We start from the raw sequence: 57,671 nt of genomic DNA on the forward strand, positions 1-57,671 counted from the left end.
ATCCGCTTTTTATTTATGGGGATGTAGGATTAGGAAAAACCCATCTTCTCCATGCTATAGCTAATTACATATTAGAACATTCCCCTGATATGAAAATAAAGTATGTCACAGCAGAAGAATTTATGAATGAAATGATGGAAGGCATAAGATCAAGTGGGATGGACAAATTTCGAGAAAAATTTAGAAAAAATATTGATTTTTTATTAATAGATGACGTTCAATTTTTAATAGGCAAAAATACAGTACAAACTGAGCTATTTCATACGTTCAATACACTTTTCAATTCACAAAAACAAATTGTTATATGTTCAGACAGAACACCAGAAGATCTATCTACGTTTCATCCTAGACTTATCAGTAGATTTGAAATGGGCCTTGTTACTGATATTCAAGCTCCCGATAAAACAACAAAGTATTTGATTGCCAAAAAAATGGCAGAAATGATATCATTTCAATTGAATGACGATGTAGCTTATTATTTAGCCGAAAACATTGAACAGAACCTTAGGAAACTTAGAGGAGTAATAATGAATTTAGTCTTGCAAAGTCAAATTTCTGGGAAGGATGTTGATTTGGACTTCGCCAAAAAAACTGTGGATTCTATGATAAAAATGAACGCTAATAAAATGAAGTTTCGCTCAAAAGAAGTCGTTGAATCTATTAAAGAAGATTCAGTTATAAATGCAGTGGCTTCAGAACTTAATTTAGACAGAAAGGAAATATTTTCTAATTCTCGAAAAAAAGACATCGCTTTATCTAGACAATTAATAGCTTATATTTTCAAGACAAACCTTAATATGAAGACAAAAGACATTGCAGAAAAATTGGATAAAAATCACTCTACCATTGTTCATTCCGTGAAAAAGATAGAACAGTCATTATTAATGGGAAATGAAAAGATCAAAGAAACTTTGAATAATATCTACATAAAATTAGAAGAAGAGAAAGTTAGTTTGAATATTTAGAGAAAACAAATAAAAAGCTGAGGCGTCGCCTCAGCTTTTTATTTTGTTAAATTTTAAAACTCTAAACCTACTATTGCTTCGGGGGTTTTTATATGAAAAGTAAAAGTTTCAGTGAAAAAGAGTCTAATCTTGTTTTCTATTCTTAACTCATATCCTAAGGATAAATCCTGACCCAAAATTAACTTAAAATCATCTCCACGAGTTGATATAATAAAAGAATTTTCTAAGTTATCGATAGTTTCTATTTCCAAATTCATTATCTCTTTTAACAACAACGTTAATGGATAAGCATTTTGTTGGGCAAAAAGTCTTTCCCAAATTTCCTTATTAATTACTAATACAAAAGGCCCTTCTATACCATCTTTTCTAAACTTTTGTTTTGCATCGAATACAGATTTGACAAAATCATTTACCTTTTCCGAACAACTTTTTACAAAGTTTTGCTTTGCGATAGTAAACAATCCAGTAATTTTTGCTTTATCTTCACCTTTTAATATAATTTTATTTTCAAATTCTGAAAGATTTCTCGCAGCTTCTTCTAAAGATGTTAAATCTGGAGTTTGGTAACCTCTTTCTATGTTATCGAGTTCCCAAATATCTAATTCAAATGGATATCTTACTTCAATCAATGGTAAAGATTCCCTAATTCCCCATCCCAAAGCTCTTTTTGGGTTATCGATTATCTCAAGAGTACCTAGAGCATAAGAAGAAAAGTCCCATCCGTAAGGACCCTCTACCTCTATTATTTTCCTTAGTCTTAAATTTCTTCTGAAAACTTCCCTTGCTCTTTCGTCCAACTCTTCCCATATTTTCTCTGTTAGGGGAGCAAAATCCCTTTTTAGAAAGTCCATTTGATTCCCTCCTTTCACTTTTTAAATATAGGCAACACAAACTACCTACAGAAATTCATTCTTTTAATCCTCTTAAACCTAGGTCGCCTTTTTTTAAATCACCACTTCTATTTTCAGAGTCTCCCTCTTCGATCTCAAGTAGAGGTTCTTGGGTGAATAGATATTTTCTTAACTCTTCATCCCAGCCAGGCATATTCCTTCTCAACCATTCTATGATCATTACTGCATGTTCTATTTCTTCATCCCTGTTGTGTTCCATTATCTCTTTAATTGATTTATCTTTCGAAACGGCTGCTCTTTGATTATACCAGTCAATTGCTTCAATTTCTTCTTTCAGGCTATTAAGTGCATAAACATAAGATCTGTCTTTCTGGCTCAATTCTTCATACGGTTGATGATAGTCTTGCATAAACTATCCCTCCTTTTTGTATTTGATAAAATTAGATGCTTTAAAGATCAAGAAACTGATTTTGTACTTATTTTATAATTTACGTTTCAAGATATACTTTGTTGCTTTAAAATTCTATGGTATTAGAGTTGTCTATTATTCTTATATTTCAAAGAAGTAATAAGAGAAGAACTTTATCCCAGACCTTTTTTAAAATCCAAATTTCAATTTAAAATAATTATACTATCTTTGAAATGTTTAGTTAATTTTGATACTATCTTTGAAATGTTTAGTTAATTTTGAGCTTTCCTTTATATTGTATAATATTCTTAAATGTTTTCAAAATCTAATTAATATATTATTAAATTTTTTAAAATTTAAAGTTATATTGTCTCTTTATAAACAAAATAAAGATCCATTTCATTGTTACCTGAAACGTAAAGAGGAAATAATATTATTGTTCCGCGCACATTGACTTTTACTATTTTTCCTCTTATTACTGACGGAGGAGCAACTCTTATTAAATATCTATACTGTTCTAAATGCGTAGCTATTGTACCGGCTATCATATTTCCAAATTCACCTATTGCGCTTATTGCCATATCATCTACTTCATTAATACTCATGATTCCCTGCATCATTTCATTAACTAAATTTATCGCTTCCTTTTCTGTGAAAGAATAAATTATGTTTCCTTCTAATACCCCTGTAAAGCCGATATTCGCGACAATGTCATAATTCTTTTGAATTTCTGTCACCAATTTTGGCTTATCAACTTGTAATTCTTTTTTAGCAATTATTTGAAAAGTATTCTTTACTGCGGACAACACTGAATTTATAATATTAGCATCTATTATAATCAGCCTCCTAGACAAGTTTGAAATAGTTCTTGTAAATTTTACAAACGTTTTGTTTAGATTTTTTTACAAAATAACTTCTTTACTTTAATTATCATTAATTAATAATAACTTTTACATATTTGGTGCTGGTTCCGAGAGAAGAAGATGTTGCCCTTTAACTTTTAGAAATTTTAGTATAGAGACAAAACCTGGCTGTCTAAACTGTGACGACATCGTGTAGAGTATTTCTACAAGTGAAATTTTAACATCGATTAAGTATGGAAATCGAACAACAGCCTCTTCCGTTCTTTTATTGTATTTTAAAAATAATCAAACCTCTGACTTATTTGATTTAAAATTGTACTTTGTCCCTTCTGATGTATCTTTTATTTCGATTCCCAGTTGATTCAGTGTGTCTCTTATATAATCGCTTAAATTATATAACCTATTATTTCTCAATGTTGTTCGTACTTCAATTAACACTTTTATTAAATCATCAACTTCTACAGCATATTCTTCAACACTTCTGCTACTCTCAAAAATACCAAACAAACTCCCATAGACGTTTCTAATTAGATAATAATTATCTACAATCATACTTTCATTTTTTGAATTCAATGCTTTATTTAATTCCTTTGATAAGTCAAAAAGTCTTGCTATTGCAGATGGTGTGTTAAAATCATTTGCCAGATTTTTAAGTAAATACTCTTCTTGACTTTTAAAATATTCTCCTTCTTTAGAATAAGGCACAAACCCCTGAAAATATTCTTCACTTTCTTTTAAGGATTGTTTTACTCTATTTACAGAAATTTCTTGAGCTCTTAGTAAATCTTCACTAATATCAATAGGTACTCTATAATGTTTGCTAAAAATAAACACTTTTAGTACATCAGAATCAAATTGTTTTAATAAATCTCGTACTAACCACACGTTTCCTAAAGATTTAGACATTTTACTTTGTGCAAGCTGTATCATTCCATTATGCATCCAATACTTGGCAAATTGCTTTTCACTTGCTAACGCCTGCGCCCTTTCATTTTCATGATGAGGAAATATAAGATCATTGCCTCCTGCATGTATATCAAAAGAATCACCTAATATTTCTGTTGCCATAACCGTACACTCTATGTGCCAACCAGGTCTTCCTTTTCCCCACGGACTTTCCCAACATGGTTCCCCCTCTTTGGACGCCTTCCATAAAGCAAAGTCCAGAGGATCTTTTTTGTAAGTTGAGATCTCTATCCTGCTTCCTGAAATCATGCTATTCGTGTCTCTATGAGAAAGTTCACCATATTTATCGAACTTTCTTACATTGAAATAGACATCACCATTTTCGACTTCGTATGCAAAACCCTTTTCTATCAGAATTTCAATGTAGCGAACTATTTCTTCAATATAATTTGAAGTCTTAGGATGAAAATTAAAAGCTCTAACTTTAAGGTCTACCATATCTTTCCAATATTCGATTATATATCTTCTTGCTATTTTTTCAAAAGAGACTCCTTCTTTATATGATTGAGTTATTATTTTGTCATCTATATCAGTAAAATTTTGGACCATTGTAACTTTATAACCTATATACTCCAAAAACCTTCTAAATGCATCAAAAGTGATAATAGGTCTTGCGTTGCCAATATGAATAAGATTATACACAGTGGGACCACATAGATAAATCTTAACTTCATCTTCTTTTACAGGAACAAAATCTACAACCTTTCCAGTTAAAGTGTCATAAATTTTTATGTTATACTTCAAATATGTATCACCCTTTCAAGCCTTTGCAGAATCCTTTCACGACCAATTAAATAAATAGTGTTGACTAGATCAGGACCGTGAAAAGAATCGGTTAGGATTTTTCTCAAAGCCATATAGAAGGATTTTTTTTGCGGATTTGCCTCTTTCATAGCTTTTTTTAAATTTTCTGTTATAACTTCGGTGTCCCATTTATCACTTCTTTTTGTGTGCTCATAAAATAAAATTATAGCCTCTCTAACTCCACTTTTATTGAAATATATTAAAAATTCTTCATCGTTAAGATTTGGAGTAACGTCCTTCAAAAAAATACTAATTGCTTCAGGTATCTCACTTAATGTTTCTATAGAAGTGATAACAGTTTCAAGAGCCTTAACCACCCATTTTTTATCTTTTTCATACTCTTCCTCTGTTAACAGATTTGATTCAATTACAAAAGGTTCTGCCAATTTATAAATTTCTTCAATGTCTTTATTGCGTAAGTACTGTCCATTCATCCACTTTAATTTTGCCTCATCAAAAATGGCTGGGCTCGAACTTACCCTGTCTAAACTAAAATTTGAAATTATTTCATCTATATCCATTATTTCTTTTCCTTCAGGATGAGACCATCCTAAAAGAGATAAATAATTAACTAAAGCCTCAGGCAAAATCCCTTTTTTAATAAACTCCTCGACAGATGTTGCACCATGCCTTTTGGACAATTTCTTTCCGTCTGGTCCCAAAATCATGGATACATGTGCAAACTCTGGAATTTCTGCAGAAAAAGCTTCATAGATTGCTACTTGCCTTAAAGTATTTGAAAGGTGATCATCACCTCTTATTACATGTGTTATCTTCATAGCTATATCGTCAACCACAACAGCAAAATTATAAGTAGGCACTCCATTACTCCTTAAGATAATAAAATCTCCAATGGCGCCTTTTTTGAAAACTACTTCTCCTTTAATTAGATCATTTATTTTATATTCTTTCTGCGGCATCCTTAAAAATATGACTGGTCTTAAACCTTTTTCTTTGTATTCGTTAACTCTTTCTTGAGTATTAAATCTTGAAATTAATTCATAAGTATAATGGGGAGGTTTACCTTCGCTCAATAACTTATTCTTTATTTCTTCCATTTCTTCAGGATAAATATATGATTCATATGCCTTCCCTTTTTGAACTAATTCATAAGCCTTATTTTGATATAATTCTAACCTCTCACTTTGTCGATAGGGCCCATATGGACCACCAACAATGGGACCTTCATCCCATCCCAAATTAAGCCATTTTAGAGTTCTCAGCAACTGTTCCTCAGACTCTTTTGTAGATCTTTCTAAATCGGTATCTTCTATCCTCAAAACAAATTTACCATAATATCTTTTAGCAAATAAATAATTAAAAAGAGCGGTACGAGCGCCTCCTACATGTAAAAATCCAGTTGGGCTGGGGGCAAACCTAGTTCTAACAACATCAGAAATCATATTTTATTCCTCCAATTATTTTGAGTTTTGTATTATGAACCTTTATTAAATTGTTTGTATCTGTATAAAGCACATATGCTTTTAGCATCTATAATTTCTCCATTTTCTATCATTTGCTCAACTTCATGAATATTTACTTTTAACACTTCGACAAACTCATCATCGTCTGGTTCGGAACCAACATTATCCAACCTTTTGGCAACATATAGATGAATTTTTTCGTTTGAAAAACCTGGTGTCGTATATATGTATCCCAAATATATCCATTCCTTAGCTTTCATGCCTGTTTCTTCCGCTAATTCCCTTTTACCACATTCTAAAGGATCTTCATCTGGAGAGTCAAATTTTCCCGCTGGAATTTCAATCAAGATTTTCCTGATAGGAAAACGATATTGTTTAACTAGATATACGTTATCTTCTTCATCGATAGCTAAAATAGCTACTGCCCCTGGATGTTCAACAACTTCTCTGGTTGAAATATTACCATTTGGTAATCTTACATTATACATTTCCAAATTAAGTATTTTACCTTTAAAAATTATTTCTTTAGAAATTTCTTCTTCTTTTAACTTCATTTTTAACCCCTTCTAGTTCTAATTTTTATCAATTTTACCTTGAAATTATAAATCTTTTGGTCCAAACGCTTTAGGTAATAAATCGCTCACCTTTGATCTTTCAATATCTCCTTTAGTGTTTGCCAAAAATACATCAAAATCTCCAAACTCATTCATAACTTGTCTACAAGCACCACATGGTTTTGCTAAATCGTCACCCTCTGCAACTACTAACAAACCCTTAAAATTTGATTTGCCCCTTGCAACTGCAGAAAAAATGGCGTTCCTCTCAGCACAAATAGTTAATCCATAAGAGGCGTTCTCAACGTTACATCCAGTGATTATCTCGCCATCTTCTGTCAACAAAGCTGCTCCAACTTTATACTTAGAATAAGGCGCATAAGCTTTTTCTCTGACTTTTAAAGCTTCTTCATATAACTTATTTATTATCGTTTGATTCATCATTCTTTTTTTCATCCCTCTCTTCTAATTTTTGTTCTGGATGAATCGTGATTTTAACTTTATCAATCTTATTAACTGTCACTGATATTACCTCAAATTCGTAATTGTCAATAAACAATTTTTCTCCGGGTTTTGGAAATCTTTTAAAATGTTCTAAAAGAAATCCTCCAATAGTTTCAAATTCTGTTTCAGGAAAGTCTATATCAAGCTCTCTTTCAATATCATTAATAGGTGTTGAACCGTCTACTAGTATAGAATTTTCTTCTATCTTTTTTATATTTATTTCATCTGAAAAATCATCGTACTCATCAAAAATTTCACCCGTCATTTCCTCAATTATATCCTCTAAAGTGACTAAGCCAGCTGTCCCCCCATATTCGTCTACTACTATTGCTATATGTGTATGGTAATTTAAAAATAGCTTAAAAACATCTTTAACATTCATTGTTAAGGGTACAAAAAAAGGTCTGCGCATAATTTCAGCAATTCTTATCTTCATTAATTTTTCAAGATCTTTTAATTCTTCCAACTTTTTAAATATATCTTTCGCATAGACTATTCCGACTATATTGTCGAGCGTTTCTCTATAGACAGGTATCCTAGAATATCCTTCTTCATTTATAATTTTGATAAGCTCTTCTACAGTTTCGGTGTTTTCTATTGCCACTATATCTACTCGAGGAGTCATAATTTCTTTAACAGCAGTGTCTTTCATTTCTAAACTTCTTTGCATAAGATACTTTTCGCTTTTTTCAATTACTCCCTCTTCATGACTTATATCCAAATAAGAAATGATCTCATTTTCTGTGATTAAAGGGGGAGCATTTTTAATCGTTTCGCCGCCAAAAGTTTTTATAACAATATTAGATAAACTTACTAGTAACCACACTATTGGAGATAATATTTTATTTAAAAAGTATATTATAGGAAAACTTATATTAAAAATCTTAACAGAAATTTCTCTGGCATAGACCTTTGGAGTAATCTCACCAAAAATTAAAATAAGTAATGTCATTATTCCTGTAACTATTCCCACTGCTGCGCCATGTGATGAAGGAAACACCTTCACAGCAAAAACTGTTGCCATAGAGGTAGCTAAGATATTTACTATATTATTCATCACTAGTATTGTTGTTAAGTAGTGATTGGGATTCTCTATGAAATCTTTGTATTTTTTCCTCTTTTTTTCGTTCTTTTCTCCATCTATTAACTCTCTTATCTTATACCTTCCTATAGCTGTCAACGCTGTTTCCGAGGCTGAGAAAAAGCCAGATAAGGATAAAAGCATTATCAGGAATATTAAATAAATCCATAAACTACCAGGATCATCCACTCTCGGTCCTCTCCTTTTTTAAATGCTTACGACATTCTTTTAAAACCATAGCCAATTGCTTCAGTATTCGGTAAAATTACCATAAAAGCTTCTTTATCTCGATTATCTATTATTTTCTTTAAAGGTCCTATCTCATTCCTGGATAAAACTACCATAAGGACTACTTTTTCTTGTTCAGAATAGGTGCCAACTCCATTAAGGTAAGTAACCCCTCTATTAAGTTCCCTAAATATATCATTTTTAATATCTTCATAATAATCACTGATAATCAAAACTGTTCTTGTAGATTCAAAACCTTCCAAAACTCCGTCTATAGTTTTTGCAGTTATAAAAATTGCCATCACCCCATACATTGGAAGTAAAGGATTTATAAATATTGAAGAGGCAGTGATTATGGTATCAGTTATCATCAAGCCAGTTCCAACACTTATTGAAAACACCTTATTCAAAATCATTGCAATTATATCTGTTCCTCCTGTTGTAGATCCCTTCCAAATAACTAAACCCATTCCAAAGCCTGTTATTAAACCCCCATAAAAGGCAGACAGCAAAGTTATTTCCACAGTAGAACTTCCAGATTTTTCGATAAGGTTGGGGATAAGTTGATCCAATTTAAAACCTTGTTGCAAAAGATCCGTGACTAAAGATAACAAAATCGCTGAATACACGCTTTTTACTCCCAATCCAGTTCCTAAGAGCTTAAAACTCAAATAAAATAAAATTAAATTATAAACAAGCATTTGTAATCCTACCCACCAACCAAAAAAATGGTTAAAAATAATTGCCAGGCCGCTTACGCCGCCTGCAATAATATTGTATGGAATCATAAACAACACCAAACCAAATGCTGTAATGACCACTCCTATAGTAATGATTAAAAAATCTTTTATCATTATTCTCCGTCTTAATTTAGAAAAACTCTCTTCTATTCAAATTCACCCCCCACTAACAATACCTCATTCAACATTCATTTCTTCGGCTAATTGTTGTAAAATCTTTCTTTCTTTTCTCGTAGGTTTTTTGATTTCTACATTTATTTTAACATAAAGATCTCCTCTTCTTCCTCCACCAAATTCTGGTAGCCCCATATTCTTTATTCTTATAACGGTCCCTGGATTTGTTCCTTCTTTTATTTCTTCTTCAATTTCTCCTTCTAAAGTAGGAATCTTTATCTTTCCTCCAAGTACTGCTTTTAAGTAATTAATTGTTACCTCAGTTTCCAGATCTGTTCCTCTACGAATAAATTTTTCATGAGGTAAAACTCTAACTTGTATTATCAAATCACCGTATGGACCACCGTTTTTCCCAGCATTCCCTTTTCCTCTTATTTTCATTGTGTATCCATCCAATACCCCCGCAGGAATGTTTACTTCCACTTTTTCTTTTTTAAGTATTTTACCAGTACCATTACAGTTAGAACATTTACGTCCAATAATCTCACCAATTCCTTCACATGTTGGACAGGTATAGGATCGTACATATGAGCCAAAGAAACTTCTTACTTCTTCCCTTATCATTCCTTCACCATTACATCGAGGACATGTTTCAAAATTAGTTCCATTTTCCGCTCCTGTACCTTTACAACTTTCGCAAATAACGTACCTATTGTATTCTACTAACTTTTTTACATCATACAAAATTTCTTCTAACCTTAAATTCACAGCGACATGAATGTCCTCTCCTCTTTCTTGTTTACGTCTTTTTCTTGTAGAAGAACCAGATCTTCCAGGTTCAGAACCAAAAAACATATCAAAAAAGTCACCGAAAGGTCCTCCGGCATCTCCAAAAAAATCTCTAAAAACATCTTCAAAACCACCGCCGCTCCTATGGTTGGTGTATACGGTACCTTCATCTGGGACAAATCCAAACCTATCGTATAGTTTTCTTTTTTCTGGATCACTTAAAACTTCGTAGGCTTCTTGAATTTCCTTGAACTTTTCTTCAGCAATTTCTTTATCCTCAATATGTCTATCAGGATGCCATTCTTTCACTTTTTGCCTATATGCCTGTTTTATTTCTTCAGGAGTAGCATTTCTATCAACACCTAAAATTTTATAGTAATCTTTTCTTTCTGGCATAATTATTGATCACCTTCTTTATCTTCCTCCTCTAAATTAGGCATTTGATCTTTTTTTTCAGAAATATCTTCACAAACATCTTTTGGTTTAATGGCAACAACAACCCTCGCAGGTTTAATAACCTCTCCTTCCAACTTGTATCCTATAGATTGAACATCATAAATACAGTATTCATTAACTTCATCAGTTTCATATTTTTCTACTACTTCGTGCTCAAAAGGATCGAATTGATCGCCTTTTTCTGGAACGATAAATTCTAAATCCAAATTGTCAAAAACGTTGATTATATCTTTATATATCATTTCTATCGCTTTAATGAATTCAGGATCATCTTTATATTGCATAGAAATTTTTAATTTTTCAAAGGGTATCAAAAATGATTCTATGATCTTTTTTTTCGTATTAAATTGAACATTTCTCTTTTCTTTTTCTACCATTTCTTTAAAATGCTCAAATTTAGTTGTCAATTTATAAAGAGAATTCTTATATTTTTCCTTTTCTTCCTCCAGCTTTTCAATTTTTTCTTTCAATTCTTGGATCTCTCTTTGCAAAGTTTCAATTTCTTCATTGGTTAAATCAACATTTTTTTCTTCTTCAGTGATAGTCTCCCTACCGTTCATATTTTTTACTTCATGATTATTTTTTGCAAAATCTTTTTTTTCTTCCATCTAAAAAAGCACCTCCTAAAACTATCAATATAGTCACTTTAGAAATTTTAAAACATGCATTTTATAAAGGTTTTAGACTTAGATTTTTTAAAAAATTCTTTTTCATTTCAAGAAGCCCGTGTAGAGAGTCTCTACAATTTTTTGGCATTTGTTTCAACAAAGCAAAAGGGTTGATGTCCCAGTCTTTGCTCAAATACAAAACTTTATTCCTTCGAAAACCTTTATTTATAATATCTAAAATAGTCATTAATAAAACAAAATTACCTAAATAGAGAGATAGAATAACTTAATTTAAAAATTTTTTGATATAATTTCAGATAGTCGAGATATATATTCTCTAAGAAATAAATAATTTTTTTCATAATTACAATATTTTTCTGTAATGAATAAAACTTTTCCTAATATATTAGCATTTAGTATATAAGTTGTTGTAAAAAATGCGAGATTTTTTAAAGTTTTTGAGTTAATATCATTACCAAAAAAGACTTTAATATCAGGTGAAAAATCTAAACGTGTAAAAAATTCTTCTTTAATTTTATCATTTTCAACCAAAATTGCCAAGGTTATAATAGTTTCTAAGTCGGGTTGTGATTTTGAGATGATTTTCTCTAAGCCAACAGAAATGTACCGCGTTCTTTTAAACTCGTCTGTTAGATTCTCTAATATTTCAATGAAGTTAGTTATTCTAAGATCCTCGATTTCAATATGCTTAGTTTCCAAAAATGAAAATATTTTTTCCAAGGATTTACCTACTAAAGCTTTGTTGAATAGTCTTTCTAGCTCATCTGAAACTGGTAAACCATAAATTTCAACTGTTCTAGAGATGGCTAAACCTAGATTTGTTAAAATTGTTATGACACTGTTTTTTTCGGTAAGAGGCGTAATTGTGACTCGAGTGATATATACATACCTTGGATTAGGGTATTCAAAAATAACTAATCCTTCTAACACTTGAGAAATTAAAACAGCTAAATTTTGAAATAAAAGATTTAAATCATAAAGTTTGTATTTTTTAGGTATTTCAATGTGAGTTCCTTTTACGTCATAGGCTTCTTTAACCATCTCAAAATAAATTTTTAACGCAGGGTCAAGAGGGATTCTTCCACCACTTGAATGCTGTTGATGAATTAATCCTAATTTTTGAAGCTTTTGCATATCATTTCTTATGGTAGCACTGCTGGCTTTTATATTTGAATTATTTAGAACGTCCTCAGAACTCACGGGCTTTTTGGTTTTAATATATAATTCTACAACAGTTTTCAATATCTCTTTTTGGCGTTGTTGAAGTTTCACATTCATTTTATCACTCCTAACTTTTGAGTGCTAAATATATGATAGCAATTATTCGATAAATTATCAAACATTTTTGTTTACCATATTGTAAATTATGTTTTGTATTATTTTGTATTGTAAAACACAAAATAGAAAGCATTAAAGTAGGTGTGAAGACAGAAATATTCTGTCGAAATGGTACCATGTACATATCTAAAAATGATCCTGTTAAATCGAGGAGGTTACTAGGTGGAATTTAAAACAGAAGATTTAAGTCTAATTTTAGGAGAAAATATAGAAAAACTTTCTTTAGATGGAAAGAAAATCGTAATTGAAGGTATAAAAGATAACAGTTCTGAAGTTAAAAAGAACGACGTTTTTATAGCTATGAAGGGTCATAAGACAGATGGGCATGATTATATTAACCACGCGCTAAAAAATGGTGCATCTTTAATTATCGCTGAAAATGAAGAAAAGTTACCAAAAGACAAAGAAGTAAATTATATCATTGTAAAAGATATAAAAAAAGCAACCGCAGATTTGGCTTATTCATGTAATAAGATATCAGTAAATGACTTTACCATAGTTGGAGTTACTGGTACAAATGGTAAATCTACGACTCTGTCCTTAGTTCACCATATTTTATGTGAAAGCGGTGTAAATTCAACTTTAATAAGTACTGTTGAAATAAAACTCAACAATAAAACTTTGACACAACCTCGTAACACTACCCCCAGTATTTTAGAACTAGCAAACTTACTCAAATTTAGTGCGGAAAATGAGAGTAGATTTATCAATCTAGAAGTTTCCTCTCATGCTATTGATCAACGAAGAATTGAAAACCTCAAATTTGATATCATTTCTTACACAAACATAACAAGAGACCATCTAGATTATCATAAAAACTTTGAAGATTACAAAAAAACCAAACTTTCTTTAATGAAATATCTAAAAGAAAATGGGAAAATAATTATAAATTTAGATAGATTGAAAAAAGAAGATTTCTTACTTGCCAATAAACCTATAATTACATATGGTTTTAATGAATCGGCAGATTATGTTATTCAACATTTTGAACAAAACTTTAATCAAGTAAAATTTTTGTTGAAAACCAAAGAAAATGAAATTGTTGAAATAGTTTCGCCAATAATTGGTAAATTCAATGCTTACAACATTGTTAATGCTTTTATAATTACTGAACTTTTAAATATAGAAACTAATCAAATAATAAAAGCTATTTCTTCGTTTAAAGGTGTCCCTGGCAGATTTCAACTTGTTCCTTCAAGTAAAAGTCTAGGCTTTAATTGTGTTGTTGATTTTGCTCATACCCCAGATGCGCTAGACGAAGTTTTAACCACCGCTGCAAGTTTAACAAATGGAAGAAAAATTATTGTTTTTGGTGCGGGTGGAAATGCTGACCAAGGTAAAAGAAAAATAATGGGAGAAGTGGTAAGCCAAAAAGCCGATGTAATAATACTTACAAATGATGATCCAAAAGATGAAGATCCTCAAAAAATAATCGAAGATATTCTTGAGGGAATTGATCAAACCAAACAATTTTTAGTTATTCCTGATAGAGAAACTGCAATAGAAGCAGCTGTGAGTTTTGCAAACAAAGGAGACATTGTGATTATAGCAGGCAGAGGACATGAACAATTTCAATTATTTGCCAATGGAAGAAAAGTTAAGTTTAATGATTTTGAAGTTGCTACGAAATGTATTGAAAAGTTGAAGAGAGGTTTAAGAAGGTAATGCTTGAAGAGTTAAAAGAAAAAGGTTATAAATTCAAAATTGACTCCAGAAAAATTGAACGTGGAGATGTTTTCTTGTGTCTTAAAGGAGAAAATACTGACGGACATCTATTTATAGAAGATGCCTTAAAAAGAGGAGCTTCTTTTGTCGTTATAGACAATCCAAGTTATGTCAATCTACCACTTCCAGAAAGGAAAAAGATAATTAGGGTCGATAATGTATTAGAAGAAATGTTGCTTTCATCTTCAAAAATTTTAAATAATAATTCAAGAATAAAAATAGGCATCACTGGTTCAACTGGTAAAACTACAACAAAAGAGTGTTTATATTATCTATTATCTCCTTTTTTTAAAACTTTTAGAAATGAACTTAATATGAACACAGAAATAGGAATTCCTCTTTCTATTCTAAATCAGTATTCTAAAGAGGAAATATCTATAATTGAACTTGGACTTAGACAGAAAGGGGATCTTGATCTTCTCACTCGTTTTTATAAACTTGATGTAGCTTTCATAACAAATGTGGGTCCTTCACATCTAGAGTTTTTACAAACTATCGAAACTATCGCCCAAGAAAAGATGAAAATAACCAAAAATATGGAAAATGGTCTTTTAGTGCTAAACGGTGATTATCCTATTTTAAAAGAACTAGCTCCAAAAACATTAAAAACGTTGACTTTTGGATCAAAAAAATCAAACGATGCGATTTTAGAAAGTTACGAATATAATTTAAATTTTTCTACCACTTTTTATGCAAAAATACTAGGTCATAATGTAATGTTTACACTTAATAAATACTGGAGCGAAGGTCAACTCCTAGATCTACTTTCCGCATTATTATTCTTAGTTTACATAGAATTACCTTTGGAACCCTTTAGTTTATGTAACATCGATATACCTGAAGCTCGTTTTCAAACAATTACAAAGAAAAACACTTTGATAATAAACGATTCCTATAATGCTTCTTATGATTCATTTAGAAGTGCATTCAGAAGTATTTCTCAAATAAATGTTCATCCCAAAATCTTAATTATGGGAGAAATGAAAGAATTGGGTGAATATTCAAGATATTATCATGAAAAAGTTATAAATGAAGCTAAAGAACTATTTGATGAAATTTATATATACGATCCTGAGGATAAATTAAATTTTTCAGTACAAGATAAAGTTATAAGACTTGAAAATATCGAAGGCATAAAAAAGCTTCTCTCTGAAATAAAAAAAGGTTTAATATACATAAAGGCTTCTAATTCCACAGGAATATATGAATACTTAAAAGATATACTTTAATTCTATCGTTATAAATGAAATGAAAATTTTTAGAAGCCTTTGAATTCAAATAGGTCTAGAGGTTTAGCCTTTCCTACTGCACTTTATGAAATATTGTTATTAGATATATTGCTAAAATTTAGATTTAATAGAGTTCTCTTGTGAAAACATATTTATTAAAAATGTAAAATTTGTAATAAATATTAAACAAGAACTTTAGTATTTTCAGTGACAGTATAAGTCAAAGTATCAAAGGAGGAAGCATGAGTTATATTATATTTTTACTCGCTATTATTACTTTTTGTTCTTTGTTGCTTTTATATCCTATTTACATTAAGTGGCTCAAGAACAAACAGTTTGGACAATATATCAGACCTGAAGGTCCAGACCTTCACAACTATAAGCAAGGAACTCCAACAATGGGTGGTCTATTATTTGTAATTGCCATATCTGTTCTTTCTCTCATAGTTTTTTTTGTAAATGGAAACTCTCTTTTTCTTGTCATTGCAGTTTCAACAGTTCTTTTTGGATTAGTTGGCTTTATAGATGACTACTCAAGTATAAAAAAGAGAAATGCAATAGGTTTAACTGTGCTTCAAAAACTAGGTCTTCAGCTTTTATTTTCTATGGTTATAATGTTTTTAATCTTTAAGTTCAATCATCATACATATTTAAGAATCCCATTTTCTAGAAAAACTATTGATTTCAAGTTTTTTTATCCTATATGGGGAGTTTTGTATTTGACGGGTATGACAAATGCTGTAAATTTAACAGATGGATTAGATGGACTTGCAGGCGGTATATATATTGTATCAGCTTTCTTCACATCACTCATCGCAGGTCTAAGTCTCGACAATATATCAATATTAATTTTACCAGTTATTGCTTACTTGCTATTTAATGTAAAACCTGCTAAAATTTTCATGGGAGATACTGGTTCACTAGCTTTAGGGGGATTGTTAGGAAGTTTGGCATTATACAATTCCATAGAACTCTTTACAGTATTTACATGTTTTATTTTTATCTTAGAAATGTTAAGCGTTATAATTCAAGTTGGTAGCTTTAAATTAAGAAAAAAAAGAGTATTTTTAATGGCTCCATTACATCATCATTTCGAATTAAAAAAATGGAGTGAAGAAAGAGTTGTCATGATGTTTTGGCTCATTAATTTTTTAGTTGGATTTATAGCGTTAGGAGGCGTATTATGAAAATATGCTTTGTAGGATATGGAATAAGCAACAAAAACTTATTAAATAAAATAAAAAATGGTCCTGATGAAATATATGTGAGTCAGAATAAGGATTTTAACGAAGAAGATAAAATCTTTTTTTTAGCTAACGATATTAAGTTTGAAATACAACATAGTGATTTATTAAAAAATTGTGATTTAGCAATAGTCAGCCCGGGAATATCTCCACAAAGTGAGGCAGCCAGAATAATTTTTGAAAACAATATTAATTACACAACAGAAGTTGAATACTCTTGGCAATTGATTAAAAAAGTTAATAAAAAATCAATATTTATAGCTGTTACCGGTACTGATGGAAAATCAACAACAACAAGTTTGATAGGTCATATATTAAAACATTATGAACCAGATACATTTGTTGGAGGAAATCTCGGAATACCTTTAATAGATGCACCTGAAGATTTACAAAACTATGTCGTTGAAGTGAGCTCGTTTCAGATCTTTTGGTCAAAATATTTTTCGCCTGAGGTTTCTGTATTGATAAATTTGGCACCGGATCATCTTAATTGGCATTACGATCTAAATGACTATTACTCTACCAAAGAAAAACTACTTAGAAGATCTTTAGATAATGGTGGAATAATAATAGTTAATGAAGAGGCAAAAAATAACCTCACCCTTGAAAAACATAGTAATAATAACAGATTTTTAACTTTTTCAAAAGATATGTTTGATGGTAAATATGTAACTTATAAAGACAAAAGAGTTAGAATAGAAAATAATATTTTCTCTCTTGATGTTTTAAAAGAAGATTTAATCGCAGCTGTAGTTACGACATTAAATTTAGGGATTCCGGAAAATATAATTTCAGCGGCCATTTCATCTTTTAAGCCCTTAAAATATAGACTAGAATTTGTAGATGAGATAAACTACATAAAATTTTATAATGATTCAAAAGCTACAAATTCTCATTCAGCATATAATGCATACAAAAGTTTTAGGGAGAACAAATATATTGCTATACTTGGAGGAATACCAAAAAATGAAGATCTAACATTATTGTTAAATGAACTTCAAGTGTATGCGAAGGGTGTTTTTGTTTTTGGAGAAATGTGTGAAGAACTACAAAAATATTCACTCAACGGCAAATTCATTTTTAAGAACAATTTAGAAGAAATTTTCTTATATTTACCTGAATTATGGGAACCTGGCGATAAGATTGTTTTTTCTCCAGCGGGATCAAGTTTTGATCTTTATAGGAATTTCGAAGAAAGAGGGGAACATTTTAATTCTTTAGTACAAAAACTGAGGGAAAAATACAATGAAGGATCCTAAAGCAAATGTAAGGACAAATTTTTTGTTCTTTTTTATTATTCTTGGAATTACTTTGTTTGTTGGAATACTGTTTGTCTACAGTTCTTTATTTGCTATTCAAAATATAAAAGATATAAATCCAGAACAGAAATTTAAAACATATATAGTAGCTTTGGTTATGGGTTTTATTGGAGCTACGTTTGCTTTTATATTGGGAAATTTATTTATAAAAAATACCCTAATTATGTTGGCTTTTTATATTTTTCTAAACATGTTCCTAGGAATCGTCTTGTTTGCTCCACCTATAGCCGGGGTCAGGAGATGGTTGAATTTTGGACCTTTTCAATTTCAGCCTTCAGAACTTGCGAAGCTTATTTTACCTGCTTTTTTAGCTTTTTATTATTCAAAATTAAAAAATAAAAAAAATGTTTTAACTAATGTTTTGACCCCTCTTATTCTTTGTTCATTAAGTATCTTTCTTATATTTTTAGAACCGGATCTAAGTACTACTATTTTAATTACAATTATAACTTTTATTACGATGTTTCTGGGTATCAGCGATAAAACTGTGATGATTTTTTTTATAGTGCTGATTTTAGCTTTAGGTATTACTCTCTTCATATTTCAAGAAAAAATTCTACAGTCATATCAAATATCAAGATTAACCAAAGAAGACCCTTTTCAATCTCAAAGAGCAAAAGATGCTATAACTGGAGGAGGGTTAATCGGAAAGGGGCCTTTTGCAGGAGAAGAAAAATATGCTGTTCCTGAATCTTACAGCGACTTTATAATTGCGGTAATAGGAGAAGAATGGGGGAAAATCGGAATTGCAATGGTTGTTACTCTATTTCTCTTTTTATGCCATGAACTTGTATATATGGCTTATTTAACAAATGATTATACAACATTTATTTTTTGTGGAGCTACAGCTTCTTGGATTTTCATTCAAGTTATGATTAACACACTTGTTGGATTAGGTGTCCCATGGATGCCCGTAACGGGAGTCACATTACCTTTAATGAGCTATGGAAACTCTTCTATGATTGTAACTCTAACATCTATAGGCTGGGCGTTGGGTTTGATTTATAATAATTCTGATTTTAAGAGGGTTGAAGAAAAATATGAAGAACGATAAAAATCTAAAGGTAATATTTTCCGGTGGTGGAACTGGAGGACATTATTATCCAGCATTAGCAATTTTAAAGTATTTAGAAAAAAATTACAAAAACTTGGAAATTGTTTATTTTGCTACTAAAGGAAGAATTGAAGAAAAAAATTTAAGAAAAGATTTTCCAAAAGCAAAAATGTACACATTAGATATAAAAGGTCTAGAAAGACCTATATACAACCCTAAAAACATGGCTAGAGCTTTCGAAGTATTTAAAAATACTCAAAAGGTAAGGAAAATTATAAAGAAGTTTGATCCGGACTTTGGTTTCCTTACTGGAGGTTATGTAACTGTTCCAGTAGGTTTGGCCTTAAAAAAGGAAAATATCCCTTTTTATCTTCACGAACAAAATTCTATTATGGGAATATCAAATAAGTTTCTTTCAAAATATGCTAAAAAAGTATTTGTAAGTTTTGATGATACATTAATAAACGAAAAATGTATTCTCTCAGGAAACCCTGTTCGTACACCAGATGAAATAATTCAAAGAAAACATCTACAGGAATATGGTATTAATGAACTCGATAAAAGATGTGTTTTAGTTTTTGGAGGTAGTTTGAGTTCTGAAGAAATAGATGATATAATGTATAGGGTTTATTTAAAGGATAATTCTTCAAATTACATTCATATTACAAAAAATCCTGAAAAATTTAAAAAATTTAACAATGTATTTACCTTTGAATACATCAATGATTTACATAAAATAATGGCTGTGTGTGATGGTGTTGTTTGTCGGGCAGGAGCAACAACTATTGCCGAAATCCTTTATTACGATTTACAAGCAGCATTAATTCCTTGGAAAGGTGCAGCTGAGAACCATCAACTCAAAAATGCTCTTTCTTTACAAAAACTCGGGAAAGCAGAAGTTTTTGATGATCAAAATATTGATTTAACTAAATTGATGGGTTTTATCCATAAAATAAAAGTTAAGTCACCTGATTATGAGTATGTTCCCAAACCCAATCAAACTATAAAAATCATAATTAATAATATTGATGAATTAAAAGCTGACTAATTTTGTAAAATAATATGAAATAGCTTGAATTAATTAGGAGGAGTCTATGAGATATTACTTTTCTGGTATTGGTGGCATAGGAATGAGTTCTTTAGCCCTTTATAAATATTATGTCTCTGGCGCAGAAAACGTATTAGGGTCAAACAACGAATTAAATGAAAGAGTTGAGTACCTTCTTAAAAAAGGTATAAAAGTAAAATTAGAGCAAAACTCTTTTCTTCCGGATGTTGATATCTTAGTTAGATCGACAGCTATAAAAGACGACAATCCCGAAATATTAGAAGCAAGAAAAAGAAATATAAAAGTTATATATAGAATGCAATTATTAAATGAAATACTGAAAAACCATTTATCTATTGGAGTAACGGGTACAGATGGAAAAACAACTACTACAGCTATGTTGTCTCAAATATTTAAAGACGCTCAAAAAAATCCAACAGTTTTTTTAGGTGGTATACATAATTCATTAGAAGATGGAAATTTTCGGTTTGGAAGCGAACTAATGATAGCCGAAGTGGATGAAAGTGATGGATTTATAAAAGACACTTGCACCGACTATTCAATTGTAACTAACTTAAGATCCGATCATTTGGAGCACTACGATAATAAGTTTAAAAATTTGGAACTTTCTATTTTTCAATTTATTAAGAATACAAGAAAACTTGTTTTACTTTGTAAGGACGATCCGGTGCTATCTTCATGGAACCTTGAAGGAAAAAATGTCTTATATTTCGGTTTGAACAAAGATTCCGATTACATACTAAAAAATCGTGTCCAAAATGAGAAAATTCAAGAGTTTGATGTTTATAAAAGAGAAAAGTTTTGTGGCAAAATTACTTTGAAATTACCAGGATTACATTATGCATATGATGCTCTAGCTTCTTGTGCATTAGCTTTAGAATACGGGATAGATTTTCAAACTATAAGAGATTCTTTGTACAATTACGTTTCAGTGTACAGGCGTTTCAATATAATATTTAAAAATAATGATGTTTGTATTATCGATGATTACGCACACACTCCTGATGAAATATTAGCTACAATCAATGCAACAAGAGAGTATTTCCCTGGCAAAAAAATAGTTGCTATATTCCAACCTCACAGATTCTCTAGGCTATATTTTCACTTAAACGATTTTGTCGAAGTATTAAAAAGTTCCGACAAAGTGTATGTTTATAGACTTTATTCTGCGTTTGAAGAACCTTTAAATGGTGTTGATGAAAGAACGATTGTAGAAATTTTAAACTCTAAAAATGTTCCTGCTAAATTTTATAATACTGAAAATACTATATTTTCTGACTTATTAAAGGAACAAAATTCTATCCTTCTTTTTCTTGGCGCTGGCGACATAACAAATGTAGCAAGAAAATTTGCAAAAATTAAAGATAATAGCTTGACATAATCCCATTTTTATGGTAATATATTTCAGGCTAAGTAATTAGGGTTGATTGCCCCCATCGTCTAGCGGTCTAGGACATTGGCCTTTCACGCCAAAGACACCAGTTCAAATCTGGTTGGGGGCGCCAGTTTTTAATGAGTTACCGTGTGTTGACGGGCGCTTAGCTCAGTGGGAGAGCGTCTGCCTTACAAGCAGAAGGTCGTAGGTTCAAGTCCTGCAGCGCCCACCATCCTCTTTTTTATTCCAGATACAGTAGAATGGGCAGGTAGCTCAGTCGGTAGAGCAACGGACTGAAAATCCGTGTGTCGGCAGTTCGATTCTGCCCCTGCCCACCACAAGAGATAGGCATCGTTTAGCGATGCCTATCTCTTGTATTTAGTACAAACTACACTTGATATTGTCCATTAAACAAACTTTAAAGAGAAAATATATGCTATAATAAATCCATATAAGCTTAGTTATATAAGGAGAGGTAAATTTGAAACCAAAGGTTATAATAACAACACATAAAAATCCTGATTTTGACGCTTTTGCTGCATCAGTTGCAGCTTCTTTGCTATATCATGATTCTGTTATAGTTATTGATTCTGAACCACAACAAAACTTAAAAGAATTCTTAAATATATACAACATATCTTACAAAAAATCAAATGAATTTGAAGATGAATTTGAAGAACAAATAAAAAATAAAGATTTTGAAAAAATCGTTGTTGTTGATACTTCTGATATAAATAGAATTCCTGAATCAATAAAGTTTTTAATTGAAGCGGACTTGCCTGTCGATATCTACGACCATCATCCTGAATTGAAAGAACAAAACATCAAAGGAAACAATTTCTCCAAACCTGTTGGGAGTTCAACGACAATTCTTGTTGAGATGTTATTTGAAAAGGGTATTCCTATATCTGACACACTTAAAACTCTTTTCTTGATAGCTATTCATGAAGATACAGGCAATTTCGTGTATCCTACCACTAGTTGGTTAGATCATGAGATGGCAGCTCAATTAATCAAAAGTGGTGCGAGAATTGAAGAAGTGGAAGAGTTTGTTTCTTTGGAAATGACTCAAGACCAAAAAATATTATTTGATAAACTTTATAATCACGTTGAAGAATTTTATATTGATGAAATCTGCGTAAACATAGCCTATGCCGAATGTGACAAATTTATTGGTGGATTAAATATTATAACTCATAAGTTATTTGAAACATTGACTCCAGACGTATTATTTGTGGTCGTGAAGATGGGAAAAACAATCTATATAGTTGCGAGATCAAAAACAAATCAAATAGATTTAAACAAAATAATGTCATCCTTTGGAGGAGGAGGACATAAAAAAGCAGGGGCAGCAAAAGTTAAAGATCAAAGTCCAACAAAAGTAATCAACAAAATAAAATCTGAGTTAAAATCATCTTTTATTCCTGTACTAAAAGCAAAACATGTTATGTCTTCACCAGTTAGAACAATTTTGTCCAATGAAACTGTTCAGAGAGCTTACGAAATAATGTATCAAACTGGGCACTCAGGACTACCTGTAATAGAAAATAATAAACTGGTAGGTATGGTAACTAAAAAAGATGTTGAAAAAGCAATGAAGCATGGTTTGAAAAATGCACCTGTTAAATCCATAATGAGCACAAATCTAAAGGTAGCAGATGTTGAAACATCGTTAACTCAAATTAGACGAATGATGGCTGAAGAAGACATTGGCAGAATACCTATAATAAAAGATGGAATGCTTGTAGGAATAATCACAAGAACTGATCTCGTAAGAGCTTCTAATGGAGTATTCAATTTTTCATATAATCCTATTTTAAAAGAAAAATACGAATCTCAAAATGTTAAAAAGTATATGGAAGAATTCTTACCTCCTTCTGTTTTGAATTTACTTAGATTACTTGGAGATTATGGAAATGAACAAAATATAAATGTTTATGTCGTAGGGGGCTTTGTACGTGATTTACTCCTAGCAATTAGAGCAAAACAATTAAACTATGCGGAAATTAAAAAATCTCTTTTTCTTGAATTTGACATAGACATTGTTGTGGAAGGGGAGGCCTTAACTTTCGGTAGATATGCGGCAAAACAACTAAACGCAAAATATGTGGAACATGAAAAGTTCCATACTTGCTCTTTATTTTATCGAATTTCACATAAAACAATAAGAGTTGATATAGCTACAGCTAGAACAGAATACTATGAAGAAGCGGGCGAGCTGCCCAATGTAGAATTTTCAACAATAAAAAAAGATTTAGCTAGAAGAGATTTCACCATAAATGCAATGGCCATAAAGCTTAATCCTGACTCTTTTGCTATCTTATTAGATTTTTTTAATTGTAGAAAAGATCTAGAAGAAAATAAAATTAGAATATTACACCCACTTTCATTCATAGAAGATCCAACAAGGGTTCTTAGAGCCATACGATTCGAACAAAGGTTTGGTTTTGAAATAGAACCCTATACATTAAATAAACTAATAGAAGCCGTTGAGGGAAACTATTTAGAAAGAGTTACAGGAATGAGATTAAGAGAAGAATTTGAAAAAATTCTTAATGAACCTGATCCTTTAAAAGCTTTAGAAAGAATGGGAAATTTAAACATAATATCACATCTCTTTGAAAAAACATATTATACCCCAACACTACAAAAAGAATTAGAGAAATTGTTTCAAGTTCTTGATTTCTTTAACAAAAATTTGAAGAACTACACAAAAAACGTGAGAATTTTTCATGTTGTTTTATATGTTTTATTACAGTATACTCCAACTGATTCACTAAAAAAAATTGTGCAAAGATATGGGCTCCCTAAAAATTTTATAAATAAACTTCAGCAAATAAACTCGATCTTTGAGGAAATTAATGATATAATCAAAAATTCATTTGGGAAACAACTCAAAGAAATTTTTAAACCTTCTTTTTTTTACGATCGATGTTCAACTCTAGACAATGAACAATTAATCTTTTTTGCTACAAAATTACCAGATGATTTATTGCCGCTATTTTATAGCTATCTTAAAAAATTAGAAGAATTAAATCTTCAAATTTCAGGAAAAGATCTTTTAGAAAAAGGTTATAAAGGGAAAGAGATTAAATTGAAGTTAGAAGAAATAAAAAAGCTATTACTTGATGGCCAAATACAACCAGGAGAAGAAAAAAAATTAATATAAAGTAATATTATGAATCGTCTTAGCCACAGTTAGACCAACAATCACTTCACACTTATTTTCTAATAGACCAGCAATTTCTTCCATAGTTGCGCCCGTTGTGTACACATCATCAATGATAATAACATTTTCAGGCGGAGATTGAATTAATTTAATTTTATTTTGAACGTTATATCTTCTTTGTTCATAAGTTAATTGTGCTTGCTTTTTTAAAGCTTTAGAATTAAAAAGGTTTATTAAAGGAAATCCAAGCAAATTTGAAAAATGTTGAGCTATAAGTTTAGCGGGAATAAATCCTTTTTCAAACCTACTTAAATAGTTTGAAGGAGCATAAGACACATAATACTGAAAATCTGGAAAATTTAACTCCAGAAAGAAAGAAGCTAACATTTCGCCGAACATTTTTGCAATTTTAGGATGAGAATTATACTTAAATTCGGTTATTAGTTTTGATAAAGGCTCCTCATATTTCCCATAATGATATATCTTAAAAGCACCCTCTGTAAGAGAAGGCGCGTATAATTTTTCTCTGCATTTGTCACAAACAAATTCTCCAAAAAGCACTTTGCTTTTGCAAACAATACAAAAGGGTTCAAATATTGTACCTAATAAATTATTAAATATTCACAACCATCTCCGCATTTAATCTTAAAAGTGCATTAAGTGCCGCCAATTTTAAACTACCACTTTCATACGGATCTTTGAGAATTTGATGAGGAATTTCCCAATGCTCTCTAGCCTTAAAAAATTTTAATAAATTTATAGCATTTTTCCTTATGATTACTGGATAAACCTTATTTGATGCAATTAGAGCCACATCTCCAATAAAATTATCTAATTTAAGCCTTCGAATTATTTTTAATCCTTCTCTAATTCTTTTAGATGATAAAGAACTTATAAAGTCACCTACATAATCAACTAGAGTATAATCCTGAAAATATAATAAATAATCAGCAGCTCCTATAACCAAATCATCATCAACCTCGTTTAGTAATTTTCTACAAAAATCCACGTAGCTCATATCTTCTTTTTCTGTTGCTAAATTTAAACCATACTTTACTATTCGGGCATCATCGCTTTTTATGAATGTTTCAACTAACCAGGAAGGAATTAAATCTATGCCACATACCTTTTTGGAAGTTTTTGCAGCATTTTGTAAAATTACTAGATTCGATTCCTCATGGATGATTTTTTCCATAAATTTATTTATGATTTCACAAGGAATCCCAGAAAAGAATTTAATTATTAGCGTTTTCGTATCAACATCACATTCAAAATATACTTCTCTCAAAGTGTTAAAAAACGTTATAGAATCCGAAGCTTGATAAAATCTCTTTAAAGCCATATTTTTTACACTTTTTTCTACATGTGGAGAAATCAAAGTATCCGAAATATTATCTAATGCATAAATTAATTGTTTAATCCTGATATAGGGATCGTCTTTTAATAATTCTATTAATTTATATGAATCTTCCGGATAAAATTCTAGAAAAATTATCAATAGTTGATATCTAACGTTTGGATCTGGATCTTTAGCAAATTCCAAGATATAATTTAAAGGTTCTATTCCCATTGTAATATAACTAACAATAGCTTCTTTTCGAATATTTGGAGATATATCCATTAAAGATTCTTTAACTGTTTGCTCGTCTAAAAGGCCCATTTTTTCTAAGTACCTATAAGAAGCAAGTCTCACATCTTTATCAGGGTCTTTTAGATAATTTTTAACGCTTGGGGTTTGGATTTTTTGTTTAGTTAACTCCTGAATAGCTTTAGATTTAAAAGCGGGATACGGTGAATTTAGCATCTCAAAATATATTTGAACATTTTCGGATCTAATTCTTTCTTCCAAAAGTTTGTAAGTTTCAATTATTTCGTTGGCCATAAATATTGTTTCCTCCTACTTACACAAAAAAATTAAAAAATAATCATCTTAAATCTTCGATAAATAATTTCAAAGAACATTCTTCATTCAATGCTACTCTTATGAATTTACCATCATATGAAAAAGCGGTAATTTTTTGAGAAATTAAAGTGTCTCCTATAGTATTACTTGTAACCCTATGCCTCAACAGTTTATGAGTTAGCGCATCAAAGGAGAATCCTACTCTTCCTCCTTCTAAACAGTCTCCTAAAATCTTAAGAGAAGAAAAAGCATCAGAAGTATTTGAAGTATAAGTAACGTTTTGCATTTCATTTTTTGCCACAATCATTATTTCCATAATCGCGTTTGATAAAAGATTTAAATTAACCATTTCTTCTAAAGAATCTTTTAAAACATAAAAGGTGCCAACAAATGTTGAAAAAACAATCAACATCGTTATAGAAATAAGAAACAATTCAAATACACTTTCAATAAGTAAGAATCCTTCTTTTTTCTTCATGAGATTTATAATCAAAAAGGTTCGACTAGGTAAATTGATAAGTCGATTCTTCCGTTTACTAACCTTAATTCCATCTTTAAATCATCTATAAAGTTCATTGGTTTAGGAACTAAATAACCCAATTTCAAAACAAAATAATCTAAAAATTCTTTATTTTCTTTAAATGGATATCCTACACATAATTTAGCAAAAATTCCTTTAAAATCCATATTTAAACCCCCGTAAGCATATGCCCCTCTCTCTGCTTTATCGTTCATCAATAACAAACCGGCATCTAAATAAACTTTATTATTAATTTGCCAAATTTTAGCAGATACATCTGTTATGGTAATGAGATTCAATGAATCGTTGATAGAAGGGCTTAAATCAAAACTAAAATTAAAATCTTCGGATTCTAAACCTATTCTTAATGCAAAATTAAACTCTTTGTTTTCATTTAATACAGAAAAACCTATATCGTAACTTATTTGAGAGAAGGTTAATAAACAGATAGATACCAAAATTATTAAAACAATAATTTTTTTCACAAAACTTTTTCCTCCTCAAAAATTAAGTTTTGAAACAACTAAAAAATAATTAATCTTCTACCTGAAGGATTAAATTGACTGAACGAGCTTCAATTTCGTTGGTTTTTGTATTAAAAAAAGCTGCTTGGGAATCCATATCAATTTTTTTCTTTTCATTTACTATTTTGACATTTTCAAAAAGTGATAATAGATATGCACTTTCATCGTATTTGAAATTTTTTGATTTTATCAAATAATCATCTTTAGTAATCAAGACATTGTCGGGGGAAGAACCTTCATATAATTTTTTACTGTTATCTATTGATAGCTCTTCACAAATTATTTTAATCAGCGACTCTTCAAGAAAAATGTTACTTTCAACATTTCCACTTAAAGTACCTTTTTCAGTTTGAAGATCAAAGTCTAGATGATTTGAATTGGCCTCAAAAGTCTTGCTCTTAATGTGAACTTTATTAGTCTTAACTTCTCTCCATTCATCGTTGACTAAAGTAATGGTTGCATAGTCAGTCGTTATGATCAGATCTTCTTTTTGAATAAGAACATTTCCCGTTAATATATACTGTTTTTCTTCTCCTTTTACATTATCGGCCTTGACATTTATGGTTGCCGAAAAAGAAAAGGTAGTTACAAAAACGAAAAGGAAGACTAATACATAATCTAAAGTTTTTTTCATACACTCATCCACCACTCTTTTACTTGATTTTGTCCATCGAAAAAAACAGCCATGTCAAAATACGAAGTAGGTGCTTTCTTGGGTTCTATTTTTGTGAAATTTTCAGTCAATATTTGATAGTTCTTCAAACTCCTAGAATAAGACACTTTTAAAAGTATTTCTACAGTATTTTTGGGAAACGGGTATTCTAAAGCTGCGTCAAAGGAAATAATTATAGAATTGTCTGGAAAATTTTGTGGAATAAGAGACAGAAAAGAAGAGGGTATAAAACACCCATTACTATACTCATAATAAGGATAATAAGGAGGAAAAGCTAATTCCATCATTAACATATCAACTATAGAAGTCTTTTTATCCAAGTTAATTATTTTTTTGCTCTTTAATTCAAAAACTTCAAAGTTTATCTCTTCAGTTAAGGATTCTAACGTATCTTTACCAAAATAACTTTTTAAAAATGCCTTTAAAGCTTCAGGATCATATAACGACATCTTACCTCTGCCCAATCTTATCAAAGCTGTAGTTTGAGCATAAAGATTATTATATAACTCAAATGAATTAATAATGTCTTTAATTGGATTATTTTTTTTGTTGATGAAATCTTTGAGACGTCCAAAAAAATTGACTCCATACATTGAGTAAAATAGCCCCCTCAAACTTCCAACACTTGATGTGTATAACGTTAAGTTTTCTTCTTGTTTTGCTAAAAATTCTAACGCCCCAGATTCCCAATAGAATCCCTCAAAAAAACCACCCATTACTAGATTCAAAGTTTTATCCCTTCCCTTTCAAATTGTTCAATTATAAAACGTTTAGACTGTTCATACATTTCATTAAAAGATGAAAAATCCATCCAAGAATACGTTAAGGGATATTTATACACTTCATCAGCATTTTTTAGCTCATAATTTATCATCAATTCATTTTTATTTTCATCAATTGAAATTAAAAATTCTAAACCATTATTGAATTCGACACTATTTTCACTTTGGTAGGAAAGATCACTAGCTATTACATAATCCGCTCCCAGTTTTTTCGCAAAATTTACTGGAACGGGGTTTAACACTCCCCCATCCAAATGCTGCATACCTCCAAGCCTTAAAGGGGGGAAAACTCCTGGAACATTAGAAGAAGCCATTACCGCATCAATTATATATCCTTCAGTAATTTCAATTTCTTCTCCGCTTTCTAAATCATAAGAAACTATTCCTAGCTCAATTTTACAATCAGAAAATTTTTTTCTTCCATAAAGTTCCTTGTAAATTTCATAAACAAAATCATTTAGTAGAAAGCTTTTTCCGGCAATCATTTTGGGGAAATTGGCAATTTTTTTATTTAGCATCTTAAAATTAGAATTAATTTTATCAATATGTTTATTTATAGTCTTATCAAAAACTTTTGCCAAATTAACCTTTGGATAAAGTGCATAAAAAGCTCCTACTATCGCCCCTGCACTTGAACCAGTAACAACTTCTACTTTGATATTTCGTTGTTTTAAAATTTCTATAAGCGCTACATGTGCTGCTCCTCTAGCTCCTCCACTTCCTAGTGCAAGCCCATATATTTTTATTCCCTTTTCTCTCACTTTCTATACCTCAACTTTCTTTAACTAGAAATTGGGTTGTTCTTAACTCGTTAATAAGAAAAATCAATTTCCTGAAGATAAAACAAACCAGGTTATTAAAGATCCAATAGCTACACCTAACAAACTAGTAATGAAAATAGAAGTAAAATTCTTTTTTTCTTTTTGTTCTACCTTCTTTTCTAATTCTTCAACCCTTTTAGCCGTTTCCCGCGTATCAAAAGACACTTGTGACATATTTTCATCATAAAAAATCATTGTCTTTTCAATTTGTAAAGTCCTTGATTCTAAATTATTTATTTTTTTCTCGAGGTCTTCTATATTTTTCCCCAGTATAATTATTTCAGAAAACATTTCATTATAAAGTTCTGCTTTTAAATCATCCTTCAGCAATTTGGGATCAAAATAATACTCCGCTTCGATTTTTAAACTATAATATTTGTCTAGTAATTCATTGTAAGCGTTTTTCAACTCTTTTATCTCCGAAGAACTTACTTGAAAATCTCCAAGGGCCTTCTCGATAGTTGATAGTCTATTTTCAAGTTCCACTATTTCATTACTCATATTATAATTATTTCTGTTAAGTACTTCCAAATTTGATTCAATGCTATATAATTTTTGAGAAATTGTGGCCATATTTTTTAAAGTATCCAATGAATCTTGACTTATATCTGTCAGAGTTGCTATTGCTTTAATTTGTGAATCTAAAACTTCTAATTTTTGTTTAATATCTTCTACCTCAGATGAATTCATTTCTAAAATCCTGTTTAATTCTAAATAATTTTTTTGTAAATCTTCAAAGGTAACTGCATAATAAGTTAACCTGCTAACTTGATCATAATAGACTCCAAATGTTCTTTCTAAACTCGCTACTCTTTCTTGAAGATTTTTAATATCGCTTGCACAATCCACAAAATCTAGCGTTTGTGTTGAATATTGAGATAGGTTAGATATTTCATAAATTACGTTATCAAGCTTTTTATTTTGATTAATTATTTGTTCTACTAAATTCTCATACTTTTTTTGCATCTCCGCTATTTTATTATCGTACAATGCTTGCCTAGCTTCAAAAGTTTCTATATGAGACTTATTCATATAAACTTGATCAGAGAGAAGCGAGAGCTCAGAAGAAATATCGTCGGTACGAATTTTTAAAGATTCAATATCCGTTCGCAGATTTAACAACTCATATTCATCTACTTTTTTTAGAGATATAGATTCAGTAGAAAGATTCATCAAAATATAGTTAATCTTTGCCTCATTCTCTTTAACCTTATTGCTTAGTTCATATAAATTGTTATCGTAGGGAGTCATGCCTACTTCTAATTCCGATATTCTTGCTTCTAATGAAGTTAAAGTACTTTCTAATGAGCTCTCTAACAAAGCTGTTTCATATTTAGCGATACTCCTTATACTCGTTTTTAAAGCATCGATTTCTTTATCAATTGTCATATCAATATAATTTTTAAGCTCCTGCTGAGTATCTTTAGGAATTGTAAATATCAAACTACTTAAACTTTCAAGCGATTTATCATATTTTTCATTAAGTTGTTTAATCTCAATTTCAAATTTATTTAATCGATCTTCGAAAAAAGAAAGAGATTCTAAAGCTTCATTGGCGATATTTTTAATTTCTTCTTCTGCAACTTTTTGTGCCACCTCTTTAGAAGATTGTGTAATATTTTCGAAAATAATATTTTCTTCGCCGAGAGGATGACCAGGTTGAATAACTTTTAATATATCTGAAACGCTCTGTTCTAACTGAACAACACTTGAATTTACGTAAGATAATCGATCTTCATATGCAAAAAGAGTATTTTCTATGTTATTCAATCTAACATTTAAATTTTGATTTTCTATTGTCAAAAGTCTTTTACTCATTTCATTTAGTGGCGCATAATAATTTCTTTCAAAATAGTCAAGCATATTTGAACCAAATTCGGCTAAATCATATCTTAAAACTTCTTGAGAACCTCGAAATCTTCCTTGATTATCTAAAGACATTATTCCAGTTTCTACCATCTTTATAACTTGTGAATAAAGAGGAGAAGAAGAAGGAAGATCTACAATATTTATCTGAGAGAAAAGGCTCATAGAAAGAAGCGAAAAAAGTATAAAAAGATATATTTTTCTTTGCATATATTATACCCCCATTAAAAGCTTGTCTAAATCGACATGTTGAGGTTCGTAAATAAAAAGGACTATCGAAGTCATTCCGTCGGAAAAAACATTAGGACCAGATTTTAAATAAAGTAGTTGAGAATTTGCAAAATATTCTTGAGAATTGATGATAAATTTTCCTCCACTACAAACTATATTTACAGGAATTTTTATATCAAAATCAAAATTGGCAAATATCTTTTCCCCTTCGCTTATAACAACCTTCTGAGATTTTACTTCATTTAGGTATCTTACTTCAACCTCATGAACTCCAGGTTTCAGAGGATAGGCAAATAATTTGTCATTTGGAACAAACTTATTATCTATGTAAACTAACGGATTTTTTACATTTGTAGTTACAAAAAGAACTCCAAAATCCTTATCAACAAAGATATCCTGACTATTTGAAGGTTCGACGAACACCGATAATGTTTTACTTATCGTCCTTACATTCACAAATTGTCCACCATCTATGGTATGAAATACAAAAAAAGCTGGAATATTTTGTGTTTTACCTAAAAAACTTGCTACCTTTTCATTAATACTGTAAACATTTACCGAACTTATTCTTTGCAAATCTAAATATCTTTCAGATTCTAAAAAATTCCTATCCATCAAAAACTCTATTTTACCGTTTTTAGAAGAAAGCTTCACAAAATGTTTACTATCATCCATTAAAAAAATGTGATTTATATTTTTTCCTAAGTACCTTCCATCAATATTAAATTCAAAATCATGTGAATTCAATAAACTAATCAACTTTTTTGTTTCTTTTAATTCTATGAAATACTTATTGACACCTTGTTCTGAAAGTTCTATTTTCATTTCTTTTGATTCATAACCTAACTTTGAAACCGTCAACGTATAATATCCTGGTTCAAAAATGCCGTAAAAAGGCGTAGTTCCTGCATATTTGTCGTTTAAAAAAACACCAGCATCTTTTGGATAACTATCAACGAAAATATCTACACCTTTTTTAAGTTCTACAATAATTTTATCATTTACCGGTATATTTTCCAAAGACTTTTCAACATAACCTTCTTTTTTCAAAATTATCTTGTTTAAGCTATCCTTTTTTATCTTTAAAGGAGTAACTCCTACTTTTACATTTTCTATAAAAACCTCTGCGCCTTCTGGAAACGAATTTAAAATCACTTCATCCAATCCGACTAAGTCAACATTTAGTTCTTCCTTGCTGAAAGGTTTCATATCTAACATAACAACCTTTTCATGATAGCCTTCACTTCTTAATAGAATTTGTTTTACGGTATAAGGTAATTCGATCTCTTTGCACTTTTCAATTTTTAAAATTTCTATCTTGCCGTTATACTCGAACTCTAAAAAAAGGTCATTTAAATCTGACTTTACAACTAACTTAGATAAAGGTACCTGCTCAGCAACGACAGACGCTTCAATTCCAATAAACGATATATCACTGGAAAAATCGGTATAACCACTTTTCAGAATCTTTAAAGTCCCTTGCGAACTTTCATAAACCTCAAACCTTGTTGGTACATCTTTTACAACTCCAAGAAGCTTACCATTAAAATAAACAGCGCTCCCTGGTAAAGCTTCCACATTTATTATATATGAGAATCCACTACTCCAGAAAAAAAACATTAAAAAAACAAGCAGCGGCATTATAAATAATAGATGAATACCATCACTTTTTACAGTCATTTAAAAGCCTCCTAATCTAACTTACTCTCATTCATTATTTTATTTATCTCATTTAATATTTCTATAGTCTTATCTTTATTTCCCAATTTATTGTAAACATTTTCCATTAACTTAACTCTATTTTCAATAACTTCATCTATCAAATCTTTCCCTTTTTGAGTAATATCAACCATATAAACTCTTCTATCTTCAGGAGACTTTTCTTTCTGCAAATATCCCATCATTTCCAGTCTGCTTACAAGCCCTGTCGTTGTACTTTTAGTTATACCCAGTCTTTTGCTTATATCACTAAGTTTTTTTGGACCTCTGAAATAAACAATCTGTAAAACATCGAACTGGGCAGGGGAGATATCAAAATCTTTTAAAACTTTTCTACCTTCGCTTTTGATTTTAGAACATATTTCTCTAATTAATTTTTCCATTTGAGCAGCTTGACATGAAAGATTATTCTTCATCTAAACTTCCTCCTTTATAAAAATTTTGGATAAAAACTTCATAAATTCTAAAGCTGCATTTTATGATATATATTATGTATTATGTACAATTTATTGAATAATAATGCCTATTGTCCTTGAAAAACAAAACAACGCGATTTACAAGTTGTGAACTCTTTTTGAAAAACCACTTGAAACTTAAATGGCACTAAAAAATTAATTACATTTTTCTAATTTAATAGTATATCATATATTAAATATTATTAAATTAAAATCTTTTCAACATTTGTTTTATAAAGATTTGGTACAATTATTGTTAGCTTAACTAAATATAATAAGAAATTCATATTGTTCCAATAACAGATGGAGGAAATTATGGAAAGAGATTTAACTCAAGGTCCCCTTTTAAAGCAAATTTTATCTATGTCCATTCCAACAATGTTAGGATACGCTGCTCAAATGGTTTATGATTTGGTAGATATTTACTGGATAGGAATGATTTCAAGTGAAGCTGTAGCTGGAGTCACTCTTTTTTCAACCATATTTTGGATCGTAAGTGCTTTAAATGAAATAATCGGTTCTAGTTCAGTATCATTAATCTCTCAAGCTTATGGTCAAAAAGATTATGAACAAACTAAAATTGCAATAGAACAGACAATTAGTTTCAAATTTCTAATGGCTACAATTGCCGCTATTTTAATTGCGATCTTTTTAAAACCTTTAATGTTATTGTTTTCCGATGAAAATGTTGTAAAACACGGTTTAGACTATGGTTATATTAGATTATTTTTCTTACCAATTATGTTTTCGTCATATTCAGTTAACACCGCCTTCAGATGTCTGGGTGAATCAAAAATACCTATGAATATTATGATTCTAGTGAGCTTCCTAAATGTCTTTTTGGATGCAGTTTTTATGTTCGAAACAATACCTTATACTAATTTAAAAGGACTAAATTTAGGTGTATTTGGTGCAGGACTTGCAACTGTTGTTTCCCAGACTATATCTTTTTTGATCGGATTTATAATTCTTTTTACAAGAACACACGAAGTAAAACCATCTATAAAAGGTTTGTTTAAACTTAATCCTAAAATTGATAAAAAATTATTAACAATTGGCTTACCTAACGGAATAGAAATCTTCTTTAGAAACCTATCAAATATGGTTGTATTGGGATTTGTTTCAATGTTTGGTACAGCAGCAATTGCAGCTAATGGAATAGCTGGAAGACTATTCGGATTTGCTTTTGTTCCTTTATCAGGCCTCGTTTCAGGAGCGTCATCCGTTGTTGGACAATGTTTGGGTGCAGAAAATTTAAAAAGGGCTGAAAAAGCCTCTCGTTTAGCTGCTATAGTTGCTACCCTCATTATGATTATAGCTATTTTTCTAGCCTTTATTTTCGGAGAACAAGTCATGAAAGTTTTCACAAATGATCACGAAGTTATAAAGCTAGGAACAGATTTTTTAAAATTTGGATCTCTAGGGCTAGTGGCATTAGGATTTGGTATGGGGCTCGCAAGCGTCTTTTCTGCTTCAGGTTACAATTTTCCTTTTTTGGTATCAAGTTTAGTTTCAAGATGGGGTGTCCAATTTGTAATATTAGTTATTGCAATTCAATTCCTTAATTTATCTATAAGATGGGTTTGGCTTTCATATATGTTTGGAGATATTGCCGAATCAGTTGTATTTCTTTTCTTTTATCTACGTGGTGATTGGAAAAAAAAGAGAGCTTGGTAATTTTATTTCAGCTATAATTTACAAAAGGCCCCGGAATCCAGGGCCTTTCACTTTGGTTAATCAACAGTTATGAATAGATCATCCATTATTTTTGGATCATTCGGTTTTCCTCCACCAAAAGCCCACTGTCCACCTTCTGGTGTCAAAGGCCTTAAAACACCTTCAATCCCATCATAATCATAAGTAGTTATGAAAACATTCCAACCGGATAAATCATTAGTATCAAGAACAGATAATGGTATTAAGAAAGTAATTGTATTCTCTTGCTTGTTTACTTGAACTCCTGGAGAAGGAGTTATAGGATCTCCAAAACTTTCTGCCGATGAATTATTAGAACTGTATAAATAAATACCCCAGCCCGTTGCCCACATTCCATAATCCCAATCATATCCCTCAGGCATAGTCGCGTTTTGAAAAGGTAACTCGATAGCTCCTACTTTGTTTGGATTGTCAAAGAAAATCTGGAAAGTCACGTGATCAAAGCCGTTTGCAGGGGTCCATATATCTGTAATTGTATCCATTGTAATTATCATTCTTAACATAGTTCCAATTTGTACCAATTCAACTTTTCTAATGTCCATTTGACTATTAAAAGTAGAATCCTGGGGATAAAAATAGGTGCCATAAGGTCCTTTATCATCCCCTTTTGGATCTTCAACAACTTTCAAAGAAATCAGAGGAATATCAAAGTTTACTGTATATTCATTAGAATATTCGACAATCATTGGGGTTTTTCCATAAGCCTTCGCAAAAATCCTATGAGGACCTGGGGTAAAATCAGAAATATTTATGGTGACTTCCCATGGTTCATCGATTCCTTGGGTCAAATCAACTTTTGCGTACTCTTTTTCTTCACCATCTACTATAATTCTGACTGATTTAGCTTTAGATGCTGTCCCGGTTAACACAAAATTATCCGTAAATGTTTGATTATCTACCAAATTATTTATTTCCACAGAAATTCCACTCTCTACGACCTCTTCTTTTTGATCTGTAACTTCAAATATTCCAAAAGATTTGGCGTTCAATAGAATATTATAAGGATGAGAATATATTATTTCTTTATTTACCATGTTATTTACTAGCAAAGGTTTTAAAACAGTACCATTTTCTAGGTCTAAGTTGATTCTTGTTGCATGTTTTTTATTTGAAGATGTATTCATCATAACAACATATATTTTAGAATCATCATATATCTTATAAACAAAAGGTCCTGGTCCCAAGTTATCCGAGAACAAAACCTCTACTTTACCTTGTTTAAAGGTCGGAGTATTTTTCCTCAAAGACGCTAATTCCCTTATAAACTGAAAAGTAGGGGTCGTTGTATCGTAGTGATCTTTATCATCTGAAGCAAAACCATCTGCAAACATGGTAGCTCTTGTTTCAACAAAATTCTGTTCAGTTCCATAATAAATTGTTGGAATTCCAGGAATGGTAAATATTAAAGCTAAAGCTTGCTTAAGACTATTAATATCTGAAGCTTTTAAAAATCTATCCATATCATGATTATCAACAAAAGTTACCATTCTTGCGGGATTGGTGTACATTATCTCTCTTTGTTCAAGGCGATATTGAAGATAAGAAGTTGGTTTACCTTCTTTAAATACCCTCTTTATATCTGTTTGAAGCGGGAAGTCGAGCATTGAGTTAAATCCTAAGTTAAAAAATACGTTGATTTCCTTTTCAGCGTTGTTCGAAAAAGGTGAAGGAGTAATCCACGCTTCTCCATAAACCAAAAAATCGTTTTTTCCTAATTTTAGAGCAGCATCAAAAATACCATTTTCTCCATATAAAAACTCTGGCCAAAACTCTGGTTCCACATAAATTGCAGTGTCTATTCTAAACCCGTCTACATCGGCTTCTTCTACCCAAAATATGTATGAATCTTTCAAAGCTTCAATAACCAAAGGATTTTCAGTATTCAAGTCATCAAGATCGGAAAATTCCGTATTATATCGATTTGGCTCTTTTATCTCCGAAGGCCAATGATAAACGTTTAGTTTCCTTTGTTCGGGGTCATTGTAATCATTCATATTAAAAGGATATTGAGTAGGTTTATTGGTTGGAACACTCATATTATTTAAGGAATAATTCCCGTTTCTGTAAATAATAAAATTACCCGTGTGATTTGTGACAACATCTTGTATAACGTAAATCCCTCTCTTGTGAGCTTCTTCAACGAATTTTTTGTATAATTCTACATTTCCAAAATGTTCATCAACTTTTTTAAAGTCTCTTGCCCAATAACCATGGTAACCTCCATAATCCACTGTTCCATCCCACCATTGATTCGCAACTGGTGGGGTTACCCAAATTGCTGTTACTCCTAACTCCTCAATATAATCCAACTGATCAATTAATCCTTGTATATCACCGCCGTTGTATTTCGAATTAACAAAACCACTATCAATTCCTGACTCAGTAAGTACATCGTTTGAAGTATCACCATTTGCAAATCTGTCTATCATTATAAAATAGATGATTTGGTCTTCCCATATGGGAGATGTAGTTGAGGAAAATCCAACTAAAGCAATAACGATGGACCATAACATAACAACCCAAAATCTTTTCATTTTTTCTCCTCCTAATCATATGTATTTTGAAACTTTAAAATTCGGGTACACCTATTGTGCACTGAATATACAATTTGTGCTTTAAATAAATTAAAATCATCTTTTTCAAAACTCTCAATAGATTCAAAATTCTTTCTGCAACTCTATTTAAATTAAAACTAACTATGCTATGTTCTCCTTATTTAATAATAGTGGTAACCTTTCCAATATTATAACATTTATCAATTATTTTTAAAACTTATTTGAAAAAACAAAAATAAAAGCAAAAAATAAAAGGCTTTTTGTTTTAAGCCTTTTATTTTTTCAGTATGCATTTTGTGAATTTCATGCCCTTTCTATATACTCTCCGGTTCTAGTATCAACTTTAATCTTTTCTCCACGCTCAATAAAAAAAGGGACTGTGGTTTTAAGACCCGTTTCGAGTATAGCTGGTTTGCCCCCACCAGAAACGGTATTCCCTTTAAAATTTGGTTCTGTTTCTACTACAGTTAATTCTACAACGACTGGCAGTTCTACAGAAATTGGAGTTCCTTCATGAAACACCAAATCAACTATGATGTTCTCGATAAGATAATATTTTACATCCTCAATTTCTTCTCTAGGTAGAGCAAACTGTTCATAATCATCTAAAGTCATAAAATAATAATGATCACCGTCATTGTATAGATACTGAGCCTTCCGAAAAGAAATATCGGCTTCTTCTACTTTTTCTCCACTTGGAAAAGTAACCTCTTTTATTAGACCTGTCTTCACATTCTTTAATCGAGTTCTTATAAGGCCGCTGCCTCTTCCCATGAAATGTTTATTAGCCTCTACTACCTTATAAATTTCACCTTGATAGAGTATGTAATTGCCTCTTCTTATATCTCCTACATCTAACATTTATGTTCCTCCTTTTATCCTTTTCAATATCATCTTTAGGAATTCTAAAAGCTTACTTTTATTGAAGTTTTAAATTTAAATTTATTTATAAAATACCTACACAATTCTAATCTTGATCAATAGTCCATTTTTTAACTTCTTCTTTATTTTGACTAGAGAAGAGGGAGAGACTCCTCCCTAAACCCACTTTAAATTCAAAACATTATTTTTCAAAAATTATTAATTTCTAAAACGCATATCTTTTTCAAAAAATAATTTCTAGATATTAATAAAAATTTCAATAAGATAATTTCGAGATAAAAATTTCTACTCTCCATTTTTTAAAGATATTAATTTATATGTTTAATCAAATTTATCAACTTCTTATTAAAAATTGATAACGTTAGTCTACCTTTTGTTTAAGGTTATGTTCTATGTATATTATACCATCAATTTCAACAAATCAACATAATTAAGTTACATAAAATTTACTTGCATTTGCCCGATTTCTGTATTATAATCATGCTAGGAACACAAACCGAATGTCACAATGGGTGGCTCGGTAGAAATTTGGAGGATACAAAGTGAAAGGTAAAGTTAAGTGGTTTGATTCCAAAAAGGGTTATGGTTTTATCACAGGTGAAGATGGGAATGACGTATTTGTGCATTTCTCTGCTATTCAAATGGATGGCTACAAAAAGCTAGAAGAAGATCAAGACGTCGAATTTGAAGTTGTAAAAGGTGATAAAGGTCCACAAGCTTCTAGAGTAATACCCTTATAATATCAACCATAATCTGAAAAAACCTAAATAAAAGGCAAAAGGGAGCATAAAATTGCTCCCTTTTTTTATTCTTTCACTATACTAATACCCGAACTTGTGCCTATTCTATCAGCTCCAGCATTAATCATTTTTATGGCAGTCTCTAAATCTCTAATCCCTCCAGAAGCTTTAACTTTTATATTTGGACCGGCAACGAATTTCATTAAAGCGACATCCTCTTCTTTTGCCCCATCTGTTCCAAACCCAGTAGAGGTTTTTACAAAGTCCACACCTGCTAACCTAGAAATTACTACGCTAGCTATTTTTTCTTCTTTTGTGAGGTAACAGGTTTCAATTATTACCTTTAATAATTTTTTCGATTTATGCGTTAAGTCAGCAATAGATGAAATTTCTTTGTACACATAATCAAATTCACTTGCTTTTAATCTTCCGATGTTCAAAACCATGTCTAGTTCGTCAGCTCCATTCTCGAGAGCATTCTGAGCTTCAAACATTTTTGTTTCAATGGTATTAGCTCCAAGCGGAAAACCTATTACGGTGCCTATTTTAACCTTTGTTCCCTTTAGTTTATCTTTAGCAAGAGATACATAAGTTGGATTAACACAAACTGCGTAAAATTCATTTTCCACAGCTTCGGCACATATTTTTTCTATTTCTTTAGGTGTGGCATAAGCTTTCAATAACGTATGGTCTATGTACTTTGCAAGTTCTTTTGGAAGTAAAGATAAACTTCGAGGTTTAAAAACGAAAGATTCGTTAACTTTTTGTATCTCACTTTCTATCAAGTTTTTCAATTTTTGCACTTCCATATTTCTTACTCCTTTCCTAGATAATTATTAATTCTATAGAAAAAAACATGCATTGATATTTAAGTATTTTAAAAAATATTTTCTAACTTTTTGTACTAAATTTTATATTTATTTTAATGTCGACACCCTACCACCTTTTTGTTATAAGATATTCTTTAATCTCTTTTTTAGTTGCTACATCAAATGGAGTTCGCCCCTCTTCATTTTTAGCATCAACTTTCGCACCTCTTTCAACCAAATACTCAACCACATCAAGATGACCGCTCGCGGAAGCCTTGTGTAACGATGTCCATCCCTCTCCACCTTTTGCGTTTACTTGTGCACCTTCTTCAACGAGATACTTAACTATATCAAGATAGCCATTCTGAGAAGCTATATGTAATGATGTCCATCCATCTTTTTCTTTTGCGTTAACGTCAGCTCCTTTTTCAACGAGATACTTTACTACATTCAGACAACCATTTTGAGAAGCTATATGCAACGACGTCATTCCTTCTTTATCTTTAGCATTGACATCAGCTCCTTTTTCAACGAGATACTTTACTACAGCAAGGCGACAATTCCAAGAAGCTATGTACAAGGATGTCTCTCCTTCTTTATTTTTAGCGTTAACGTCTGTGCCTTTTTCAACTAGATATCTTACTACATCAAGATGTCCCTTCCAAGAAACCATGTGTAATGGTGTCCAATCATTTATGTTTTTTACGTTAACGTCTATTCCTTTTTCAATCAGATACTTAACTACATCAAGATTACCATATAAAGAAGCTATATGAAGCAAAGACACTCCATCTTTATCTTTTGCATTGACATCAGCTCCTTTTTCAATTAAATACTTAACTATATCGATATGATCTAAAGCAGAAGCTATATGTAATGGTGTCCATCCATCTTCATTTTTTGCGTTAAGGTCTGCACCTTTTTCAACGAGATACTTAACTACATCAAGATGATCTCTCCAAGAAGCTATATGTAATGCTGTCCATCCATCTTTATCCCTAGCATTGATGTCTGCGCCTTTTTCAACAAGACACTTTACTACATCAATATGACCCTTCTCGGAAACTAAATGTAATGACGTCCATCCATTAACAACACCCTCTTTAGAAACTTTAGCATTAATGTCGGCTCCTTTTTCAATTAAATACTTAACTATATCGATATGATATAAAGCAGAAGCTATATGTAACGGTGTCCATTCGTCTTTGTCTTTCGAGTTAACATCAACTCCTTTTTCAATCAGATATTTAACTACATCAAGATGACCATTCTGAGAGGCTATATGTAAAGACGTCCATCCATCTTTTTCTTTAGCGTTAACGTCGGCTCCTTTTTCAATCAGATACTTAACTACATCAAGATGACCATTCTGAGAGGCTATGTACAAAGCAGTCACTCCACTTTTAAATTTAGAATTAACCTCGGCTCCTTTTTCAATTAAATACTTAACTAAATCGAGATTACCCATTGCAGAAGCTAAATGCAGTGGTGTCACTCCCTCTTGAAATTTAGCATCAACGTCTGCTCCTTTTTCAATCAGATACTTAACTACATCAAGATGACCACTTGCAGTAGCTAGATGCAATGCTGTCGCCCCATCTTTATCTTTAGCGTTAACATCCACTCCTTTTTCAATTAGATACTCAACTAAATCGAGATTCCCATTCAAAGAAACATCATGCAATGAAAGTTTATCAAAATTGTTGTTCAAAATCGCATCAACCCCTTTATTTAAACTAGAAAATTTCCATACCTCGAAACAATTATTAGATTTTTACACTGAAATCGATACTGTATAGTATCTCATTTTTAATAATCAATTATTGTTTTATATATCTAAAAATAACTTCTTTTACTTAACAATTATATACTACTTTAGCTCGAAGAAGCAAAAGTAATATTGGAAATACGAATAATATATAATTCAATTTTATATTTAAAAAGCCTTTAATTATGATCCAATTAATAGTTCTCATATTCCAATGATTGAACCAATGGTTGTAAAATATATCTAAAGAAAAAATTATAAACTAATTCTAATATAAAATGCCTTGAAATTCTAGGACAAAATGTTATAATTTGGATAAGAGGTATACAAACAAATAAACGTAAGATTTTGAAAGGTGATGGAAATTATGGATTTAAAAGACAAGTTTAAAATATTGTCTTCTTCTGCAAAATTTGATGTTGCTAGTGAACCTTCAATAAGCACCACCTTAATGAATTTAGAGAAAAATAATACTCCAGGAGGTATTTACTAAAGTAGAGCATCAAACGGAGGATGTGCACCGTTATTAAAAGTTTTATTTTCTAACTCATGTATTTATGATTGTGCATATTGCATAAATAGAAGAAGCAACAATATTCCAAGAGCAACTTTTAAAATGGAAGAGTTAATAAGTTTAACCTTGAATCTATACAAAAGAAAGTTAATTAGAGGTCTCTTTTTAAGTTCAGCTGTTTTTGGTTCACCAAATACGACTATGACAATGCTTTATTTAACTGCTAAGAAATTAAGAGAAGAACATAATTTTCCTGGGTACATTCACCTCAAGATCATTCCTGGAGCTGATTTAGAGATAATCAGGAAAGCCGGATTCTATGCTGATAGGATGAGCGTTAATTTAGAATTACCTTCTGAAAAAAGTCTAACTTATTTAGCTCCTGACAAAAATAAAAGTTCTATTTTAACTCCAATGAATTATGTGGGAAAAAAATATCAAGAATCGAAAGAACAAAAAAACAAATACAAAAATAGTCCTATTTTTATTCCTGGTGGTCAATCAACTCAGCTAGTTATAGGAGCTTCTCCTGAGAGCGATTTTCACATAATAAAACTTGTGGAAAAGCTATATTCAAATTTTCATTTGACTAGAGTTTACTACTCTGCTTTTCAGAGAGTAAACGAAGATCCTCGTTTGCCAAATATTACAAATCCCCCTTTACTAAGAGAACATCGACTTTATCAAGCCGATTGGCTGATAAGATGTTATGGATTTTCTTCAAGTGACATTTTGAATGAAGAGGAAAAATTTTTAGATGAAGAATTGGATCCAAAAACCAAATGGGCACTGAGAAATTATCATATGTTTCCAATTGAAATAAATACAGCCCCTTATGAACTTTTAATAAAAGTTCCTGGAATAGGGCTCAAATCGGCAAAGAAGATCGTAACTTCAAGAAAAAAATCTTCTCTGAACTTTGATAATCTTAAAAATATAGGTGTGGTTTTAAAAAGGGCTAAGTATTTTATAACTTGCAACGGTAAATACTATGGAAAAATATATAATAATCCAGAGATTGTAAAAAAATTAATTACTTCTAAAAAACAAACCAACTCTCTGCAGTTGTCACTTTTTGATAATTAAATTTTTTGTTAATAATTTAATATTTTAAATCTATAAACTCCCATAAAATTTTTATTCTCTGGAACAGCCATCCAAGTAGGATCTGCTTTGTACAAATTTTTTGTTTTCACGACTCGAAATTCACCTTTATTAAATACATCAATTGGACCCGTATGATAAATTGAATACTGTTCAAAACTTACAGGATCTTCAAAATACACCATTACGTGGTAAGGAAATTGTGGGTCTTCTGGGTGAAAAAATACTAAAATATCTCCGCTTTCGGCTACTTCAATATTTTTAGACAAGAAATCCATGTTCATTTCTACAAGAACTCTTGCAGAAGCATAATTAGAGAAACTGTCAGGAGTAATGCTCTTTCTATCAACTTTAAAAATATTTGTCCCGTAGAAAGGAATATCTGGATAGTTATATTTTTGAACATCTTCTTTAACGACTCCTCTAAAACCTGTGGCCTTTATCCAGATTTGATCATGTTTTTTTAAAGATTCTTTGTAGGCAAATCTGATTAGTCCTGCACAATCCTCATAATTTTCAGGCAATGTTATATATCCATTAATAATATTCAAAATTATACTGTTAAACCAATAGCTGAATGAATGACTATCCTTTGTATCTAATTCTAAAAAATCGGGATAGTTATTTCCGTTAACATCCTCAATTCTTATTAATTGATTCGATTTTTCTATGGGGTTACTTTTTCCCTCTTTTGGTAAAAATAATAGAATAATAATTATACTGATTAAACTCAAAAAAATACATGTGAAAATAAAAATTTTTCGCATAAGCAATCACCTTTTATATTATACATTAATTTTTATTTATATGCTGAGCGATAAACTATATTTGTTCTTTTCTCTGTTTATGTGATATAATTTTTATAAGAAAATTTAAAAATTAAATTGCCGGGGGAGCTTGAAGGCTGAGAGGATGTGCTAATTTAACACATCGACCCCAGAACCTGATCCAGGTAATACTGGCGTAGGAAGGCTTAGTTGAGTATTCTAACTTAATTTAACCTAAAATAAAGTGTTCCTGCTTTCTTCATTACCTGGAGAAAAGCAGGCTTTTTATTTTTAATTGTCAATTTCATTAATTAAAAGAGGTGGTTTTGATGAAAAAAGGCACTGTAATAGTTGTTTCCATTTTACTTCTTTCTATAGCTTTTTCCAATGAACTAGTAGTGTATGTATACGAAAGTTTAAGCTGGATTGAGCAAGGAACCGTCCAAAAATTTGAAGAACTGAACAATTGTAAAGTAAAAGTGGTGAAATTGGGGGATGCTGGGAATGTTCTTAGTAGATTGATTCTTGAAAAAAGGAATCCAAGAGCCGATGTGGTTATAGGTTTAGATCAAGCTTTAACCTTAAGGGCTAAAGAAGAAAACCTCTTGATACCCTATAAACCTAGAAATATAGAAAAAATTAAAGATCCGAAACTCATTATGGATCAAGATTTTTATGTAGTCCCTTATGATTATGGAGCTATTGCTATAATCTATGATCCAGAAAAAATTAAAGATGAATTAGTCTCTTTCGAAGACTTAACAAATTATAAAAAAGCATTATTGATAGAAGATCCTAGAACATCAAGCCCGGGGCAAGCTTTTTTATTGTGGACAATAGCAGTCTACGAAAATAATTGGAAAGATTTTTGGAAAAGATTAGCGCCTGCTATCCTATCAATTACTCCAAGCTGGGATGACGCATTTTCTCTATTTGAGTTAGGCCATGCACCAATGATGGTTAGCTATGCTACAGACAACGCTTATACTCAATATTATTACGGAACAAGCAAAAACAAAGTTTTCATTCCATCTGAAGGAGCTTATGTACAAATCGAAGGAGCAGGAATAGTAAACGGAACGAAACATTTAGAGCTATCGCAAAAATTCTTAGAGTTCCTACTCACAGAAGATTTTCAAAAAGAAGTCCCTTTAAATCAATGGATGTTTCCTGTAACTGATATTGAGTTACCAGAAGTTTACCAATACGCAGTAATACCAGAGAAAATTCTCACTATTCCCGCAGAAGAAATTTCAAAAAATTTAGATACTTGGCTCAAAGAATGGGAGAAATTAATTTTTTAGCGATGAAAAAGCCTCGAAGAAATAGTTTATTTGCGATAATTTTTCTACTATTGCTACTTTTTCCTTTTTTGATTTTATTTAAAGATTTTTTTCATCCTAAAGATTTAATAAATATAATGAATCCGCAAACATTGCGGATTCTTGGTTTTACTTTTTATCAATCTCTTTTATCAACAGCTATTTCTTTTTTAATAACTCTCTTACCTAGCTATTTTGCAGCTCAAAATAAAGGAATCACAGCTAAATTCCTTGAAAATTCAATTTTTATTCCTTTCTTTTTTCCACCTGTCTCTGCAGTTATAGCTTTTTCTTTATTGTACTCTCAAATAGGATTGTTGGCTAAAATTGGGATAAATATTAATATAATGTTCACATTTACAGCCATCATAGTTGCTCACGTTTTTTATAACTCACCAATTTTTATTAAGTACATTTCAGAAGGATTAAGAAGAATTCCAGAGAGCTTAAAAGAGTCGGCTTATGTAGAGGGAGCGGGAAAAGTTAAGACATTTTTTTATATAGAACTCCCGTTGATTCTACCTTCTATATCAAGGGCCTTTTTTCTGGTGTTTGCTTACAATTTCACAAGTTTTGCAATAGTTCTAAATTTGGGTGGCATTAAATATTCAACTTTGGAAGTTGCAATTGCAACTACATTGAGAGGAACTTTAGATTTTTCTAAAGCACTATCTTATGCCCTTATTCAATTCGTTATTCTTACATTAATAAACATTTTTATGTCAAAGTTTGAACCTCATATTTTTGAATACTATGAATCTGAATATAGCATCCATAAAAAAACTGGAAAAATAAGCTTTATATTTTCTATTATTTATCTTATTTTTGAGTATTCTTTGGTTTTAATAGGTATTGCTTCATCTTTTTTTAATTTTATAACTATGAAATTTGACTTAAAAGGTTTTATTAATCTTTTTTCAAAAGATTTAAACATTCGGTTTCCTGTAATTCAGTCTATTTTTAACTCTTTTCTCGTTTCAGCTATTACAGGGATGCTTGCAATAATAGCTGCTTATCTTTTATTAAAAAAATGCAATAAAATAGTTAATATAGTTATTATGTCGACATTTGGAATTTCTTCCGCGTTTTTGGGTATGGCTTTGTTGTATCTAAACATTTTATACAATATTCCTTTTTTTATTTTAATAATTTTTGGCTATTTTTTAATAAGTGTACCTCTTGCATATTCCTTCTTATTCCAGCCAATCTTAAGTTTCGATGAGAAAATAATAGAAGCAGCTAAAGTAGACGGAGCTAATAAACTTAAAATTTTTACAAAAATCGAATTGCCTTTATTATTTTCAGCGTTTCTAAGTTCATTTTTACAAATTTTTGCAATAATATACGGAGAATTCACTATTAGTTATACGATGCAGATAAGAGATTATTTTCCTCTAGCAAGTATAGTAAATTATTCTCTTTCTTCCTCTAGATTCTACCAGGAAGCGACAGCTTTCAGTGGACTAAATGTAATTATTATATTCATTACTTTTTACTTAAGCACCTTATTAAGCAATAAAAATATATATGATTAATCTATTACTGATCGCTAACTACTCAATTATTGCGATAGAAAATTCACTAATCAAGTAAGCTTTCATCATATAATATTTATCAGCTTCTTCCTTTGTTAGGATACTTTCAAAATATTCTTCCAAAGAAATCCCAAAAGTATTTTTTAGCTTAACCACCATGTTAAACTCTCGAATTTCCTCAATTTCAAAATGTTTTTCAAGCCCAGTATATTTTAAATATGCTTCTATAACTGTTTTAATATAAGAATACAGCCCATCCTTGAGAGGTAAGAACTTAAAAAAATTATTTCTCAACAAATTCGCTAATTTCATTGCTCCAACTTTTTTTATCGATAATAGCTCATAAATATTGTTGTATTTTAAATTGACATACATACCCAAAAATCTACCTTTCAAACTGCCTTTTATTTCGCTCCCACTATCTTTCAAAAGATCACTACTAATGGTTAAAGCAAATGGAAACATTGTTATTGTTTCTAAAAAATTTTCTAAATTAACCTCTAAATCTTCTATGCTATAATCAAGCTGTGCATCAACTTCTGGTTTAACTGTTATTTCTGCTTCTTTAAACTTAAAAGAAGCTAACCTCAAAACATTAACTATCTCTTCTGCTTCAGAAGAGTCAGCTTCTTTCAAAAAATCTAAATTAAAGTTTTGCAGTTCGGGATACTGCTCATACATCTTGTTTAAAAAGTCTTTAAATTCTTTGTCTCCAAAATCTTCCATATAAATTCCTCCATTAATATTTCATAGAAGAAATATTATAACATCTGCGTGACTAACCGCCTTCAAATATATTATAGCACATTGATAATTTTTAATTCTAATACTATAAATTTTTGTAAATATTAATAATTCATCAGTATAATATATTTTAATAATATATTTTAGCGAGTTTATGGGATTATTATTAGCAAAAAGAGTGTTTATCGTAAAGTTTTGTAGTATAATAAAAAGGACTTAGATTTTAGAAAAATTGACCTTTGCAAAACGTATTTTGTGAAAACATTACCAAAATAAGGAGGAGAAAAATATGATAATAGTTAGGCCTTTCTTACTTTTACTGGGATTCATTTTTCAATACATACCCTTTTTACAATTTTTAGGTGTGATTATTCTCTTCTTTACTTACTATGCATTAATAAGAAACCGGAACACCCATATCAAGATAATGAAACAGGTATATGAAGCTAACAATTGGCAATTTCCTGACATAAAGGAAGAAGTCGCCAATTTTTGGTTTATAATGTACATCATATCAATTGTTGTAATATCGCTTTTTTATTCTTTATTAGCAAGAGAGCTAATAAATATACCTTTTGAGGAATGGCAGACTATCTCTATTCCTAACTGGTATTTCTATGTTTTCTTTGGTTTTTTTGTTTTAAGCTGGGTATCCTACGCTACTATGATTAACAGGATAGTTAAAGATCAATGGCAACTTCAAGAATCAGAAATTTCTCATAATCTAGTAAAAAACCGTTTTATAAAATTAAGAAACGGGAATACAGCTATGCTCCTTAGAATTATTACTTTGGATATATATGAATGGTTGCTGCTCTTTTTCTTGATAAGAGAAACTACTATGCATTACATTGAAGATGGTACTGCCAGTGGTAAATATCCAATCCCCGTTCCATCGGGAAATTTTGGTAAAATAGAAACCGAGCCAATTCAAAGTGATAAGCTTAAAGAAAAAGAATTAGACCAACCCAAAATGAAACCTTTTAAAGAAAAAAAAGAAGAGAACCTAAATGAAATATATAATGATTTAATAAAAAAAATACAAGGAATGGATGATAAAGAAAAATATAGTACGATTTTTGCAGAAGTAACTATTATTAAAAATAAAGAAATCGCAAAACAAATACTTAATAAATTACTTACTGAAGAATATATTACTCAAGAAGAATATAACAAATTAATTGAATTTATATAAAATAACTTTTTTGCAAATATAAAAAATCGAATTTTTAATTTATAGCATTAAAGAGATGCTCAAATGAAAAGAAGCATATATAAGATTTGAATATTATTTTTTCAGAAATTATCTCATTAAAGCTATTTTTCTAAACTAAATTTTGAAAGAAAGGGATGAGAATTGAGTTTTTTTGAAAAAATACCCGAAAGTACAAATGTTTCACCTATCTCTAAAGAACTTTATCTAAAAGGTGAGCTAAAAGAGTCTGTTTTATTATTGCATGGATATACTGGCTCTCCACACGACATGTACTATTTAGGAAACGAGCTAAATAAAGCTGGATTCACAATATACATACCTCGCCTTCCTGGACATGGAACCAATACACAGGATTTTTTGAACTCTAATTGGCGAGATTGGCTAAGAAAATCATTGGACGCTTACTTGAATTTAAAATCCTACTATGAAAAAGTATATGTGTTAGGATTATCAATGGGGGGAGTTTTGACTGCGCTAATTGCTGAAAAATTTCAGCCCGAAAAGATTGTTTTAGCTGCGCCTGCATTTATTGCTACTGACTGGAGAATTAAGTTGACACCTTTCTTTAAATATTTCATTAAGAAGGTACCCAAAAATAATCCTGCTGTTTTTGAAGATGAAAGATTAAACTATCTTGCTCAACAGTATTGGAATTATGATTGGCCCTCGAAAGCAGCAGATCTTTACAAACTTCAAAAATTATCTCTAAAAAATCTCTCAAAGATCACTTCTGATACCTTCGTAATACTTTCCAAAAAGGATGACGCAGTGCCTTTTAATGTCAAAGATCTAATTGAAAATAACATTAAATCGAAGAAAACTTTCTTGATTCTCGAAAAAAGCGGACATGTCGTTGTTAATGATATAGAAAGAGAAAAAGTTGCACAAGAAACTGTGAAATGGTTAAGAAGCTAGTAATAATTACTGCAGGTGCAGCTCAAAAGCCTGGTGAAACAAGACTAGACCTGGTTTTGAAGAACGCTAAAATAATTAAAGAAATATCTGAAAATATCAAAAAATATTCTCCAAATAGTATTATTATAAATATTACCAATCCAGTTGACGTTATGAGTTATGTTGTTTGGAAAACAACAGGTTTTGAATCTAACAGAGTAATTGGAACCGGTACTATATTAGATACCGCTAGACTAAGAGCAATAATCGGTTACAATTGTGGTATTTCACCTATGAGCATTCATGCCTATATAATAGGTGAACATGGAGATTCTGAATTAGCAGTATGGAGTTCGGCTATGATTGGTGGAGTCCCTATTACAAAGTTTTGTGAAAATTGTCCTTTTGAGCAGCGATGTAACTTGCAATTAGAAGAAATATTTGTAGAGGTCAAAAATTCAGCGTATAAGATAATAGAAAAAAAAGGAGCTACTAACTATGGCATCGCATCTGCCACTACGGCTCTTGTAGAAACTATAATAAAAAATGAAGGAAGGGTATATACTCCATCGGTATTAGTAGACGATGTTTATATTGGATACCCCGCTATAATAAATAAAGATGGAATAGAACGAATCGTTAATATTTCATTGAATAAAGAAGAAAATAACAAATTTGAGGAATCGAAGAATATTATTAAAGAATACATAGATAAAATTTATCTATAATTAATTAAAATTAATCAAAACTTTTTATTGAAATTATTTATACCGATAGCGCTTTCAAACGCTGCTCATTATTCCATCAGAGCATGGCAGTTAAATCATTGTTAAATTAATATGGAGTTTGAAGAAAGCACTTATTTTTTTGTTTTATTAAGGTGTATAATTGACCAAAAGTTATTAAAGTGAAACAAATAATTTTTGAGGTGAGTGATGTTTATGAAAAAGGCGAAAGTACCTTTAAAGATGTTTCTAACCATCGTTTTCGTTTCTTTTTTTATGTTCACTGGATGTGAACAACAAGGTAAAATTAGTATTGGTATGGCAGGTAGTAAAACACCTTTTCGAATTTCATATCATTTCACTCTGTTTTCGGGACAAAAAGATGGAACAGTTAGAGTTAAAACTGAGCAAAAAATAATTATTGAATACAAAGTTGAAATCAATGACGGTATTTTATATATCGGTATTCAAAGTCCCTCCCATGAAATTATATGGGAATCTATTTTCGACGGTGATCAATCAGAAACCAATACTGTTGAAATAGATGCTGTTGAAAAAGGAACATACAACATTATTATAAAAGGACAAGAAGCTAAAGGAAGTTTTGATGTCTCTTGGAAAACAGAATAACTTTGCGTAAATAAAATGAGTTAAAAAACTATTAAAGGGGGTTAAAGAATTGATAAAAGCAATTAATCTTACTAAAAAGTTTAAAGATTTTACGGCAGTTGATTCAATCAACTTACTTGTTAAACCAGGTGAAATTTATGGATTTCTAGGACCAAACGGTGCAGGAAAAACTACTACTATACGTATGCTCACTGGCACTCTAAAACCAACCTCTGGAGAGGTTCTAATAATGGATAAAAGCTATAAAGATTATGAATTAGAAATAAAAAGAAACATAGGTGTCGTTCCTGATGAACCTAAAATGTATGAGAACCTTAAGGGTAGCGAATTTATTGAATTTATTATAAGTGTTTATAAACTAGATTCCAAAGAAGTCTACAACAGGTTTGAAGAAATTTGTGAAGCCTTCAATATAGACTACATAAACAATTTTATAGGAGATTATTCACATGGTATGAAACAAAAATTAATGGTTGCATCAGTTTTAATGAGGAAACCAAAAGTAATTTTTTTAGACGAACCAACGGTAGGTTTAGACGCAAAAGCTACCAGAATACTTAAAGAAATACTACATAAATATAAAGAAGATGGTTGCTGTATCTTTTTCACTACTCACATTTTAGAAATAGCTGAAAAGATGTGCGATAGGATAGGAATAATAGACCACGGAAGGATAATTGCAGAAGGTACACTTGAAGAACTACGTGCTCTATCAAAAACAGGTAGCACAAGTTTAGAAGATATATTCTTAGAACTAACTGGCGGAGAAGAAATAATGGATATCATCAAAGATCTATAAAAACAATAATCGAATTTACCTTAAATTACATCCATAAAAAGGGAAATAAATAAGGGGGAAACTAATGATAGCTCTAGAAGTGTCTAACTTGGTAAAAAAATACGGGGATTTTGAGGCAATAAAAAATATCTCTTTTGAAGTGCGTCAAGGTGAAATTTTTGGATTGATAGGCCCCAATGGTGCAGGAAAAACCACAACTTTAAGAACAATCTCAACTTTAATTCAAATCACCTCGGGATATATAAAAGTTTATGGTTATGACGTAAAAAAAGAAGGATCTCATGTAAGAAAAATTATTAGTTATTTACCGGAGGATGCAGGTGCCTATAGAAATTTAACTGGAAAAGAATATTTGGAGTTTGTTGCTAAATTTTTCACCAAAGACAAAAATAGTTTAAAAAAGATGACAGATAAAGGTATTGAAATTGCAAATCTTAATGAAAGAATAAATGCAAAAATTGATACCTATAGCAAAGGAATGATGAGAAAACTATTAATCGCTAGAGCTATGATGACAGAACCTAAATTAGCAATTTTAGATGAACCTTCTTCAGGGTTAGATGTTATTAATGCACGTGAAGTCAGAAAAATAATTAAAGAAAGCGTTAATAACGGAAAAGCTGTTTTACTATCTTCGCACAATATGTTAGAAGTAGAATATATGTGTGACAGAATTGCTCTAATAAACTCAGGAAAAATCGTTGAAGTTGGAACTCCAAAAGAATTAAAAGAAAAATACCAAGCCCCAAATATTGAAGATGTGTTTATCGAGGTGATTAAATAATGTTTTTTAACATGTTTAAGAAAGAATTAAAAGAAGTTTTGACGATCGGTTCAATTATTTCAATAGCTGCTATGTCATTCGTTTTTGCTATGATCGGTCAAAGTGTTGGAAATATAGAAGAAAAGCTTGAAGTTAAACCGGCTATTGGCTTAATTAATAATGACAATGGTATATTTGGTATAATCTCAACACAAATTTTACAGGAAACTTCTGATATTATTTACAATGGTTCTGACAAAAGTGCTGGTTTACAAGAGGTAATTGCTGAAAAGGGAATTGCCTTGATTGAAATTCCTTCTGATTTCTCTGACTCCATTTATAACAACGAACAGGGTAAACTCAACATCAATTGGGTTGTTCAAGGAGTTGGTCCTTTTGATGGTATTTCGTCAGATGTATTAGATTATGTTTTAAATGCTGTTGAAAAAGAAATATCTAAGATCATAATTACACAAGAACTAGATTTAGATCCTAATTTAATCTTAAATCCTTTAACAACATCCCAAACTACGTTCTTGAAAGAAAAAGAATTTAGAGGACTATCTCCTAATGAACTCATCAATACTTTTAGCACACAGTCTTATCTCATACCAACACTAATTATGATGATTATTATGATGTCAGGATCATCTATTATTTCTTCAATGGGATTAGAAAAAGAAAACAAAACCTTAGAAACTTTGTTAACTCTACCCGTAAAGAGAAATTATATAATCTTAAGTAAAATAATTGCAAGTACAATAAGTGGACTAATTCTTGCAGCTATTTACATGGTTGGAATGACTTATTACATGAAGTCTTTTTCTTTTTCCGGTGTGGTAGATTTACAAGCATATAATTTAACCCTTAATATCTATGATTACACACTTATGGGACTCTCTGTTTTCATGTCACTTTTAGCAGGATTATCACTATGTTTGGCGTTAGGTTCTTTTGCCAAAGATTACAAGAGTGCCCAATCTTTGCTCTTTCCAGTAACTGTATTGGCAATCTTTTCTATGCTTATGACAATGTTTATGGATTTTTCAACAATGCCTACTTTTATCAAAATTTTCATTTTTATTATTCCTTTCTCACACCCGATGATGGCTATGAAATCTTTGATGTTAAAAGAATACGCTCTTGTCCTATCTGGTATTATTTATTCTAGTATCTTCGCTGCAATAATGATAATAATCACTATATTAATATTTAACAGTGACAGGCTATTAGTTGGGAAATTTCAGAAAAATAAAAAACGCACTAAAAATCTTGTTTCATAATAGGGGGTAAAAGTAAAAAATGAAGGATTTAATGCTTCTTCTCAAATTTTCATACAAAAACAAAGCACGACCCAAACGAAATAGAAAAGGTCAGATTGTTCGACCAAGTGTAGCTTCGATATTATTAGGGTATTTTTTAGTACCAGTAATTTTTATCGTTGCTATTGTACCTACAATGATTTTTTCATTAAAAAGTGTTGACCTTAACATTCCTTTATCTCAACTAGGAATGAACTTTAATTGTACCTTGCTAGATCTTTTATTAGCTCCAGCTTTTCTAATGTCCTCAGCGCTTTTTATCCTGCAGTTTGCCCCACTAATAATCACATCGTTATATGATAATGATATGATAACTCTACTTTTATCCATGCCCATAAAAAGATCTACAATCTTTTTTTCTGCATCAATTGATAGTTTTATTATGTCAGGAATGGCTGGCTCAGCTGTCTTTTCAATGATCATCCTATATCTAGTTACAGAAGGAGCAAATATATTTTTTGCCATCTTATCAGCAATTGGTTTCTTATTGTTTTTATTTTCAATTTCCCTGTTAGTTGGATTAATAATGTCATTTTTTGTTGGAAAGACTTCAGCAAAACGCCTAAGTCAATTGATGTATTTTATTGTAATAATACTTATTGTGCTTGTTCCACAAATTTTACCGCAAAAAATGAGCTCCAATCCAGAAGATATTTTGGAAATGTTTGGAAACAGCATCAAAATTTTCATGTCTCCTATTTGGCCTCACACACAATTTATGCAGTCTTCAAGAGGAAATGTTTTTTCTTTGATATTCATTTATGTAATTTCTGTGTTAGTCTTTTATCTTATTTATAAATTTTCAAGTAACCTGGATTTCTCAACTTCAAGAAAGAAATCAAAAGTCAATAAAATAGAAAAGTTTAAGACTAGCAGGCAGCCTCTTCTCAAAAAAGAAATAAAGTTATTATTTAGAAATTCTCAGTTAATATTTATGATGCTTTATCCGTTAATATTTCCGATATTTTTTTCTTTTGCTGGCATTAATAATTTAAGCTACCTGGCAATGTTGTTTATGATAATTGCAGCTAATTATACCTCACTAATTACTTCTATGATGCTTGCAGAAGAAATAAAAATATGGCCTGTTCCTAAACTGTTTCCTTACTCAACAAAAACCATGGTTAATTCAAAAGTTTTGGTATCTTCTAGTATCTTTTCCATTGAGTTTTTGGCTATCTCTCTTGTTTACTTTTTTATTTTTGGATTTAATATATTTGAACTAATTCTAATTATTCCAACAATAATTTTACTTTACTATTCTTCACTGATTGGTGCCAGATATTTTCTTTCAGATCCACACAGAGACGTTTCTCAAACCAACAAAGTTTTTAAAGGAAAAGAAATTTTAATAATTGAAAGTATTACCATGGGATATGCAGTCGCTATTTTTGGTTTACTTCTCTTTTACGATATTATGGTAAAAGAAGGTCTTATGTGGATTTTTAAAGAAATGGGAATGTTTTTAACCTCTTTGATTATTTTAGGAACTGTGACAGCTTTGGTGTTGATTATTATTTTTTCTATTAGAAAAGAAATTAAAAAAATTGATAGATATATAGAACAAATGGAGTAAAATTAGACAAATAAAACAAAGCCCCGTACACGGGGCTTTGTTTTATTTATTCACGACTTTATTATTGCTTTTTTCTAAAGCTTGCCTTAGGTAATAACCTGTGTATGAACCGCTCTCTGCTATTTCTTCAGGGGTACCAATTGCAACAATTCGCCCTCCATTTTCTCCACCTTCAGGGCCTAGATCTATTATATAATCAGCATTTTTTATAATATCTAATTCATGTTCAATCACAATAACAGTATTCCCTTTCTCAACTAATAAATTAAGGACTTTAAGAAGTTTTTTTATATCTTCAAAATGCAAACCCGTTGTAGGTTCATCAAGAATATACACCGTGTTTCCCGTAGATTTTTTTCTTAATTCTGAAGTTAATTTTATTCTTTGAGCTTCACCGCCTGACAAAGTAGTCGCAGGTTGCCCTTATCTAATATATCCTAATCCTACATCTTGTAAAAGTTGAAGTATATTATTTATTGCTGGTAAATTTTTAAAAAAATCTGAAGCTTCATCCACTGTCATGTCTAAAACATCAGAAATATTTTTTCCTTTATATGTAACCTTCAAAGTTTCTTTATTATATCTCTTACCTTTACATACATCACATGTGACATAAACGTCAGGTAAGAATTGCATTTCGATTTTTAAGACTCCATGACCCTTACATGCCTCACACCTTCCGCCTTTAACATTGAAGCTAAATCTTCCTTTGTCGTATCCCCTTATCTTTGCTTCAGGAGTTTGGGCAAATACTTCTCTAATAAAATTAAATACACCTGTATATGTAGCAGGATTGCTACGAGGGGTCCTACCAATTGGACTTTGATCAATTGAGATTACACTATCTACATATTCTAATCCTTCAATTTTCTTGTATCGACCAGGTCTTGTTTTGGA

At 30.7% G+C, this 57,671-nt stretch carries 49 protein-coding genes, 3 tRNA genes, 3 pseudogenes and 1 riboswitch (2 of these 56 running past the window's edge); of the genes and pseudogenes, 26 read left to right on the forward strand and 29 right to left on the reverse strand.

Annotation, left to right across the window (positions count from 1 at the left end; all coding sequences use genetic code 11):
• On the forward strand, positions 1 to 965 hold the 3' portion of the coding sequence (gene dnaA / locus PKN74_RS00520; protein ID WP_472307501.1) for a chromosomal replication initiator protein DnaA. It extends 400 nt beyond the left edge of the window; the window shows 965 of its 1,365 coding nt (coding positions 401-1,365); its start codon lies off the left edge, out of view; the stop codon is at positions 963 to 965.
• 53 nt (positions 966 to 1,018) lie between these two features.
• Here the strand turns inward: dnaA and PKN74_RS00525 are convergent, their stop codons facing one another.
• The 12 genes from PKN74_RS00525 to PKN74_RS00580 form a co-directional block, all read right to left on the reverse strand.
• Complete coding sequence (locus tag PKN74_RS00525) at positions 1,019 to 1,816, reverse strand: family 1 encapsulin nanocompartment shell protein (RefSeq protein ID WP_472307503.1); 798 nt, start codon at positions 1,814 to 1,816, stop codon at positions 1,019 to 1,021.
• Positions 1,817 to 1,871: 55 nt separating this feature from the next.
• Positions 1,872 to 2,225: an encapsulin-associated ferritin-like protein gene (locus tag PKN74_RS00530; RefSeq protein WP_472307505.1), complete on the reverse strand. Its 354-nt coding sequence runs from the start codon at positions 2,223 to 2,225 to the stop codon at positions 1,872 to 1,874.
• A 362-nt stretch (positions 2,226 to 2,587) separates the two neighbouring features.
• A complete protein-coding gene (locus PKN74_RS00535) occupies positions 2,588 to 3,034 on the reverse strand; it encodes a chemotaxis protein CheX (protein ID WP_472307507.1) in 447 nt (148 codons plus the stop codon).
• Between the two features lie 339 nt (positions 3,035 to 3,373).
• Positions 3,374 to 4,786 (reverse strand): cysteine--tRNA ligase, encoded by a 1,413-nt coding sequence (gene cysS, locus PKN74_RS00540; RefSeq protein WP_472307716.1) that lies wholly within the window; start codon positions 4,784 to 4,786, stop codon positions 3,374 to 3,376.
• 8 nt (positions 4,787 to 4,794) lie between these two features.
• Positions 4,795 to 6,261 carry a glutamate--tRNA ligase gene (gene gltX, locus PKN74_RS00545; protein ID WP_472307509.1) on the reverse strand — a complete coding sequence of 489 codons (1,467 nt, stop codon included), beginning with the start codon at positions 6,259 to 6,261 and terminating at the stop codon, positions 4,795 to 4,797.
• Positions 6,262 to 6,293: 32 nt separating this feature from the next.
• Complete coding sequence (locus PKN74_RS00550; RefSeq protein ID WP_472307511.1) at positions 6,294 to 6,836, reverse strand: NUDIX domain-containing protein; 543 nt, start codon at positions 6,834 to 6,836, stop codon at positions 6,294 to 6,296.
• 45 nt (positions 6,837 to 6,881) lie between these two features.
• Positions 6,882 to 7,292 carry a cytidine deaminase gene (locus PKN74_RS00555; RefSeq protein ID WP_472307513.1) on the reverse strand — a complete coding sequence of 137 codons (411 nt, stop codon included), beginning with the start codon at positions 7,290 to 7,292 and terminating at the stop codon, positions 6,882 to 6,884.
• Positions 7,255 to 8,610 (reverse strand): hemolysin family protein, encoded by a 1,356-nt coding sequence (locus tag PKN74_RS00560; protein ID WP_472307515.1) that lies wholly within the window; start codon positions 8,608 to 8,610, stop codon positions 7,255 to 7,257. Before PKN74_RS00560 ends, PKN74_RS00555 begins: the two co-directional genes overlap by 38 nt.
• Positions 8,611 to 8,636: 26 nt before the next feature.
• Positions 8,637 to 9,503, reverse strand: coding sequence for a YitT family protein (locus tag PKN74_RS00565; RefSeq protein WP_472307517.1), 867 nt, complete (start codon positions 9,501 to 9,503; stop codon positions 8,637 to 8,639).
• A 63-nt stretch (positions 9,504 to 9,566) separates the two neighbouring features.
• On the reverse strand, positions 9,567 to 10,691 hold the full coding sequence (gene dnaJ / locus PKN74_RS00570) for a molecular chaperone DnaJ (RefSeq protein WP_472307718.1): 1,125 nt from the start codon (positions 10,689 to 10,691) through the stop codon (positions 9,567 to 9,569).
• Positions 10,691 to 11,356, reverse strand: coding sequence for a nucleotide exchange factor GrpE (locus PKN74_RS00575; protein WP_472307519.1), 666 nt, complete (start codon positions 11,354 to 11,356; stop codon positions 10,691 to 10,693). Before PKN74_RS00575 ends, dnaJ begins: the two co-directional genes overlap by 1 nt.
• Positions 11,357 to 11,647: 291 nt before the next feature.
• Positions 11,648 to 12,655: a hypothetical protein gene (locus tag PKN74_RS00580; RefSeq protein ID WP_472307521.1), complete on the reverse strand. Its 1,008-nt coding sequence runs from the start codon at positions 12,653 to 12,655 to the stop codon at positions 11,648 to 11,650.
• Between the two features lie 222 nt (positions 12,656 to 12,877).
• Here PKN74_RS00580 and PKN74_RS00585 point away from each other — a divergent pair, with 222 nt between their 5' ends.
• The 11 genes from PKN74_RS00585 (at position 12,878) to PKN74_RS00635 (ending at position 24,899) form a co-directional block, all read left to right on the forward strand.
• Complete coding sequence (locus PKN74_RS00585; protein WP_472307523.1) at positions 12,878 to 14,380, forward strand: UDP-N-acetylmuramoyl-L-alanyl-D-glutamate--2,6-diaminopimelate ligase; 1,503 nt, start codon at positions 12,878 to 12,880, stop codon at positions 14,378 to 14,380.
• Positions 14,380 to 15,669: a UDP-N-acetylmuramoyl-tripeptide--D-alanyl-D-alanine ligase gene (murF, locus tag PKN74_RS00590; RefSeq protein WP_472307525.1), complete on the forward strand. Its 1,290-nt coding sequence runs from the start codon at positions 14,380 to 14,382 to the stop codon at positions 15,667 to 15,669. Before PKN74_RS00585 ends, murF begins: the two co-directional genes overlap by 1 nt.
• A 242-nt stretch (positions 15,670 to 15,911) precedes the next feature.
• On the forward strand, positions 15,912 to 16,856 hold the full coding sequence (gene mraY, locus PKN74_RS00595) for a phospho-N-acetylmuramoyl-pentapeptide-transferase (RefSeq protein WP_472307527.1): 945 nt from the start codon (positions 15,912 to 15,914) through the stop codon (positions 16,854 to 16,856).
• The gene (murD, locus tag PKN74_RS00600) at positions 16,853 to 18,172 is read left to right on the forward strand and encodes a UDP-N-acetylmuramoyl-L-alanine--D-glutamate ligase (RefSeq protein ID WP_472307529.1); all 1,320 of its coding nucleotides are present in this window, start codon (positions 16,853 to 16,855) and stop codon (positions 18,170 to 18,172) included. Before mraY ends, murD begins: the two co-directional genes overlap by 4 nt.
• Entirely contained in the window at positions 18,159 to 19,286 is a 1,128-nt protein-coding gene (locus tag PKN74_RS00605; RefSeq protein ID WP_472307531.1) for an FtsW/RodA/SpoVE family cell cycle protein, read from the forward strand. The genes murD and PKN74_RS00605 overlap by 14 nt, the downstream gene beginning before the upstream one ends.
• Positions 19,273 to 20,334: a UDP-N-acetylglucosamine--N-acetylmuramyl-(pentapeptide) pyrophosphoryl-undecaprenol N-acetylglucosamine transferase gene (locus tag PKN74_RS00610; RefSeq protein ID WP_472307533.1), complete on the forward strand. Its 1,062-nt coding sequence runs from the start codon at positions 19,273 to 19,275 to the stop codon at positions 20,332 to 20,334. The genes PKN74_RS00605 and PKN74_RS00610 overlap by 14 nt, the downstream gene beginning before the upstream one ends.
• A gap of 46 nt (positions 20,335 to 20,380) precedes the next feature.
• Positions 20,381 to 21,736: a UDP-N-acetylmuramate--L-alanine ligase gene (murC, locus tag PKN74_RS00615; RefSeq protein WP_472307535.1), complete on the forward strand. Its 1,356-nt coding sequence runs from the start codon at positions 20,381 to 20,383 to the stop codon at positions 21,734 to 21,736.
• A 48-nt stretch (positions 21,737 to 21,784) separates the two neighbouring features.
• A tRNA-Glu gene (locus PKN74_RS00620) sits at positions 21,785 to 21,860 on the forward strand.
• Positions 21,861 to 21,887: 27 nt separating this feature from the next.
• Positions 21,888 to 21,962 (forward strand) — tRNA-Val (locus PKN74_RS00625).
• Between the two features lie 30 nt (positions 21,963 to 21,992).
• Positions 21,993 to 22,068: transfer RNA gene (locus PKN74_RS00630), tRNA-Phe, on the forward strand.
• Positions 22,069 to 22,211: 143 nt separating this feature from the next.
• Positions 22,212 to 24,899 (forward strand): CBS domain-containing protein, encoded by a 2,688-nt coding sequence (locus tag PKN74_RS00635; protein ID WP_472307537.1) that lies wholly within the window; start codon positions 22,212 to 22,214, stop codon positions 24,897 to 24,899.
• Here the strand turns inward: PKN74_RS00635 and PKN74_RS00640 are convergent.
• The 10 genes from PKN74_RS00640 to PKN74_RS00685 form a co-directional block, all read right to left on the reverse strand.
• Entirely contained in the window at positions 24,891 to 25,460 is a 570-nt protein-coding gene (locus PKN74_RS00640) for a ComF family protein (RefSeq protein ID WP_472307539.1), read from the reverse strand. The two genes, PKN74_RS00635 and PKN74_RS00640, sit on opposite strands and share 9 nt — an antisense overlap.
• A 52-nt stretch (positions 25,461 to 25,512) precedes the next feature.
• On the reverse strand, positions 25,513 to 26,781 hold the full coding sequence (locus tag PKN74_RS00645; RefSeq protein ID WP_472307541.1) for a HEAT repeat domain-containing protein: 1,269 nt from the start codon (positions 26,779 to 26,781) through the stop codon (positions 25,513 to 25,515).
• A 43-nt stretch (positions 26,782 to 26,824) separates the two neighbouring features.
• Positions 26,825 to 27,280, reverse strand: a complete 456-nt coding sequence (locus tag PKN74_RS00650; protein WP_472307543.1) for a hypothetical protein — start codon at positions 27,278 to 27,280, stop codon at positions 26,825 to 26,827.
• 11 nt (positions 27,281 to 27,291) lie between these two features.
• Positions 27,292 to 27,807, reverse strand: a complete 516-nt coding sequence (locus tag PKN74_RS00655) for a hypothetical protein (protein WP_472307545.1) — start codon at positions 27,805 to 27,807, stop codon at positions 27,292 to 27,294.
• A 49-nt stretch (positions 27,808 to 27,856) separates the two neighbouring features.
• Entirely contained in the window at positions 27,857 to 28,480 is a 624-nt protein-coding gene (locus PKN74_RS00660) for an LptA/OstA family protein (RefSeq protein ID WP_472307547.1), read from the reverse strand.
• Positions 28,477 to 29,247, reverse strand: a complete 771-nt coding sequence (locus tag PKN74_RS00665; RefSeq protein ID WP_472307549.1) for a patatin-like phospholipase family protein — start codon at positions 29,245 to 29,247, stop codon at positions 28,477 to 28,479. The genes PKN74_RS00660 and PKN74_RS00665 overlap by 4 nt, the downstream gene beginning before the upstream one ends.
• Complete coding sequence (locus PKN74_RS00670) at positions 29,244 to 30,062, reverse strand: patatin-like phospholipase family protein (RefSeq protein WP_472307551.1); 819 nt, start codon at positions 30,060 to 30,062, stop codon at positions 29,244 to 29,246. Before PKN74_RS00670 ends, PKN74_RS00665 begins: the two co-directional genes overlap by 4 nt.
• 63 nt (positions 30,063 to 30,125) lie before the next feature.
• Positions 30,126 to 32,198 (reverse strand): hypothetical protein, encoded by a 2,073-nt coding sequence (locus PKN74_RS00675; RefSeq protein WP_472307553.1) that lies wholly within the window; start codon positions 32,196 to 32,198, stop codon positions 30,126 to 30,128.
• A 3-nt stretch (positions 32,199 to 32,201) separates the two neighbouring features.
• The gene (locus PKN74_RS00680; RefSeq protein ID WP_472307555.1) at positions 32,202 to 33,899 is read right to left on the reverse strand and encodes a PEGA domain-containing protein; all 1,698 of its coding nucleotides are present in this window, start codon (positions 33,897 to 33,899) and stop codon (positions 32,202 to 32,204) included.
• 11 nt (positions 33,900 to 33,910) lie between these two features.
• Positions 33,911 to 34,354 carry a MarR family winged helix-turn-helix transcriptional regulator gene (locus PKN74_RS00685; protein ID WP_472307557.1) on the reverse strand — a complete coding sequence of 148 codons (444 nt, stop codon included), beginning with the start codon at positions 34,352 to 34,354 and terminating at the stop codon, positions 33,911 to 33,913.
• 354 nt (positions 34,355 to 34,708) lie between these two features.
• Between PKN74_RS00685 and PKN74_RS00690 the strand changes: the two genes are divergently transcribed.
• Complete coding sequence (locus PKN74_RS00690; RefSeq protein ID WP_472307559.1) at positions 34,709 to 36,070, forward strand: MATE family efflux transporter; 1,362 nt, start codon at positions 34,709 to 34,711, stop codon at positions 36,068 to 36,070.
• Between the two features lie 56 nt (positions 36,071 to 36,126).
• Here the strand turns inward: PKN74_RS00690 and PKN74_RS00695 are convergent, their stop codons facing one another.
• Together PKN74_RS00695 and efp are read right to left on the reverse strand one after the other, a co-directional pair.
• Positions 36,127 to 38,643, reverse strand: a complete 2,517-nt coding sequence (locus tag PKN74_RS00695) for an alpha-amylase family glycosyl hydrolase (protein ID WP_472307561.1) — start codon at positions 38,641 to 38,643, stop codon at positions 36,127 to 36,129.
• 324 nt (positions 38,644 to 38,967) lie between these two features.
• Positions 38,968 to 39,525 (reverse strand): elongation factor P, encoded by a 558-nt coding sequence (gene efp / locus PKN74_RS00700; protein WP_472307563.1) that lies wholly within the window; start codon positions 39,523 to 39,525, stop codon positions 38,968 to 38,970.
• Between the two features lie 563 nt (positions 39,526 to 40,088).
• Between efp and PKN74_RS00705 the strand changes: the two genes are divergently transcribed.
• Complete coding sequence (locus PKN74_RS00705) at positions 40,089 to 40,286, forward strand: cold-shock protein (RefSeq protein WP_472307565.1); 198 nt, start codon at positions 40,089 to 40,091, stop codon at positions 40,284 to 40,286.
• A 65-nt stretch (positions 40,287 to 40,351) separates the two neighbouring features.
• On the opposite strand, the gene deoC is transcribed toward PKN74_RS00705, so the two are convergent.
• Positions 40,352 to 41,095: a deoxyribose-phosphate aldolase gene (gene deoC / locus PKN74_RS00710; protein WP_472307567.1), complete on the reverse strand. Its 744-nt coding sequence runs from the start codon at positions 41,093 to 41,095 to the stop codon at positions 40,352 to 40,354.
• A gap of 127 nt (positions 41,096 to 41,222) precedes the next feature.
• A pseudogene (locus tag PKN74_RS00715) lies at positions 41,223 to 42,818 on the reverse strand (ankyrin repeat domain-containing protein); the annotation flags it as partial.
• 412 nt (positions 42,819 to 43,230) lie between these two features.
• Between PKN74_RS00715 and PKN74_RS00720 the strand changes: the two are divergent.
• A complete protein-coding gene (locus PKN74_RS00720) occupies positions 43,231 to 43,356 on the forward strand; it encodes a hypothetical protein (protein ID WP_472307569.1) in 126 nt (41 codons plus the stop codon).
• Positions 43,357 to 43,374: 18 nt separating this feature from the next.
• Positions 43,375 to 44,463 (forward strand): annotated as a pseudogene (locus PKN74_RS00725) (putative DNA modification/repair radical SAM protein); the annotation flags it as partial.
• Positions 44,464 to 44,471: 8 nt separating this feature from the next.
• Here the strand turns inward: PKN74_RS00725 and PKN74_RS00730 are convergent.
• Positions 44,472 to 45,248: a DUF1175 domain-containing protein gene (locus PKN74_RS00730; RefSeq protein ID WP_472307571.1), complete on the reverse strand. Its 777-nt coding sequence runs from the start codon at positions 45,246 to 45,248 to the stop codon at positions 44,472 to 44,474.
• A 112-nt stretch (positions 45,249 to 45,360) separates the two neighbouring features.
• A riboswitch (TPP riboswitch) is annotated at positions 45,361 to 45,468 on the forward strand.
• A gap of 109 nt (positions 45,469 to 45,577) precedes the next feature.
• Between PKN74_RS00730 and PKN74_RS00735 the strand changes: the two genes are divergently transcribed.
• Positions 45,578 to 46,552, forward strand: coding sequence for a thiamine ABC transporter substrate-binding protein (locus PKN74_RS00735; protein ID WP_472307573.1), 975 nt, complete (start codon positions 45,578 to 45,580; stop codon positions 46,550 to 46,552).
• Positions 46,531 to 48,105 (forward strand): ABC transporter permease, encoded by a 1,575-nt coding sequence (locus PKN74_RS00740; protein WP_472307575.1) that lies wholly within the window; start codon positions 46,531 to 46,533, stop codon positions 48,103 to 48,105. Before PKN74_RS00735 ends, PKN74_RS00740 begins: the two co-directional genes overlap by 22 nt.
• Before the next feature lie 18 nt (positions 48,106 to 48,123).
• On the opposite strand, the gene PKN74_RS00745 is transcribed toward PKN74_RS00740, so the two are convergent.
• Positions 48,124 to 48,831: a hypothetical protein gene (locus PKN74_RS00745; RefSeq protein WP_472307577.1), complete on the reverse strand. Its 708-nt coding sequence runs from the start codon at positions 48,829 to 48,831 to the stop codon at positions 48,124 to 48,126.
• 307 nt (positions 48,832 to 49,138) lie between these two features.
• Between PKN74_RS00745 and PKN74_RS00750 the strand changes: the two genes are divergently transcribed.
• The 8 genes from PKN74_RS00750 (at position 49,139) to PKN74_RS00785 (ending at position 56,774) form a co-directional block, all read left to right on the forward strand.
• The gene (locus tag PKN74_RS00750; RefSeq protein WP_472307579.1) at positions 49,139 to 50,044 is read left to right on the forward strand and encodes a hypothetical protein; all 906 of its coding nucleotides are present in this window, start codon (positions 49,139 to 49,141) and stop codon (positions 50,042 to 50,044) included.
• A gap of 162 nt (positions 50,045 to 50,206) precedes the next feature.
• Positions 50,207 to 50,980 carry an alpha/beta hydrolase gene (locus PKN74_RS00755; protein ID WP_472307581.1) on the forward strand — a complete coding sequence of 258 codons (774 nt, stop codon included), beginning with the start codon at positions 50,207 to 50,209 and terminating at the stop codon, positions 50,978 to 50,980.
• Positions 50,965 to 51,687, forward strand: a complete 723-nt coding sequence (locus PKN74_RS00760; protein WP_472307583.1) for a lactate/malate family dehydrogenase — start codon at positions 50,965 to 50,967, stop codon at positions 51,685 to 51,687. The genes PKN74_RS00755 and PKN74_RS00760 overlap by 16 nt, the downstream gene beginning before the upstream one ends.
• A gap of 213 nt (positions 51,688 to 51,900) precedes the next feature.
• On the forward strand, positions 51,901 to 52,314 hold the full coding sequence (locus PKN74_RS00765) for a hypothetical protein (protein WP_472307585.1): 414 nt from the start codon (positions 51,901 to 51,903) through the stop codon (positions 52,312 to 52,314).
• 49 nt (positions 52,315 to 52,363) lie between these two features.
• Positions 52,364 to 53,113 (forward strand): ABC transporter ATP-binding protein, encoded by a 750-nt coding sequence (locus PKN74_RS00770; protein ID WP_472307587.1) that lies wholly within the window; start codon positions 52,364 to 52,366, stop codon positions 53,111 to 53,113.
• A gap of 64 nt (positions 53,114 to 53,177) precedes the next feature.
• The gene (locus tag PKN74_RS00775) at positions 53,178 to 53,897 is read left to right on the forward strand and encodes an ABC transporter ATP-binding protein (protein ID WP_045087023.1); all 720 of its coding nucleotides are present in this window, start codon (positions 53,178 to 53,180) and stop codon (positions 53,895 to 53,897) included.
• Entirely contained in the window at positions 53,897 to 55,159 is a 1,263-nt protein-coding gene (locus PKN74_RS00780; RefSeq protein WP_472307589.1) for an ABC transporter permease, read from the forward strand. The genes PKN74_RS00775 and PKN74_RS00780 overlap by 1 nt, the downstream gene beginning before the upstream one ends.
• Before the next feature lie 19 nt (positions 55,160 to 55,178).
• Positions 55,179 to 56,774: a hypothetical protein gene (locus PKN74_RS00785; protein ID WP_472307591.1), complete on the forward strand. Its 1,596-nt coding sequence runs from the start codon at positions 55,179 to 55,181 to the stop codon at positions 56,772 to 56,774.
• 42 nt (positions 56,775 to 56,816) lie between these two features.
• Here the strand turns inward: PKN74_RS00785 and uvrA are convergent.
• Positions 56,817 to 57,671, reverse strand: a pseudogene (gene uvrA, locus PKN74_RS00790) (excinuclease ABC subunit UvrA) (it continues 1,998 nt past the right edge of the window).

It is taken from the genome of Defluviitoga sp., from assembly GCF_035349255.1.
In the GTDB taxonomy this organism is placed as follows: Bacteria; Thermotogota; Thermotogae; order Petrotogales; family Petrotogaceae; genus Defluviitoga.

Bases quoted from the DNA above. Each gene is read 5' to 3' on its own strand.
- PKN74_RS00675 (WP_472307553.1), bottom strand. From the start codon at position 32,198: ATGCAAAGAAAAATATATCTTTTTATACTTTTTTCGCTTCTTTCTATG.
- PKN74_RS00525 (WP_472307503.1), bottom strand. From the start codon at position 1,816: ATGGACTTTCTAAAAAGGGATTTTGCTCCCCTAACAGAGAAAATATGG.
- mraY (WP_472307527.1), top strand. From the start codon at position 15,912: ATGAGTTATATTATATTTTTACTCGCTATTATTACTTTTTGTTCTTTG.
- PKN74_RS00580 (WP_472307521.1), bottom strand. From the start codon at position 12,655: ATGAATGTGAAACTTCAACAACGCCAAAAAGAGATATTGAAAACTGTT.
- PKN74_RS00735 (WP_472307573.1), top strand. From the start codon at position 45,578: ATGAAAAAAGGCACTGTAATAGTTGTTTCCATTTTACTTCTTTCTATA.
- PKN74_RS00610 (WP_472307533.1), top strand. From the start codon at position 19,273: ATGAAGAACGATAAAAATCTAAAGGTAATATTTTCCGGTGGTGGAACT.
- PKN74_RS00575 (WP_472307519.1), bottom strand. From the start codon at position 11,356: ATGGAAGAAAAAAAAGATTTTGCAAAAAATAATCATGAAGTAAAAAAT.
- PKN74_RS00740 (WP_472307575.1), top strand. From the start codon at position 46,531: ATGGGAGAAATTAATTTTTTAGCGATGAAAAAGCCTCGAAGAAATAGT.
- PKN74_RS00780 (WP_472307589.1), top strand. From the start codon at position 53,897: ATGTTTTTTAACATGTTTAAGAAAGAATTAAAAGAAGTTTTGACGATC.
- PKN74_RS00720 (WP_472307569.1), top strand. From the start codon at position 43,231: ATGGATTTAAAAGACAAGTTTAAAATATTGTCTTCTTCTGCAAAATTT.
- PKN74_RS00645 (WP_472307541.1), bottom strand. From the start codon at position 26,781: ATGGCCAACGAAATAATTGAAACTTACAAACTTTTGGAAGAAAGAATT.
- PKN74_RS00750 (WP_472307579.1), top strand. From the start codon at position 49,139: ATGATAATAGTTAGGCCTTTCTTACTTTTACTGGGATTCATTTTTCAA.
- PKN74_RS00730 (WP_472307571.1), bottom strand. From the start codon at position 45,248: ATGCGAAAAATTTTTATTTTCACATGTATTTTTTTGAGTTTAATCAGT.
- PKN74_RS00765 (WP_472307585.1), top strand. From the start codon at position 51,901: ATGAAAAAGGCGAAAGTACCTTTAAAGATGTTTCTAACCATCGTTTTC.
- deoC (WP_472307567.1), bottom strand. From the start codon at position 41,095: ATGGAAGTGCAAAAATTGAAAAACTTGATAGAAAGTGAGATACAAAAA.
- efp (WP_472307563.1), bottom strand. From the start codon at position 39,525: ATGTTAGATGTAGGAGATATAAGAAGAGGCAATTACATACTCTATCAA.
- PKN74_RS00775 (WP_045087023.1), top strand. From the start codon at position 53,178: ATGATAGCTCTAGAAGTGTCTAACTTGGTAAAAAAATACGGGGATTTT.
- PKN74_RS00680 (WP_472307555.1), bottom strand. From the start codon at position 33,899: ATGACTGTAAAAAGTGATGGTATTCATCTATTATTTATAATGCCGCTG.
- PKN74_RS00550 (WP_472307511.1), bottom strand. From the start codon at position 6,836: ATGAAGTTAAAAGAAGAAGAAATTTCTAAAGAAATAATTTTTAAAGGT.
- gltX (WP_472307509.1), bottom strand. From the start codon at position 6,261: ATGATTTCTGATGTTGTTAGAACTAGGTTTGCCCCCAGCCCAACTGGA.
- PKN74_RS00530 (WP_472307505.1), bottom strand. From the start codon at position 2,225: ATGCAAGACTATCATCAACCGTATGAAGAATTGAGCCAGAAAGACAGA.
- PKN74_RS00605 (WP_472307531.1), top strand. From the start codon at position 18,159: ATGAAGGATCCTAAAGCAAATGTAAGGACAAATTTTTTGTTCTTTTTT.
- PKN74_RS00660 (WP_472307547.1), bottom strand. From the start codon at position 28,480: ATGAAAAAAACTTTAGATTATGTATTAGTCTTCCTTTTCGTTTTTGTA.
- PKN74_RS00785 (WP_472307591.1), top strand. From the start codon at position 55,179: ATGAAGGATTTAATGCTTCTTCTCAAATTTTCATACAAAAACAAAGCA.
- PKN74_RS00695 (WP_472307561.1), bottom strand. From the start codon at position 38,643: ATGAAAAGATTTTGGGTTGTTATGTTATGGTCCATCGTTATTGCTTTA.
- PKN74_RS00565 (WP_472307517.1), bottom strand. From the start codon at position 9,503: ATGATAAAAGATTTTTTAATCATTACTATAGGAGTGGTCATTACAGCA.
- murC (WP_472307535.1), top strand. From the start codon at position 20,381: ATGAGATATTACTTTTCTGGTATTGGTGGCATAGGAATGAGTTCTTTA.
- murF (WP_472307525.1), top strand. From the start codon at position 14,380: ATGCTTGAAGAGTTAAAAGAAAAAGGTTATAAATTCAAAATTGACTCC.
- PKN74_RS00650 (WP_472307543.1), bottom strand. From the start codon at position 27,280: ATGAAGAAAAAAGAAGGATTCTTACTTATTGAAAGTGTATTTGAATTG.
- PKN74_RS00690 (WP_472307559.1), top strand. From the start codon at position 34,709: ATGGAAAGAGATTTAACTCAAGGTCCCCTTTTAAAGCAAATTTTATCT.
- PKN74_RS00760 (WP_472307583.1), top strand. From the start codon at position 50,965: ATGGTTAAGAAGCTAGTAATAATTACTGCAGGTGCAGCTCAAAAGCCT.
- PKN74_RS00745 (WP_472307577.1), bottom strand. From the start codon at position 48,831: ATGGAAGATTTTGGAGACAAAGAATTTAAAGACTTTTTAAACAAGATG.
- PKN74_RS00685 (WP_472307557.1), bottom strand. From the start codon at position 34,354: ATGAAGAATAATCTTTCATGTCAAGCTGCTCAAATGGAAAAATTAATT.
- murD (WP_472307529.1), top strand. From the start codon at position 16,853: ATGAAAATATGCTTTGTAGGATATGGAATAAGCAACAAAAACTTATTA.
- PKN74_RS00555 (WP_472307513.1), bottom strand. From the start codon at position 7,292: ATGAAAAAAAGAATGATGAATCAAACGATAATAAATAAGTTATATGAA.